Genomic DNA, 57,086 nt, shown 5'->3' with positions numbered 1-57,086 from the left:
CAGGCGGGCCAGTTGTGAGGCTTCGCGGTTATCCAGCCACACCACCCAGATCGCTATGAGCCCGAGGCCGACAGCGGCGGCCAGCGACACGGGCAAGGCTCTGGCCGGGTAGCGCAGTAGCAGGATCAGCCAAGTGATGATCAGTAGAACGCCAAAGAACATGGTGACAGTCTCATATGCGGATAAAACATCCTACTCGCGCGATGGCCTGGATGCCTATCGCAGGATCGGTTTTCCTTTATGAGGAACCTAACAACGCGTTTTTTCCACAGAGCCAACATAGGGAAATACGTTTTATCCAGGACGATATCAACGCAGTCTGATCAAGTGAGATGAATAATGACTATCGCAGCCCTTCTTGCGCCCGCGGTCACCTCAGCCCTCGCCTCGGTGGTGACCTCTCTCATCACTGCTCAGCGAGCACCAACGCCGAACGATGCTGGCGCGTCCACACACAAGAACGTAGAACCGAGTTCACGTCCGCCTGGCCGGATGCAGAATCACAAGCTTACAAACCTGGGGCAGACCCTGTTGCAAGCGCCTTCAACGGAACTACGCGATAGCGGTATGACTGCCAAGCATGCCAAGGGGTTTGGTATTGCCATGGGCGGCATGGCAGCCCAGGAGGCTGGGCAAAAAATGGCTTCCGGTGGTGGCTCTCTTTCTAAAGCCTTGGGCATAGCCATGGTGGTGGGGGGTAAAGTTGCCCAGTCGTACGGTGCGGATAAATTTGATAAAGCCGGAACTCATTAACGGTGCTTCATAAAGCCTGCAAGGTCATCCCGTAAAAAGGACAGGTCTGCGGTGTTGCTGTGCAATGTTCTCCAACGGGATGTTGCCTGAATTGCGCAGAGAATGCCGCCGAACCTGATCCTGCAGGGCAGGTGTTTATTTCCTTCATACAGGAACCGGTTTGGAATATTTTCCCACAGAGTTTGAGCATGGAAACGCACGCTGAACTATGAAGGAATCCGACCGTATTCTTATGAAGTGAGATGCCCTATGACGGTTTCAAATACCCTTGCCCCTACGCAGACTGCTTTCGTAGCACCCGCCTCCGCACCTGCGCCTACCGCGCAAGTATCCATCAACCCAGCGCAATACGAAGGAGGCGCCGCGTCGTCTTTGCCCCGCATGCAAGGTATGGGGCTCACGAACTTGCGGCAAACGCTGATGCAGGGTGTCAGCAACCACGTCAGTGCGCGCATGCCTACCGCGCTTAATATCAAACCTGAGGACAAGGAAAAGACGAAAGGGGCTGTTATCACCCTGGGCGGTTCAATGGCGCAGGGCATCGGAAAGAGGCTGGTCAACAGCGGTGGCGTTACCGGGAAGCTATTGGGCGGGGCCTTGGTCTGGGGAGGCAGGGCGGCTGAGGAGATTGGCAAGGACAGATACAGTAGCGCGGGCTCAAGCAGCAACAGTAGCGGTACTTATAACGCCTACTCCCCGTCGGCCTGGGGGGCCCCGTCGACGTCAAAGTAAGCGGGCGTTGAACTAAAAAAGCCCCCACCCAACCCACTGCGGATAGGGGACGCAATGGGCTGGGTGAGGGCTTCTTGTACGACTGTTTTACTGCGCGATAGTTTTCACCGAAACGCCACGTTCAACCGGTGTCGAGCGACCGTAGATATCTTCAAAGCGTTCGATATCGTCTTCGCCCAAATAACTACCCGATTGCACTTCGATGATCTCCAACGGGATCTTGCCCGGGTTGCGCAAGCGATGCACCGAGGCGATCGGGATGTAGGTGGACTGGTTCTCCGTGAGCAGGAACACGTTCTCGTCACAGGTGACTTCGGCCGTGCCGCTGACCACGATCCAGTGTTCGGCGCGGTGGTGGTGCATCTGCAGGGACAAGCAGGCGCCCGGCTTGACCGAGATGTGCTTGACCTGGAAACGCCCGCCCATGTCCACCGAGTCGTAGGAGCCCCACGGACGATAGACTTCACAGTGGTTCTGGGTTTCGCTGCGGCCCTGGTCGTTGAGGGTCGAGACCATCTGCTTGACGCCCTGGACCTTGTCCTTGTGGGCAATCATCATCGCGTCTTTGGTTTCCACCACCACGATGTTGTCCAGGCCGATCACCGACACCAGTTTGCCGTTGCCGTGGATCATGCAGTTGCGGCTGTCCTGGATGACCACGTCGCCTTTGCTGACGTTACCGTGGATGTCCTTGTCGTTGACGGCCCACAGCGAGGCCCAGCAACCCACGTCGCTCCAACCGGCACTCAGCGGCACCACGCAGGCACGCTGGGTTTTTTCCATCACGGCGTAGTCGATGGAGTTGTCCGGGCAGCAAGCGAAGGTGGCATCGTCCAACGTCACGGTGTCGGCGGTCTGTTCACTGCGCTCCAGGGTCAGCACGCAGGTGTCGTAGATGTCCGGATCGTGCTTTTTCAGCTCTTCGAGGAAGCGGCTGGCGCGGAACAGGAACATGCCGCTGTTCCAGAAATAACCGCCGCTTTTGACGAACTCGACGGCGCGTTTTTCATCCGGCTTTTCCACGAACTGCTGCACGCGGCTCACGCCTTCCGGCAGCAGCGAATCGTTGGTGGACTTGATGTAGCCATAACCGGTTTCCGGACGAGTCGCCGGCACGCCGAACAACACCATCTCGCCGCGTTCAGCGGCCACGGTGGCCAGGGCCAGGGCGCGTTGCAGGGCTTTCTGGTCGTCGATCACGTGGTCGGCCGGCAGCACCAGCATCAGCTCGTCGCGGCCTTCATTGACCAGCATCATTGCTGTCAGGGCCACGGCCGGCGCGGTGTTGCGCCCGAAGGGTTCCATAAGGATGCGTTGGCATTCCAGTTTACGGTTGGCCAATTGCTCGTTGACGATAAAACGGTGGTCCTTGTTGCAGACCACGATCGGGGTGTCCATGCCTTCGAACACCAGACGTTCCAGGGTTTGCTGGAACAGCGTGTGCTCGCCGGTCAGGGCCAGGAATTGTTTCGGGAACTGTTTACGCGAAAGCGGCCAAAGACGTGAGCCGCTACCACCGGAGAGGATTACTGGGATCATGTGTTTCTCCTTGAATCAATTTGGGTCAGAGCTACGAAGGTTTGTCGTTTCACTCTTGTTTTTGTCTCGGTCCTTGTGGGAGCCGGCTTGCCTGCGATGCAGGCGACTCGGTCTGTCAGTGACACCGAGGTGATGCCATCGCGGGCAAGCCCGGCTCCCACAGGAAAATAGTTAGCGGGTCGATACCGGGCGTTTTACCCAGACTGGCGAAATGCTCGAACCCGAACCGGTCACGTACAGCACCGCGGCCTCACCGCGTTCCAGGGCCACCGGCTTCACGTCGCCGACTTTTTTGTCGCCGTCATACAGTGCCAGGCTCACCTTCACCGGGTTGATCTCGCGCTCGCCACGGCCTTTGGCAGCCACCGACTTGACCACGTCGGTCTTGCCGTCAGCGGTTTTCAGGGTCAGGGCCTTGTCGCTGAGGTTCTGCACGCGCACCAGGGATTTCTGCTTGTTCTTGAACGGCGGTTCTTCGATCAGCTGGGGCTGGCCGCTGCTGTTGTTGACCAAGGTGTAGTAGTGATCGGCGGCGAGTTTGACCGGCACGGTCTGGCTGCCGATCTTGGCGCTGTAGTCACCACCCGGCATGAAGCTGAAGTCGCTGCTGGCCAGCGGGGCCACTTCACTGAGGTTGGTGCTGCCAACCGTCGCGCTGACTTCCTGGTTGGAGGCGTTGTAGACGCGCACGAAGCTTGAGCCTTTCGGTGCGACAGGGCCGTACAAGGCAGCGTCACCGGCGAAGGCGGACAGGGATACCACGCTCATACCGGCAGCCAGGGCCAGAGTCTTAGCGAGACGACGCGGAGTAGTAGTGAAAGTCATGTGAGTTACCTCTCTTTCAGTTTTGCGCCCGGTCGGGCGTCTCGGATTTTTGATGGTTAACGGGTGTATTCAGTGCCATGTTCTGTTGGCGCGAACCGGCTTGTTTAAGCTGCGCAACCCACGAGGGGTCGGCATCACCGATTTCGTTGTTCACGGGCAGATAACGTTCAGGAAACTCCCAGATCAGCACCTGAGGCGGGTTGTTCTTGAAGTCATCGCTTTTGAGGTAGCTGAGCATCGGCAGGATCGGGCCATGGCCGTCTTCGGCGTAGCTGATCACGTCGCTGCCCAGGGCTTGCTTGAGGGCGCCGACGAAGTTCCAGTTAGGGTTGGCGCTGTAGCTGGTGCCCACCAGTGCCACTGGGGTTTCGTTGTCGCTGAACAGCGCGTCGTCGCCTTTGGTTTCGGCCAGGTGCGTCACGCGTTTTTCCAGCGGCTCTTTAGGCGGCATCAGGTTTTCGAACAGCGGGTCCAGCGGCAGGAATAGACGCAGGTCGCCTTTGTGCGGTTCGGTCTTCTCCGCTTCGGTGACAAAGCGCTGTGGCTCACCGTTGAGCGGCGTCTTGTCGGCGATGGTCTTGGCCAACTGCTTGGCGGCGATTTCAGCACCGTCCGGGGTCCAGTGAGTGTCGGTACGCAGGAACACTTGCTTGCCGCCGAGCTTGGCCTGTTGCAGCGGGCCGAGCAGGTCCGGGGCGATGATCTTGTCGGCAGCGACACGGGCATGGAAGTCCTGGTACAGGTTGGCGTGGATGCTGGCCGGTTTGACCTCACCCAAGTGTTCCGGGTACAGGCGCACCTTGGCCGGCACGATTGCCATCACCAGCTGAATGCCTTGGGCCTTGAGCTTCTGGCGTACGCCTTCGACCAGCGCGTAGTTGCCTTCAAGGTTCTGGTCTTCGTTGACGGCAGGGTTGAACTCCTCGTCGCTGTAGAGCCAGTGATCGCGGCCCAGCACCACGCCAGGGCGGCCTTCGTTGAACAGCTTGTAGTCCAGTGCCGCCCAGAGGTTGGTGCCCAATCGCTTGATCGGGAACTCCTCGTCGTAGTGGGTTTCGACGGCCTTGGTCCAGCGACCGTTGAGCACGGTCGCGTCGGCGTTGGTGCTGAAGCCGAAGAAACTGCGCAGCGACCAGGCGCCCAGGGCTAACAGCAGCACCAGGAACAGGCCGATATAGAGGACGCGCAATGATCGGGTCATGGTCGGCTCCCTCAAAATTGGAAGTAAAGGAACGGCGAGAAACTCTGCGCCGACAGTTTGAGAATCGACGCCACGAACAGCAGCAGCACTGCAGCGCGCATGGCGTAGCGTGGCCAGTCAGCGGTCCAGTAGGCCGGTTGCACGGCGGCATCCTGGCCAACGGTGAAGCCTGGCTCGTGGATGCTGCCGGGGTTGTCGCCCGGTACGGCCTTGATCAGGCTCGGATCGGTTGGTTTGGTTTTCTCGGCAGGGCGGTTGGTGTAGAAGTCGCGCAGGCCAAAGAACGCCAATGTTGCGTACGCCACCACCAGGGTTGCCACTTGCAGGCCGGTGAGGTTGGCGCGGTTGAGTTCCGAGAGCGACCACTCGCCAAAGCTGAACATTGCACCGTACATGCGGCCGGCGACGTGCAGGTTTTCGGCGCGGAAGATCACCCAGCCCATCACCACCAGCAGGAAGGTAAAGGCCCAACGCACGGGGTTGAAGCTGCGCGGCGAGGTGTTGAGGCCGATGGCTTTTTCAATCGCCAGCCACATGCCATGCCAGGCGCCCCACACGATGTAAGTGATGTTCGCACCGTGCCACAGGCCACCGAGCAGCATGGTCAGGAACAGGTTGCGGTAAGTGGTCAGCGTGCCTTTACGGTTGCCGCCCAGGGTGATGTACAGGTAGTCACGCAGCCAAGTGGAAAGGCTGATGTGCCAGCGACGCCAGAACTCGGTGATCGACTGGCTGATGTACGGCTGCTTGAAGTTTTCCATGAAGCGGAAACCCATCATCAAGCCCAGGCCGATGGCCATGTCGCTATAGCCGGAGAAGTCGAAGTACAGCTGCGCGGTATAGGCCAGCGCGCCCAACCAGGCATCGCCGGTCGTCGGGTTTTGCAGGGCGAAGCAATGGTCGGCCACCACCGCCAGGGTGTCGGCGATGAAGACCTTCTTGATGAAACCCTGCATGAACCGCGTGCAGCCCTCGGAGAACTTGTCGAGGGTGTGGGTACGGTTGTTGAACTGGTCGGCCAGGTCGCGGAAACGCAACACCGGGCCGGCAATCAGGTGCGGGAAAATCGCCACGAACGCCGCAAAGTCGATCAGGTTGCGGGTCGCCGGGGTATCGCCACGGTACACGTCGATGATGTAGCTGATGGACTCGAAGATGTAGAACGAGATGCCGATCGGCAACAGCACGTGGGTCAGTATGAACGGCTCAAGGCCCGCCGACTTCATCATCACGTTGATGCTGTCGACGCCGAAGTTGGCGTACTTGAAGTAGCCGAGGATGCACAGGTCGACCACCACGCCCAACAGCAGCCAGCGTTGAGCCGGCTTGGTGCGCACGCCGGCTGCACCGACTTTAAGGCCGATCCAGTAGTTCCACAGCGTCACAGCGGCGAACAGCGCCAGGAAGTCCACTCGCCACCAGGCGTAGAACACGTAGCTGGCCAACAGCAGCAGCAGGTTGCGATAGCGTTGCCCGCTCAAATAGTACAAGCCGAGAAAGATCGGCAAGAACAGAAACAGGAACACATTGGACGAGAAAACCATCCCGATCTCTCCATGTTTAACCAACAGTCAAGGGCCAGAGCCCCCCCAAACCCCCCACGAAAAGACGGGGAGGGCGGTACTACATTCCTACTGACGAAACCGACTCAAACTGTGGGAGGGGGCTTGCCCCCGATGGCGGTGTAACAGTCGCCATCTGTGTTGAATGACACACTGCTATCGGGGGCAAGCCCCCTCCCACATTTTTTACCGTGTTTCGTCAGGAACCTTTGTTGCCTTTCTCATGCGTCGGGTCGTAGACCTTGGTCAGGTCACCCCCGAGGCGGAAGGTCTTGAACGGCTGCATCCCGTGCTTGCGCTCGATCACATCCGGGGCGCAGGTGTAGAGGGTGCAGAAGGGCTCAAGCCAGGCGTATTTCATGTCTTCCTTGAGGTCTTTCATGTCCTGCTCTTTGCCGTTCTTCTTCTCGAAGATCTCCGGGTCTTTCACCCCGGCCAGCACTTTGTCGCCCAGGCGTTTGAGCGCGCTGTTGTTTTCCTGGCGCAGGTCCACACCGTTGACCAGGGCAAAACTGGCGATCATCGACAGCGGCGGCAGGGCGTAGTTGTGGTACGACAGCGCCCGTTGCTGACGCTTCAGCTCGTTCGGCAGGAAGCCCTGGTCATCGACCTGGTTCACGCCGACCTTGTATTCCTTGACGGCCCAATCAAACAGGTCGCGGCGGTTGGTGGCGACGGACGTTGCCATCACCGACCAGGCGGCCCAGTAGGAGTGGTTGTTGGTTTTTTCCAGCGGCAGGTTGTCCCAATCGCTCACCACCTGATCGGCCAGTTTGTTGAACCAGGCTTCGATCAGCTGCGATTCCTGCTGGTGGTTGGCCAGCGGGTGCGAGTCAGAGAACTTCAGGCGCACATAGGCCGAAGCCATGCTGCCCAGTGCCCATTTGCGCATGGATTTGCCGGTGTGGTTGAAGTCCTTGGACATCAACGCGTCGGCCTTGGCCCAGCTCGTAAGCCAGTTCAAGGTGCATTCCAGCTGCTCCGGACGACCGTCGCGCATGAACTGCATCACGCGCTTGCTGGTGTCTTTTTCCAGCTTGGTGATGTCGGCGGTGCTGTCGCGAAAGGCTTTTTCGGATTGCACGTTCAGCGTGGAACGGGCCTTGTCCGAGCCTTCGTACTTGCTGCGAAATTGCAGCGAGCCGGTGTACGGCGGCGGCATGGCGTCGCAGTCATTCTTGAAGTCGCCGGTCTTGAACGCTTCCACCGGGGCGAAATACCCCTGGGGTGGACGCAGTGGCGCGGCGGCGTTGACTGAGCCGGCGAACATCGCCAGGCCCAGCAGCGTTGGAATCAATAACTTCTGCATAGGTAACCTCATTGCCCGGCAGCAGCGGTTTGTTGACCGCCCGCCGGGAATACGTTGCGTGTGCAAATTTTCGCTTCGACTTTCTGCGCGGCAGCGCCCGCTTCGGGGCCCTGCACTTCCACGGCCAGCAAGTTCTGCGAGGCCCAGTCTTCATCGGTGCGCAGTTCAAAGGCGAAACGCCCGTCTGTATCGGATGTTTCGGGTTTCTCGATCTTGATGTCCTCGTGGCGCCCGTTCATGTACCAGAGGGTGGCTTGCAAGGTTTTCACCGACGGATCGGCGAAGCGGATATCAACCTGATGGTTGGCGTTGCGCAGGTCTTTGTTCGAACTGTTAACCAGCAATTCGTTCTTGCCGGGTTTCAATGTGGTGCTGGCGCTCATCTGCGCGGTCTTGCCTTCGCAGCCGTTGTCCAGCAGCGCCATCATCTGGCGGTAGATGGTTTCCTGGTCGAGGCGATACAGCGGCGAGAATTCCCAGATGAGAATTTTCGGCGGGCTCTTCTGGAATTCGTCGCTGCCCAGGTACTGGATCATCGAGCCTTCCAGGCCACCGCCAGGGAAGGCGACGTTGAGGATGTCGGCACCGATTTCCTCTTCCAGGAAGCCGGCGAAGTTGTAGTTCTTGCCACTGTGGCTGGTGCCGACCAAGGTGATCTGCGGGTTGCCCGAATCGCTGAACAGGTCGCCGTCGCCCGCTTCGCCCTTGGGCTCGGTGGTGAACTGGTCCATGTACTGGATCGCGTAGCTGGTACCGCAGAGTTGCCCGGCCATGTTGTGCAAGGTGCCGGTCTTGCCCATGCGCCCGGAGCGCTTGGTCTCGAATTCGCGCTTGGGAATCTCGGCGTACTCAGGCATTTGCTTAACCTTGGCCGCGACGATTTTCGCGGTGCGCTGGGCGCCGTACGGGGTCCAGTGCTGGTCGCCGCGGAAGTAGAAATCGTGGGCTGGCAATTCGTCCGGAAGCTGCTCGTTGGTCAACGGCGACAGGTCCGGCACCACGTAGCCCATCTTGGCGAAACGGCCAAGCATGGTCTTGTAGTTGCCCAACGCCTTGTCGAAATCGAACTTGGCCTTTTCTTCCGGGTTGAGTTTGTTGCGGTTCACCAGGCCACGGGTCGGCTGGTAGACCACCACCAGTTCCACGCCCTTGGCCTTGAACGCATCGTGCAACTGCTGCATGCGCTTGTAGCCGGACGGGGTGGTGTCGAATTCGGTGCGCAGGTCTTCCTGGGTACGGAACAGCCAGTCGCCCTGGGCCTGTACCAGGGTGGTGAAGTTCTGCTGGTAACGCGTGGTGTAGTTCTTCGCGTCGTGGGCGGCCGGGCACAGGCTGCAGCATGGCTCGGCGGTGAAGGTCGGCGCCTTGATTTCGTCGGCGCGCACGCCCTGGCTGGCCGCGAGCAGGCCGAGGGTCAGACCCGAGAGGCTCAGCAATTTGATCATGTGTGGGTGCATAAGGGTCATCCTCAGTCCTGCAATTCGGTCTGGCGTTCGACAGGGTCGATCAGCACGGCTTTCTGCTGGCGCACCAACAGGTCGAGAATCTCTTCCTGGCGATCGCCCAGCACGCCGTTGAAGCTGATGCCGCTGGATTTGGTCGGCGCCAGCATCGACACGCGGTACAACTCGACACTCAACGGCGAGTCGATGGACAGCGGCCCGCTGCCGTTACCCGCCAGTTCACCGCCGACCACGATCAGCGAGACCTTGGCGTCGAACGGGTCGAGGGCGATGTCGCGGTCGGTGTCGGTCAAGTCCTTGATGTGGCCGTAGAGCCCGGTCAGGCCGTTGGCCATCGAGGTGTTTTCGTACAGCTTGATGTTGACGCTGTTACGCACACGGATACCGTGGCGACGGTTGGCAATCACCTTGTTGCCCCACAGCAGGTTATCGCCGCTCTCATAGAGCGTGATGCCGTCGGTGTGGTTACGGTAGAACTCGTTGTCGGCGACGAAGTTGTTGACGCTGTTACGGTCGAGTACCAGGCCCGACAGCTTGTTGTCGTAGCTGCGGTTATTGAAGATGAAGCTGTCGTTCACTTCCCGGGAAATGATGATGCCGTGCTTCTTCTTGGTGCCGTAGACGGTGTTGTCCGCGATGATCAGGCCGTGGGAACGGTCGTGGGGGTCAATGCCGTAGACGATGTTGTCTTTGTAGGTATTGCCCTTGATCACAAAGCCTGTGGTCTCGTAGCAGTAGAAGCCGTACCACATGTCCGAGAACTCGGAGTCGATGATCCAGCCCGTCGGCTCAGGGCGCTTGAGCACCTTGGCCATGTTCGGCGTGTACTGGGAAATACTCACCCCGTACGACTTACTGTTGGCGTAGCCGAAACTGGCCATCTTGGTGTTGGAGATGTAGGTCTCGGTACCGCCCCAGGCCAGCAGGAACGGGCGGAATTCCTTGGGTGACTTGTACAGCGCCGGGCCGTTGGCCTTTTCGCTCCAGCCGGTGACTTTGGTGTCACGCACAAACAGCTGGCCGTCGTTGATCAGGAACGAACCGGCTTCCTGGGACAGGCGCAGCTCTTGGGTTTTCTTGTCGATTTCCAGGATGCCCTTGCGTCCGACCACGATCGGCAGCTTGGCCAGGAACACACCCGGCGAGGTTTCGCTCAGGTACTGCTTAGGCACTTTGCCGAGCAAGTCCTTGAGGTTCATGTAGCCGTCGTCGATGAAGATCGCCTGGGGAATGCCGTGCTGGCGCACCACCCATTCAGCCATCTTGTTGTCACCGCCGATGAAGTCCTTGAGGGCGTCTTCCTGCATCATGCGGCGGATGCTGATTTTGCCCGGCTTGGCGCGCACGATTTTCTTTTCCATCGCCGCGTCGGTGTAGCCCGACAGGTCGGGCAGGGCCGGCTTGGCCATTTCCAGCGGCGCGGTCGGCGGGCTGGAGATGGTGTAGGTCTTGGCCTGTTGCAGTTCTTTGGCGATGGTCGGCGCTTTAGCCTGCGGCGCGACATCGGCCATGGCAGCACCGCTTGCCAGCAGCATCGCTGCCGCCAGCATGGCCGAGCCTTTGAGGGCTTGAGGGTTCATTGCGCAGGCTCCCATCAGAATTTCCAGATCACGTCGACAAACGCGCGGTGCATGTACGAGTCGACCTGGCTGCCATAGGCATCACCCGGCTTGAACACACCCGCCCGGAAGCGCACCAGGGCCGACGGTTCGTCGATCGACTGGCTGAGCGCGGCCGGCAGCAGGCCTTTCTTGAAGTACTTGGTGACCACCAGGTCCATCTCCTGGCCCAGGTCTTTCTTGCCATCTTCAAGCGGCAGGGAAGTGCTGGACAGGATCGCGCCGGTCACGTCGTCGGTGTTGTTCTGCACGGCGTCGATACCGTTGCTGCCCACCGGCTTGTTGCCGTCGACACGCCAGAACTTGTGGTACACCAGGCTGGCGTCGTAGTCCTCGCGCAGCTGCCAGGAACCGAACAGGCTCATGGACTGCATGTTGTTCATCTCGCCGCGAAACGCTTCGCCGAAACGGTGCAGGCGGGATTGGGTGCCGGTGAAGTTCGAACGGTTGCTTTGCAGGCCGTTCTGCTCGTATTCGGCACTGGCGCGGGCGTAGGCCGCACCCACTTGCCATTGAGGGTCCAGACGCAAGCGGATACCCAGGTCGGTAGCCCAGCCGCTGACGTCATCGCTGCGCTTGGCTTCTGTCGGGCGGGTGCCGTCGGCGTTCAAGGCATTGACCGAATCGCGGTCGCCTCTCATGCCGGTGACGCTGGCCCAGTAATTGACCGTGTTGGTGTTGCGCCAGTTGTAGGCGTCGCTGTTGGCTTCGATGCCGAGCCAGGTCAGGTCGCCGTTCTCGCGTTTGTCCAGCGAGTCGGTGGGCACGCCTGGTTCCGGGAAGTCGAGCTTGCCGTTGTCATGGGTGTGGTGACCACGCAGGCCGATCCACTGGCCGGGCGTCCACTGGTAGGCGGCGTCAGCGTAGAGGTGCTGGCGATCCTTGTCCTTGGGCGACAGTTCCTTGAGGTCGGTGCGGTATTCGCTGAAGCGTTCAGCGACGCCGACATTGGCCTTGAGCAGGGTGGTGTCGAAGGTCCAGTTCAGCGCCTCGATGTTGGTGTCGCGCCATTGGCCGTCGTCATTGCGCAGGCGTTGGCGACCCAGCTTGAGGATCTCGCCGGGGTAGGGCGTGAAGCCGCTGTAGCCGACCCAGAATTCGCGCATGGCCAAGTAGTTTTTCTTGGTCTTGCGGTCGTCGTTGGTGGTCTGCTGGTTTTCGTCATCCGCCGATTGTTGCAGGGTGTCGGTCTCGATGATGTCGCTCGACACCACTGCCTGGCCCATGGCGTAGGCGCTCCACGCGCCGCTTTCGCCGTAGATCCACGGGCGCAGGTCGAGGCCGATGCCGTTGACGTCGCCGCCTTTCTGCGTGCCGAGGTCACGGTCATCTTCGGACTGTGCGGTGGCTTTGACTTCCAGGCCGAAGTTCTTCGCTTCGGTCAGTGCGGCCAGGGTCGGGCACGACCACAGCAAGGCGAAGGTCAGGCCGATGCCGGCTTTGACGAATGGGTTGAGCTTCATAGGGATTCCTCGCCGTCTTCTTCTTCCAGGGCGTGCAGTTGCAGCGTGCTCTGGGCCAGGGTGCCGCGGGTGGCCAGTTCCTGTTGCACCAGGCGTTGGCCTTGAGCGCGTTGTTCCGGCGTCAGCGGGGCTTCGAGCTGCGTGGCCAAGTCATTGGCCTCTGGCGTGTCCTGGGCTTTAGCCAATTGGCTGAAGACATAGGCATTCAATGGGTCGGGCTTGGTGCCCTTGCCTTGGGAAAACAACTGGGCGATGGCGAAGTCGGCGCTGTTCTGGCCGTTGCGCGCAGCGGTCAGCAAGTGATCCAGGGCTTTTTGCGAGTAGACCTGGCCCAAGTAGCCACGGCGGTAGATCTGGCCGAGGTAGTAATCGGCGGCCACTTCGCGGCCCACGGCTTTCTGGAAATGCGCTTCGGCCGCCTTGGCGTCCGCCGGCACCCACTTGCCTTCGTAGTAGAGCTTGCCCAGCAACAGCTCGGCGCGCGGCTGGTCGGCGGCGCGGCCGTTGTCCAGGTACTTCATCATCTGGTCGACGTCGCCCAGTTCAGGGAAGTCGTAGAGCAGTTGCGCCAGGCTGACCCAGGAAGCCGGGTAGCCAGGGGCGATTTTTTCCAGCAGGGCCTGGGCGGTTTTCTCGTCAGGCTTGCCCAGGGAGGCGTCGCCCAACACACGTGCCACGCTATCAACACGCTGAGCGGTGACGGTGCCACGGCTGTAACCGGCTTCCATCTGCTTGAGCAGTTCGGCCTGTTTTTCCGGTTCGGCTTTTTTCTGGTAGACGGTGGCCAGCTCGACGTAGCAGATGTCGGTGGTGTTCAGCGCGGCTTTACAGATGCGCTCGACATCATCCAGATGCTGGTCGTAGGTGTCTTGGGTGCGATACAGCAGCACCTGGGCCAAGCCGGCTTCCGGATAACCCGCTGCTTGCCACTTGCTGATCTGCTGCTGGGCATTCACGTTCGGAAAGCTGTGCGGGTATTGCAGGTACAGCATCGCCAGCGGGATTAGCGTGTTGCCTTCGCCATTGGCGAAGGCTTTTTTCAGCAGGCCTTCGGCTTCATGGTGTTCGGCTTCGGTGCTGCCTGGCTTGGCCACCAGAAGGCGACCGAGACGTGCCTGGGCGCGGGGCGAGGTGTCCGCCGCCGCACGGTAAGTGGCTTCAGCCTGTTTGATTTGCGCCGGATCGCGGGTGCCGACCTGGATATCGGCCAGGCCCACTTGGGCCTCGCTGTAACCCAGGTCTGCCAGTTGCTGGTAATTCTGCTGCGCGGTGACGGTGTCGCCACGCTTGAGCGCTTCATTGGCCAGGCGTTGGTCGGGCAGGCCGGCGCAACCGGCGAGGCTGACTGCGAGTGCCAGCAACGCTACTGAACCCAAGTGGCAACTGCTTTTGTGGCGAGGGAGCTTGCTCCCGCTGGGGTGCGTAGCGCCCCCAAAAGCCGGCTCCAGCTGCGCTGTCGAACGGGAGCAAGCGCCCTCGCCACAGCAAGCTCGCTCCCGCAGGGATTGCGGCGTGTTTGGGATAGTCATCACAGGCATGTCCTCGCTTACAGACCGTGGGCCATGGCTTTATCGATCAGCCAGTTCAGCGATGGGCCACGGTCGCTGATCACTTCGACCGGGCGGCCGGCGTAGGTGCTGTCCAGTGGTGCGTCAGGTTTGATCTGTACGCGGATGTCGGAGGACAGGTCGGCGCTGTTCAGGCTGGTGCTGCTGACGATGGTGCCGGTGCGCAGCTGTTCTTCGTCGGCCACCTGGAAGCTCACGGGTGTACCTGGGCGAACGTCAGCGAACTGACGGTAGGTGAAGCGTGCTTCAACATTGGCCTGGGCGCCGCGCGGCACCAGTTGGAAGATCACGTCGCCTTTGCTGGCGTACTGACCGTCGGCGACCAGTTGCTGGGCAACGATGCAGTCGCACGGCGACGTCAGGGTGCCAGTCATTTGCTTGCCGAACAGTTCTTCAACCTTGGCCGGTTGCAGTTGGTCTTCGTCCAAGTGGCCCTTGAGCACATCGAGCATGCTGGTGCTGAAGGTCGCCAGCGGCGCGCCTTTGGCGGCGATCGCGTCACCTTTGAGCAAGCTTTGCACGGTGCCGTCGCGCGGCATCGTTACGTTCATGCCGGGCACGCTCACCAGGCCAGCCTGTGCGTGGCTGACGAAATACATGCCATACACCGACTTGAAGACAAAGCCGAACGCCGCCAGGCCCACCAGGAAGATCGCCAGGCTGAACGTCACGGCGCGCAGGCGGCCGAAGGCGCTCATGTTGCTGCCGCTGTCCTTGACCTTGCGCGCCTTGGTGAAGTTGTCGCGCTGCAGGGTCGCCAGCACGTCGCCCATGGTCACGATGTCACCGGACAGGTGCGAAGTGATCAGGTGGCGCAGGGTGGAAATATCCTGGGCGTCGAGGTTCTGGAACTGGCAACCGGTGCGGCCGGTCTGGCGATCGTAGGAGCGAATCTGCAGCTCCACGTCCATCGCCAGGCCGAGGTTATCGATGACGAACTGCAGGCGACCCTTGTGCACTTCACCGATGGTCAGCGGTTGGGTGGCGGTGAACGCCAGGCCGCCGGCGGAGAGGTCGATCACCCGTGCTTCGGTCTGGGTGCGGTCAGTGTTGAAGAAGCGCAGCTTGGCCGGGATTTTGACACGGGCGTGCTGGCGCTGGGCTTCGGATTCGTGGACTACGTTGGCATTTACTGGACTGTTCATCAGGGCATTTCCTAGAGTTAATTCAGGCTTGGCAGGGTCAGACCATCATCAGCAACACGGCAACGAAGATGCTGCCGGCGGAGAAGGTCATGGTCCGAGACGACCAGGTGTTGAACCAACGTTGAAAGCTGGCCAAATCGCGGGTCAGTTTGGTGTCCTGGCGGGTCCAGGACTGTTGATCAAGGCGGAAGAACACGTAGATCTTCACCAACGCGCCCATGATCTGGTTGTAATAGAGAATCATCGGGTACGCCGGGCCGATCGTGTGGCCGGAGCACGACAGCAGCAGGGTCAGGATCAGGCGAGTGATGCCGATCCACAGCAGGTAGGCGAGGATGAACGCGCCGCCGTACTTGAAGGTGGCGATGATCGCCACGGTCAGGCCGAGCAGGGAGGTCCACATCGATACGCGCTGGTCGAACAGCACCACGCTGGTGAACAGGCCGAGGCGGCGCACACCCAGGCCCAGGGCACGGGAGTTCTGGCGCAGGTTGTTGCCGTACCAGCGGAACATCAGCTTGCGGCTGGCCTTGATAAAGCTCTTTTCCGGTGGGTGTTCCACGGTGTTGATCGCCGCATCCGGCACGTAGAAGGTGTCGTAGCCCAGGCGCATCAGGCTGAACCAGCTGGATTTGTCATCACCCGTGAGGAATTTGAAGCGGCCCAGGCGCCAGTGTTGCAGCGAGTCGCTTTCCACGTCGGCGATAAAGCCTGGGTCGGTGACGACGCTGGCACGGAACACCGACATACGACCGGTCATGGTCAGTACGCGCTTGGACAGGGCCATGGAGCACATGTTGATGTGGCGTTGGGCGAAGCGCAGTTTGTGCCACTCGCTCATGATGTAGCCGCCGCGTACTTCGCAGAACTCGTTGGTGGTCAGGCCACCGACATTGCCGAACAGCTGGAACCACGGCACGGTCTTGCGCACGACGCCTTCGGCGAGCACGGTGTCGCCGTCGATCACCGCAACCACGGCACGGTCGTCCGGCAGGTGGCGGGAGATGGCGCGGAAACCGAATGCCAGGCCATCGCGCTTGCCGGTGCCGGCGATACGCACGAAGTCGAGCTTCACATGCTCCGGCGGGTTCATGCGTTCCCACAGGCTCTTCACCAGCAGCTCATCGGACATTTCCACCAGCGAGCAGACCACGGTGGTGGGGAAGCCGCATTCGATGGCTTCACGGATCACCGAGCTGTAGACCTGCGCGGTGGTCAGCGCATCGATACGGAAACTGGTGACCATCAGGAACACATGGGACGGGTCGGCAGCCTTGCCCAGCTTGCGCACTTTACGGCGCAGGTGCGGGTAGACCACGTACAGGAACAGCATGCCGCGAAAGAAATGCGTTGCACCCATCGAGTAGCGCCAGATACCGACGGCGCCAATCAGGAAAATAAAATTCTTCGACTCGGAGTCGAACGTACTCGCCGGTAACAACGCGGCGAGACCCATCAGCAGGCTCAGAAAGAACAGCCAGCCGGCGGATTGGAGCAGTACGTGTTTTAACTTGGACATAAGCGTCATCCGAAGGTGAAGAAGGCTCCAGGCTGCAAGCGCTGGGGATTGGTACGCTTGCAGCCCGGAACTTGCCGTTGCTGTTACCAGCAAATGCCTTCGGTGCGGCCGCTGACGCTGGTGGCTGCGGACATGAAGCCCACCAGGTCGACGACTTGCTTGCCGTGCGGTGCGTTATGCGCCAAGGCACGGAACTTCTCATCGCGGTTGCCCAGGATGATCACGTCGGAGTTGTTGATCACGTCATCGAAGTCCGAATTGAGCAGGGACGACACGTGCGGGATCTTGCCTTCGATGTAGTCTTTGTTTGCACCGTGGACACGGGCGTATTCAACGTTGCTGTCGTAGATGCTCAGGTCGTAACCCTTGCCGATCAGCATTTCGGCCAACTCGACCAGCGGGCTTTCGCGCAGGTCATCGGTGCCGGCCTTGAAGCTCAGGCCCAGCAAGGCGATGCGGCGTTTGTCGTGGCTGGACACGATGTCGAAGGCGTTCTGCACCTGGGACTCGTTGCTGCGCATCAGCGAGTTGAGCAGCGGCGCTTCCACGTCCAGGGAACCTGCGCGGTAAGTCAGGGCGCGCACGTCTTTTGGCAGGCACGAGCCGCCGAACGCGAAGCCTGGGCGCATGTAGTACTGGGACAGGTTGAGGGTCTTGTCCTGGCAGACCACTTCCATCACTTCGCGACCGTCGACGCCGACAGCCTTGGCGATGTTGCCGATCTCGTTGGCGAAGGTGACCTTGGTGGCGTGCCACACGTTGCAGGTGTACTTGATCATTTCGGCGACGGCGATGTCCTTGCGGATGATCGGCGCGTCGAGTTCTTCGTACAGCGACTGCAGGACATCGCCGGAGGCTTTGTCGAATTCGCCGATGACGGTCATCGGTGGCAGGTCGTAGTCGGCGATGGCGGTGGATTCACGCAGGAATTCCGGGTTGACCGCGACACCGAAGTCGACGCCGGCTTTTTTGCCCGAGCAGTCTTCAAGGATCGGGATCACCACGTTGGCCACGGTGCCAGGCAGAACGGTGCTGCGCACGACCACGGTGTGGCGAGTGGCTTTGTCACGCAGGACCAGGCCGATTTCGCGGCACACCGCTTCGATGTAATCCAGTTCCAGGTCGCCGTTTTTCTTGCTTGGCGTGCCGACGCAAATCATCGACAAGTCGGTGTCGCGAATGGCTTCGGCGAAATTGGTCGTGCCGCGCAGCCGGCCGGTTTCGATACCCTGGCTCAACAGTTCGCCCAGACCCGGTTCAACGATTGGCGATTTGCCTGCATTGATCAGGTCAATCTTGTCCTTGGAGATGTCTACGCCAACCACTTCGTGGCCACGGGCAGACAGGCAACCGGCACATACTGCGCCAACGTAACCGAGACCAAATATGCTGATGCGCATCGCATTTACCTCTTCGTCATTCAAGACTGTGTTAATCGTGCCTATTAAGGCCGGAGTTCATGTTTGCAAGCGTCACTGATGCCGCGAAAGTTAGGCGAATAGACGCCGACTTACCGCGTACAGGCATGTTAAATAGTGAGTGACTAACTATTGCACTCAAGTTGTGCGCAACTTGGCCTTGTTATTGGGGCTTGCCCTCAAATGCAGCCAGCCTTCCTGGGAGAAGGGCTTGGCGCCAGTGCCGCAGGACCTTGATAGAGGCGTTTAGCCTTTAACTATCAATGCCTTGGGTTTTATCACTGACCCATTAGGGTAAGCACAGCCTTGGCCTATAGTTCGTGGCAATTGATCCTTATCGCCGCTCTCAACTAATCGGTTGGTAATGTGACCACTGAGTCAAAGTTAATGTGACAACTCTGCTACTTCCGTTGGTCCGCCATGTAAGTCATCTCCTACAGGAACAGAGAATTTCGTTACCGGTGGTATGAGCAGTGCTTTAGGATGAAGTTCCAGGCCGCTCATCCTGTTTCCAGAAATTTCTTGAAATATTAGGAAAGATGGCACTGGTAGTATATTGATAGCACTTGCTATTTGGGCCAGTAGTTATAGGGAGTTGGCGCGAAGGGATAGTTTTGTGCCACTAGTGTTTTAAAAAAACGGTGCCACTACGAAAAAAAACGACAAATGTCGAGTGAAAGAATTTTTATGGAAGTGTCTGAATATTTTTTGACGCCAAAATAATGACGATTTCAGGTGTGGAATGCAGGCAAAAATGTGGGAGGGGGCTTGCCCCTCCCACATTTGATTTTTTGCGTCGATGAGGTTGGAGCAGGGCTTTATTCCGGTGCGTGATCGCGCAAAAACACCAGGTTGTCAGGCTTCGACTGCTCGGCATTGAAGCGATAGCCCTGCACATCGAACTGCTTGAGCTTGGCCGGGTCGTTGATGCGTTCTTCGATCACGAAGCGGCTCATCATGCCCCGGGCCTTCTTGGCGTAGAAACTGATGATCTTGTACTGGCCGTTCTTGAGGTCCTTGAACTCGGTGTTGATGATCCGCGCGTTCAGGGCGGTGCGCTTGACCGCCGAGAAGTACTCGTTGGAGGCCAGGTTGAGCAGCACGTCATCACCTTGTGCGGCCAGTGCTTCATTGAGCCACTCGCTGATGCGGGTGCCCCAGAAGGCGTACAGGTCCTTGCCACGGGCGTTGGGCAGTTTGGTGCCCATCTCCAGGCGGTACGGCATCATCAGGTCCAGCGGGCGCAGCAGGCCGTACAGGCCGGAGAGCATGCGCAGGTGGTCCTGGGCGTAGGTGAAATCGGCGTCGCTGAAGGTGTCGGCATTCAGGCCGGTGTAGACGTCACCCTTGAACGCCAGCAACGCCTGCTTGGCATTGGCCTGGGTGAAGGCGGGCGTCCAACTGCCGAAGCGGGCAGCGTTGAGGCCGCCGATCTTGTCGGATACGTGCATCAATTCGCTGATTTGCGCCGGGCTCAGTTCGCGCAATTGTTCGATCAACTCCTGGGAGTGGTCGAGGTATTGCGGCTGGGTGAAGCGCGGGGTTACCGGCGTTGACTCGAAATCGAGGGTCTTGGCGGGGGAAATCACCATCAGCATGAAGTCGTCTCCTGTAAACGTGGAGGGATTCTAGGGGGTTGGGCGTTTTGACTCCACCTATGATGGCGATAGGCGCGATCCGCTATGATGGCCGGTGACTCTGGAGAGGGAGACCCTGTGTGCGAATAGCGCTTTTGTTGTCGGCTTGCCTGTTTTGCCTGAATGCCCAGGCGGCACCGGTGGATGTAGCCAGCCTGGACCGTGGCACCTGGCCCGAGAAGCTCAGCAGCCCGGCGCTGTTCGATGTGGCTTCACGCGCCGAAATCCTGATGTTCGCCCACAGCCTACTGGCCAGCGAGCGCCAGGATGAAGCCGCGCTCAAGCAGCGCCTGGGCCTGAAAATCATCAACATGGCCGCCATCGACGACTTGCGCCGCCAACTCTGGCAGCGCCTGCTGGAGAACTACACGTTCGCCCAGCAGAGTTGCGAAGTCGACGCCTCGTTCTGCTATCTGGTAGAGAACATGGACGATCTGCTCGAGCAGGCCGGCAAGTTTGAGGTAAGCGAAGACTCCTTCTATATAGGCTGGTCCAATCCCAGCCATGTGTTCCATGAGCGCTACCTGGACGAGTTGTTGCGCAAGGCTGCGCTGTTCCCACAGATCAGCAGCGAGGTCGCACTGTTCGGCGACCATGAGCTCAATGGCAACGAATTCAACGACCGCCTGTTCCTGCTGACCTTCGACGGCGGCCCGGCCCCGGTCAGTGGCAATACCGACTGGCTCACCGATTACCTGCGCAAACAGAAGATGAATGCGACCTTCTTCGCCCTTGGCAGCAGCCTGCAAACCCGTGTGGAACGTAGTTCGGTCGCCGATGTAGAGGCGCTCTATCAAGGTCAGTGCGTTGGTACCCAGGGGTGGCAGTACCGTTCGCACAGTCATTGGGTGGACTGGCAGAGTTCCATCACCCGCAGCGCATCGCTGGCCCAAAACCTGATGCCGGAAAACTACGTGCCGCTGTTCCGTCCACCGTATGGCCAGCGTCGCGCGGACAGCCAGGGCTTCTTTCAAGCCCAGGGCTTGCAGGTAGCGTTGTGGGACATCGATTCCCAGGACGAACCGGGCAAGCTCAAGGCCGATGAGTCGGCGCAGCGGGTGCTGACGCTGATGTTGTTGTGGCGCAAAGGGGTCATCGTGTTTCACGACACCCAGGACAAGGCGCGGGTGGCTTTGCCGATCTTGTTGCAGGCAACGGCGCAGAGTGGTTTGGGGTGGCAGGACTGCCGGGAGGCTTTTCGCTGAAATGCCCGGTCCTGTTGGGGATGAGGCATTTGTGGGGTGATTTTGTGCGACATTTCGATGCAGGCGGACTTCCGACTTTAACGGGGACCATGGTGCTCGGCTAGTGCTATTCGTCATCCTGAAAAATAAACTTCAAAAAAACGTCAAAGTGCTTTTTTCTGTCATGGGTTTTGCGGTATTACGAAGTCAGATCGCCGAAACCTGCAGCACAGGTGGCGTCTTCCAAGACTCCTCATGTGGGCACTGCGCTTGACGTCACTCAGGTGCAGTCGGTGGTCGAATCGAGGCGCAGCACCGCCCAGGTATTGCGTCGACTGGCTCCCACAAAGGTGACCGAGTATGGATGATCATGGACGTAACCCTTCTTCCGACCAGCCAATCCTTTATGTGCTTGATACCAACGTATTGATCCACGATCCAAACGCACTGCTTAACTTCGAAGAACACCACGTCGCCATTCCGATGATCGTGCTTGAGGAGCTCGACAAACTCAAAAGCGGGCACCACAGCGTGGCTGCCGAGTGCCGCCAGGCCATCCGCTTGATCGACAAGACATTGGGCGAAGCCTCGCCGGAAGACGTCGAGGTCGGCGTCCCGATCCAGCGCGGTAAAAGCGGGCCCAAAGGCTTGCTGTCGATCCTGATGAGCAAGCGCAGCGAGCCCAACAGCCTGCTGCCGGAAAACCTGAACGACAACAAAATCATCAACCAATTGATCGACCTGCACGCACGCGACAAGGACCTGCGCCTGGTGCTGGTGACCAAAGACATCAATATGCGCCTCAAGGCACGAGCGTGTGGGATCGCTGCCGAGGACTACAGTACCGACCAACTGGTCGACGATGTGTCGATGCTCTCCCGCGGTTATCACACCGTAACCGGCTCGTTCTGGGACCTTGTCAGCAAGGTCGAAACCCGTCAGGACCATGGCCGCACCTGGCACCAGGTGCAGCTGATCGACAACCTGCCGGCCGTGCATATCAATGAATTCATCATCGACGAACAAGGCTTCGTGGGTTGGATCAAAGAGATCCAGGTCGACAAGCTGTTGATCCTCGACCTGCATCAGGAACCCCTGTTGCACCAGGAAGCCTGGGGCCTGAAACCGCGTGATATCTACCAGAGCCTGGCGCTGTATGCGCTGCTCGACCCGGACATCCACCTGGTCAACCTGACCGGCGCCGCAGGCTCCGGGAAAACCATCCTCGCCCTGGCTGCCGCTATCGAGCAGACCATGGTGACCAAGCGCTATCGCCGCATCATCGCCACCCGCAGCGTGCAGGGCCTGGACCAGGAAATCGGTTTCCTGCCCGGCACCGAAGCGGAAAAAATGGAGCCGTGGCTGGGGGCGATCACCGACAACCTCGAAGCCTTGCACATGGATGACGAAAACACCCATGGCAGCGTCGACTACATCCTCAGCAAAGTGCCGTTGCAGTTCAAATCCCTCAACTACATCCGAGGTCGCAGCTTCCAGCAAAGCCTGATTTTGATCGATGAATGCCAGAACCTCACGCCGCACCAGATGAAAACCATCATCACCCGTGCCGGCGCCGGTTCCAAAGTGGTGTGCCTGGGCAACCTGGCACAGATCGACACCCCTTACCTGTCCGCGACCAGCTCCGGGCTGACTTACCTGACGGAACGCTTCAAAGACTTCCCCAACGGCGTGCACATCGCGCTGCAAGGGGTGCCTCGTTCGATTCTGGCCGAATACGCCGAATCTCACTTGTAAATACGGTCAGTGTGGGAGGGCACTTGCCCCTCCCACATTTTGATCGGCGATAGGTTTACAATCGGTGCTCCTGATCAGGAGTATCCCTGTGCTGACTCATCTCGATTCCCAAGGTCGCGCCCACATGGTCGACGTCACCGACAAGTCCGTGACGTTCCGTGAGGCGGTGGCCGAAGCGCGCGTGCGCATGTTGCCCGAGACCCTGAAAATGATTGTCGACGGCGCCCACCCCAAGGGCGACGTGTTTGCCGTGGCCCGCATTGCCGGGATCCAGGCCGCGAAAAAAACCAGTGACTTGATTCCCCTCTGCCACCCGCTGATGTTGACCGGCGTCAAGGTCGAACTGAGCGCCGACGGCGCAGACTCGGTGCATATCGTGGCGCGCTGCAAGCTCTCCGGCCAGACCGGCGTGGAAATGGAGGCGTTGACCGCTGCCAGCGTCGCCGCGCTGACCCTCTACGACATGTGCAAGGCTGTAGACCGTGGCATGACCATCGAAAGTATTCGCCTGCTGGAAAAACTCGGCGGTAAAAGCGGGCACTTCAAGGCGGACCAGGCATGAGCATCAACGTATTGTTTTTTGCGCGTTACGCAGAGGCTGTGGGCCTTGATTCGCTGGAGATGGAGGGCGAGTTCGCCACCGTCGATGCTGTGCGCCTCGCGCTGGCCAGTGACCCGGAGTTTGCAGTGCTCAACGAGACCAGCCTGATGTGCGCGCGCAACGAAGAGTTGTGCGGCCTCGATGAGCCGGTGCAGGCGGGCGACGAAGTGGCGTTCTTCCCCCCCGTGACTGGAGGCTGACCATGGCCATTCGTGTGCAAGCCCAGGCGTTTGATCCGGGCGTCGAGGTGAATGCCATGCACGCGGCCAATGTCGGCGTGGGCGCGGTGGTGAGCTTTGTCGGCTATGTGCGCGACTTCAATGACGGCCGCGACGTGTCGGGGATGTTCCTGGAGCACTACCCCGGCATGACCGAAAAGGCGTTGGCCAAGATCGCCGTGGAGGCCGAGCAGCGTTGGCCGCTGCTCAAGTTGGAAGTGCTGCACCGCATCGGCGCGCTGGAGCCGGGTGAGCCGATTGTGTTCGTTGCCGCCGCCAGTGCCCATCGCCAGGCCGCGTTTGATGCCTGTGCGTTTGTGATGGACTACCTGAAGACCCGGGCGCCGTTCTGGAAGAAGGAAAACACACCTGAGGGCGCGCGCTGGGTAGAGGGGCGCCACAGCGATCACGCAGCGGCGGATCGCTGGAAATAACCAGCCGAACACCTATCTCAACATCAGCTGAAATCAAATGTGGGAGGGGGCTTGCCCCCGATAACTGTGGCACATTCAACACCTCTGTTGACTGATACACTGCTATCGGGGGCAAGCCCCCTCCCACATTTTTTATCGCATTTCAGCTTACGGGCGTTTGCGCTCTACGGCCCGCAATAAATGTGTCGGAGGAGTTTCGCAGCTGATCTTGCGACCCAGCAGCGTCTCGATCGACGGCAACTGATACGAGTCATCCTCCCCGGCAAAGCTGATCGACACACCCGCCGCCCCGGCCCGCCCTGTACGGCCAATGCGGTGCACGTAGTCGTCCGGCACTTCCGGCAGGGTGAAGTTAATCACGTGGCTGATGCCGTCGATGTGAATGCCGCGACCCGCTACGTCGGTGGCCACCAGCACACGAATCTTGCCTTCGCGGAAACCTTCCAGGGTCTTGATGCGCTTGTGTTGCGGCACATCGCCGGACAGTTGCGCGGCGTTCACACCATCACGCACCAGGCGCTCCTCGATACGCCGCACTTCGTCCTTGCGGTTGGCGAACACCATCACGCGCTCCCAACCGTTGTCGTTGACCAGGTTGTAGAGCAGCTTGTACTTGTCGGCACCGGCCACGGCGTAGATATGTTGCTCGACGTTCTCGCTGGCGACGTTGAGCGCTTCGATCTCGACGATGGACGGGTCGGTGGTCCACTGCTTGGCGAGGTTCATCACGTCTTCGGTGAAGGTCGCGGAGAACAGCAGGGTCTGACGCTCGGCCTTCGGTGGGGTCTGGCGAATGATCTGGCGCACTTGCGGGATAAAGCCCATGTCGAGCATGCGATCGGCTTCGTCCAGCACCATCACTTCGACCATATCCAAGTGCACGTCGCCGCGCTGGTTGAAGTCCAGCAGGCGGCCCGGCGTGGCCACCAGAATGTCGCAGTGACGGGCTTCAAGGTGCTTGAGCTGCTTGTCGAAGTCCATGCCGCCGACGAACGTCATGACGTTGAGGCCGGTGTACTTGGTGAGGTCGGCGGCATCCTTGGCGATCTGCACCACCAGCTCGCGGGTCGGGGCGATGATCAGTGCGCGCGGCTCACCCATGTAGCGTTCTTTCGGCGGTGGCGTCTGCAGCAGCTGGGTGATGATCGAGATCAGGAAGGCGGCGGTCTTGCCGGTACCGGTCTGGGCGCGACCGATGGCGTCTTTGCCGGCGAGGGTAAAGCCGAGCACCTGCGCCTGGATCGGCGTGCAGTACGGGAAACCCAGGTCTTGGATGGCGTGCATCAGTTCCGGGGCCAGTTTGAAATCGTGGAAGCGGGTCTTGCCTTCCTGGGGCTCGACGACGAAGTCTTCGAGTTTCCATGGGATCACGGGCGGTTTTGGTGCACGTTCACGGCGCGGCTTGGGCGCGACTGGCGCGGGAGCGGCCTCAACCAGCTCTGCCTGTTCAGGCGGCTTCACGGTCGGCTTCTTCGGCGGGGTGACAGGTGCGGTCCGACCTGGCTGCTGACCGTCATTGCGGCTGCCGGGCGTGGGGGTTGGAGCACTGGAATCAGGCGCGAGCGGCTCAGCCTCGCTTTTGCCGAACATCTTCTTAAGTGCTTTGAGCACGGTGATCTCATTAATTGGTTAAGGAATGTACGCCGGCCAGTGTAATGCAAGAATCGGGCGCGGCGTAGTGCGTCTGTCATACGGCTACATAAACGCCGGGTTTCAGCCCAGGCGCGCGGTCAGCCAGGCGCCGATATCGTGTATCTCCTGGGGTAACACTTCGTGGCCCATTGGGTATTCCTGCCATGTCACGGTGACACCACGGCTCTTCAGGTGCTCATACGCCGTGCGACCCATGGCGTTCTGTACCACTTCATCGTACTGGCCGTGCAGACACAGCGTTGGAATGCGCTGCTGGCTGGCAGATAACTCCAGCTCATTATCGAAGGTGGGCGCGTAGGTGGAGAGGGCAATGACGCCACCCAGGGGGCCTTCCCAATTAAGAAACGCCGTGTGGAATACCACCGCACCGCCTTGGGAAAAGCCTGCGAGAAAAATCCGCGAAGCGTCTATTCCGGTTCTCTTCTGTGCCTCGATCAAATCCGTGACCATTTTGGCCGACACTTCCAGCTCTTCCAGGCTGATCGACCGCGCCGGGCTCATGGCCTTGATGTCGTACCAACTGGGCATCTCGTAGCCGCCATTGATTGTCACCGGGCGGGTCGGTGCCTGGGGCAAAACGAAGCGGGTGGTCAGCAAGCTTTCCTGCAACGCTTCGGCCACCGGCAGGAAGTCGTAGCGATCGGCACCCAGGCCATGCAACCAGATTACGCAGGCGTCTGCGGGCTTGGCGGGCTGAAGAATCAAGGGTTCGGTCATGTCTGCTCCATTAATGTGCGTGCGCTCCGATTGAGTGCGTCGGAACGGTGCGCGATGGGTTGATCTGTTAAGAAGATGTCGCACGGTTGAATCTTTTTCTATTGACCGTGGGCTGAATCGACTCAGCCGGCACTCTGGTACGGGCCTTGCTATGTGTTGAACGATGTCAGCGCTATCTCAGGACGGTAACACTATCAGTGACTGCCGCTTGTGGGATAGCAACTGGATTGATCGCAACAACCTCATGCCGCTTGACCCCAAAAAAGCCAACACGGGTCGATATCGCCTCATAAGGGTGCGCTGAGGTTCGAGCTCCGACACAACAAGAGCAACTGGAGGTTTGAATGAAGGTATTGAAATCCACCCTGGCCATCGTTTCCGCGGCGGCTGTACTGGGTGTCAGTGGTTTCGCCCAAGCTGGCGCCACGCTGGACGCCGTGCAGAAGAAAGGCTTTGTGCAATGTGGCGTGAGTGACGGCCTGCCGGGTTTCTCGGTACCGGATGCCAGCGGCAAGATCCTGGGGATCGACGCTGATGTTTGCCGCGCTGTGGCGGCTGCCGTTTTCGGCGACGCGACCAAGGTCAAATTCAGCCAGTTGAACGCCAAGGAGCGTTTCACCGCGCTTCAATCCGGCGAAGTCGACATTCTGTCCCGTAACACCACCATGACCAGCTCCCGCGATGCCGGCATGGGCCTGAAATTCCCAGGCTTCATCACTTACTACGACGGCATTGGCTTTCTGGTAAACAACAAGCTGGGCGTGAAAAGTGCCAAGGAACTGGACGGTGCAACCATCTGCATCCAGGCCGGTACCACCACTGAGCTGAACGTTTCCGACTACTTCCGTGGCAACAACCTGAAGTACACCCCGATCACCTTCGACACCTCCGATGAAAGCGCCAAGTCGCTGGAATCCGGTCGTTGCGACGTACTGACTTCCGACAAGTCCCAATTGTTCGCCCAGCGCAGCAAGCTGGCCGCGCCGAAAGACTACGTGGTTCTGCCGGAAACCATTTCCAAGGAACCTCTGGGCCCGGTCGTGCGTAACGGCGACGACGAGTGGCTGGCCATCGTGCGCTGGGTTGGCTACGCCATGCTCAACGCTGAAGAGGCCGGTATCACCTCGAAAAACGTTGAGGCTGAAGCCAAATCCACCAAGAACCCGGACGTTGCACGTCTGCTCGGTGCTGACGGTGAATACGGCAAAGACCTGAAAGTGAAGAAAGATTGGGTCGTACAGATCGTCAAGCAAGTCGGTAACTACGGTGAAGTGTTCGAGCGCAACCTGGGCAAGAGCACCCCGCTGGAAATCGACCGTGGCCTGAACGCGCTGTGGAACAACGGCGGCATTCAATACGCACCACCTGTGCGCTGATCGCTGATGGTTCTGTCACCCGGTGGGCCAACCGCCGGGTGATGTTCTGTTCCATTATTTCCGGGGCACTTCATGCAAAATCAAATCGGCGCACCAAAGCAGAAGCTCAGCTTCAGCGATCCCAAAGTGCGTGCGTGGCTCTTCCAGATCATCACGATTGTGGCGGTGGTCTCGCTGGGCTGGTACCTCTTCAATAACACCCAGACCAACCTGCAACACCGAGGCATTACCTCGGGTTTCGACTTCCTTGAGCGCAGTGCCGGCTTCGGTATCGCGCAGCACCTGATCGACTACACCGAATCGGACAGTTATGCCCGGGTGTTTGTGATCGGTTTGCTCAACACCTTGCTGGTGACCTTTATCGGCGTGATCCTGGCGACACTGCTCGGGTTCGTGATCGGCGTGGCGCGGCTGTCGCCGAACTGGATGATCAACAAACTGGCGACGGTGTATGTGGAGGTCTTCCGCAACATTCCGCCGCTGCTGCAAATCCTGTTCTGGTACTTCGCGGTGTTCCTGACCATGCCGGGGCCGCGTAACAGCCACAACTTCGGCGATACCTTCTTTGTCAGCAGCCGTGGCCTGAACATGCCGGCAGCGCTTGCCGCTGACGGTTTCTGGCCGTTTGTGGCCAGCATCGTCGTCGCCATCGTGGCAATCGTGCTGATGGCGCGTTGGGCCAACAAACGCTTCGAAGCAACCGGCGTACCCTTCCACAAATTCTGGGCGGGCCTGGCGCTGTTCATCCTGATCCCGGCGCTGTGCGCCTTGATCTTCGGTGCACCGCTGCACTGGGAAATGCCCAAGCTGCAAGGTTTCAACTTTGTCGGCGGCTGGGTACTCATCCCGGAACTGCTGGCACTGACCCTGGCGCTGACTGTCTACACGGCAGCATTTATTGCCGAGATCGTGCGGTCGGGCATCAAGTCCGTCAGCCACGGCCAGACCGAAGCCGCGCGCTCCCTGGGCCTGCGCCCTGGGCCGACGCTGCGCAAGGTCATCATCCCGCAGGCTCTGCGGGTGATCATTCCGCCGCTGACCAGCCAATACCTGAACCTGGCGAAGAACTCCTCGCTGGCGGCCGGTATCGGTTACCCGGAGATGGTTTCGCTGTTTGCCGGCACGGTACTCAACCAGACCGGCCAGGCCATCGAAGTCATTGCCATCACCATGAGCGTGTACCTGGCGATCAGCATCAGCATTTCCCTGCTGATGAACTGGTACAACAAGCGCATTGCGCTGATCGAGCGGTGAGGAAACGCCCATGAGTACGCATACTTTCAAACCTGATATGCCACCGCCGAACAAAGTGTTCGGGCCGATGGCATGGATGCGCGCCAACCTGTTCTCCAGCTGGCTCAACACGCTGCTGACATTACTGGCGTTCTACCTGATCTACCTGGTGGTGCCGCCGATCCTGAGCTGGGCGATCATCGACGCCAACTGGGTCGGCACCACGCGCGCCGATTGCACGAAGGAGGGCGCCTGCTGGGTGTTTATCCAACAGCGCTTCGGGCAGTTCATGTACGGCTACTACCCCGGCGACCTGCGCTGGCGCGTAGACCTGACCGTGTGGCTGGCCATCGTCGGCGTGGCGCCGTTGTTCGTCTCGCGCTTTCAACGCAAGGCGATCTACGGGCTGAGCTTTTTGGTGCTGTACCCGATCATCGCCTTCTTCCTGCTGCACGGTGGGATCTTCGGCCTGGCCAACGTGGCGACCAGCCAATGGGGCGGCCTGATGCTGACCCTGGTGATCGCCACCGTTGGCATCGCCGGCGCCTTGCCACTGGGCATTATGCTGGCGTTGGGTCGGCGCTCGAATATGCCGGCGATTCGTGTGGTCTGCGTGACCTTCATCGAATTCTGGCGCGGCGTGCCGTTGATCACCGTGTTGTTCATGTCGTCGGTGATGCTGCCGCTGTTCCTGCCGGAAGGCATGGGCATCGACAAGCTGCTGCGCGCACTGATTGGCGTGATCCTGTTCCAGTCGGCCTACGTGGCCGAGGTGGTACGCGGGGGCTTGCAGGCGATTCCCAAAGGGCAGTACGAAGCGGCCGCAGCAATGGGCTTGGGTTACTGGCGCAGCATGGGCCTGGTGATTCTGCCGCAGGCCCTGAAGATGGTCATTCCCGGCATCGTCAACACGTTTATCGCGCTGTTCAAGGACACGAGCCTGGTGATCATCATCGGCCTGTTCGACCTGCTCAACAGCGTCAAGCAAGCCGCCGCCGACCCGAAATGGTTGGGCATGGCCACTGAAGGCTACGTGTTCGCCGCCTTGGTGTTCTGGATTTTCTGTTTTGGTATGTCGCGCTATTCCATTCATTTGGAACACAAGCTCGACACAGGCCACAAGCGTTAGGAGTTGTTGTTATGAGCGAAGCGATCAAACAGCCTGTGAGCCCTGAAGGCATTATCCAGATGCAGGGCGTCAACAAGTGGTACGGCCAGTTCCACGTGTTGAAAGACATCAACCTCAACGTCAAGCAGGGCGAGCGTATCGTGCTGTGTGGCCCGTCGGGTTCGGGCAAATCCACCACCATCCGCTGCCTCAACCGTCTGGAAGAGCACCAGCAGGGCCGCATCGTGGTCGACGGCGTGGAACTGACCAACGACCTCAAGCAGATCGAAGCGATCCGCCGTGAAGTCGGCATGGTGTTCCAGCACTTCAACCTGTTCCCACACCTGACCATCCTGCAGAACTGCACGCTGGCGCCGATGTGGGTGCGCAAGATGCCCAAGCGCAAGGCCGAAGAAATTGCCATGCATTACCTGGAGCGCGTGCGCATCCCGGAGCAGGCCCACAAGTTTCCGGGGCAACTGTCCGGTGGCCAGCAGCAGCGTGTGGCGATTGCCCGCGCCTTGTGCATGAAGCCGAAAATCATGCTGTTCGACGAGCCGACCTCGGCACTCGACCCGGAAATGGTCAAAGAGGTATTGGACACCATGATCGGCCTGGCCGAAGACGGCATGACCATGTTGTGCGTGACCCACGAAATGGGCTTTGCCCGCACCGTGGCCAACCGCGTGATCTTCATGGACAAGGGCGAGATCGTGGAACAGGCGGCACCGAATGACTTCTTCGACAACCCGCAGAATGACCGGACCAAGTTGTTCTTGAGCCAGATTTTGCATTGATCGATGCTTGAAACGATAAACCCGGCCTGGTGCCTAATGCCAGTCAGTTAAGGGTGAGCACTGTACCTGTGGCGAGGGAGCTTGCTCCCGCTGGACTGCGCAGCAGTCCCATTTTTGGGGCCGCTTCGCGACCCAGCGGGAGCAAGCTCCCTCGCCACGGGTTACTTTTCGCTCATGCTGCTTCTTAACTGACTGGCATTAGGCCTGGTGCCGGGTTTATTTTTTGGGGTTAGGACACCTTGAGTGCTTGTGCTTCGTCGTTCACGGTGTAGGTGAAGGCGCCACGCAAATCAGCGCCTTCTGCCAGGATTTTCGCATCCGCAAGCAAATGTGGGTGACGATCCAAAAGCCGCATCAGCAGCACCAACGGTTTAGGGGCAAGCAACTCGCCACGTTCGTAGCGAGAGAATGCGTTGTGGCCGCCACCGGACAGTAATTCCACGGCTTCCTTTTGGGTAAGGTGCAGTTTGCGACGGGTACGTTTCATTTCGGTGCCGATCATTTTTCGGGCGGCGAGTGTCAGTGCATCTTTTGCTGCATCGTAGCGGTCGGTACTGTCGTTGTCTGGGTCCCAGAAACCATCACCGCATACTTTGCACTCCCACCCTGAAAGTTCGTCGACCCGGCGGTCCATACCTTTAATGCTGATGGTTTCGCTGCGGCCCTCGAAATAGGTCAATCCTCTGGGAGCGCCACAAATGTAGCAATCTTTTACCTTCATACGTTTTTCTCCTTGAAGGAGATCACCGGAGGGGCACCGTCTAAGGCGTAAGTGACCTTGATGTAAATCTCCCGATCTTTCACTTGCGTGTGGTACACGTCCTGCCACATTCGATGATTGCCGTAGGCAGTCATCGACTTGTACAACATCCTGTTTTGTAACTCGTAAATCACGATCTGCATTCCCTCGATACTAAAGCCGAGTTTCTCGCCGGACTCCTTTGCTGTCCTCGTGAACGCCCTGCTGCCAAGCCGCCTCACATCCGCCTTTATCACCGCCAAATCGTAATGAGGTGTGTACTTTTCCATAAGACACCTGAGTCCATAATTACCCTCAAAGGGTAATTTTACCAATCGAAAATACTGCTCCTTTACCCACCCAAGAACCCTAGTGCGTTGCCTTTGTAGGCAACTCCGAATAGCCTGTAGGAAAATTCATCCTATGATTGGACGAAAGCGCTGAGCCCATGACAGACATCGCCCCGCTGATCAAACGCTCCCTGGTCGACCAGGCCCTTGAGCAGTTACGCCTGCGCATCACTGAAGGCCGATGGGCCATCGGTGAACGCCTGCCCACCGAGCCGGAGCTGTCCGCTGAGTTGGGTATCAGCCGCAACACCGTGCGTGAGGCCATGCGCGTGTTGGCGTTTTCCGGCTTGATCGAGATCCGCCAGGGCGACGGCAGTTATTTGCGTTCCATGACCGACCCGCTGGGCGCCATGCGCGCGTTATCCCACTGCACCCTGGAGCAAGCGCAGGAGACGCGGCAGATTCTCGAAGTAGAGGCCGTAGGGCTTGCGGCGTTGCGCCGTACCAAGGATGACCTCAACGCGTTGCGCGAGGCGCTCGAGACCAGCGGCGAGCTTTATCACGGTGATCTGGAGGCCTACATCAGTGCTGACCTGGTGTTTCACAAACACTTGGTAGACGCGGCGCACAACCCCGCGTTGAGCGAGCTGTACCAGTATTTCTCCCGCATCGTCGCTGCCCAGTTGCGCCAGACTCTGAACATTTCACCGCGTCGCCAGGCCGTATTCGACCTGCACATTGCCCTGCTCGACGCCGTGGAAAACCAAGACCCGGAACGCGCCAAATCCCTCTGCCGGCAGTTGATCAATGAACCTTGAAGCCAAGCGCACACCTGAACTCGACGAACTCTTGATCGACGCCGAAGCGGACGATGAGGTTGTCCAGCACAGCCAGCCGTTGGTGCGCCGCCCATGGTTGTTGCTGCTCGGCCTGATCCTGGTGGCGCTGAACCTGCGCCCGGCGCTGTCGAGCCTGGCGCCGCTGCTGGCTGATGTCTCACAGAGCCTGGGGTTGTCAGCGGCCAAAGCCGGCTTGCTGACGACCTTGCCGGTGCTGTGCCTGGGCTTGTTCGCGCCGCTGGCGCCCGTCCTGGCCCGGCGCTTTGGCGCTGAGCGCGTGGTGCTGGGAATCTTGTTGACGTTGGCTGCCGGGATCATCCTGCGCAGTTCGGTCGGTGAAGTCGGGCTGTTTGCCGGCAGCCTGCTCGCCGGTGCAAGCATCGGCGTCATCGGCGTGTTGCTGCCGGGTATCGTCAAGCGCGATTTCCCCAAGAAGGCGGGCGCCATGATGGGCGTCTACACCATGGCGTTGTGCCTGGGCGCTGCGTTGGCCGCCGGTGCCACGGTGCCGCTGAGCAAGGCCTTCGGCGACAGCTGGAACATCGGCCTTGGCTTTTGGGCGCTGCCGGCCCTGGTGGCGATGCTGTTCTGGTTGCCGCAAGTCGGGCAAAAGCACGGTGCCCATCACGTCGCTTACCGCGTGAAGGGGTTGCTGCGTGACCCGCTGGCCTGGCAGGTGACCTTGTACATGGGCCTGCAATCATCCTTGTCGTACATCGTGTTTGGCTGGTTGCCGTCGATCCTGATCGGCCGCGGCTTGAGTGCCACTGAAGCCGGGTTGGCGCTATCGGGCTCCATCATCGTGCAATTGTTCAGCTCCCTGGCCGCACCGTGGCTGGCCACCCGAGGCAAGGACCAGCGCCTGGCAATTGTGGTGGTCATGCTGCTGACCCTTGGCGGGCTGTTCGGTTGCCTGTACGCACCCCTCGACGGCTTGTGGGGCTGGGCGATTTTGCTCGGCCTGGGTCAGGGCGGCACCTTCAGCCTGGCGCTGACCTTGATCGTGCTGCGTTCGCGCGACGCTCATGTGGCCGCCAACCTGTCGAGCATGGCCCAGGGCTTTGGCTACACACTGGCGTCCCTTGGGCCGTTTGCAGTCGGGCTGGTCCATGACTGGACCGGCGGCTGGAACGCAGTGGGCTGGATCTTTGCGGTGCTCGGCCTGGGGGCGATTATTGCGGGGCTGGGAGCGGGGCGAGCGCGGTACGTCGCCGTCAGCAGCGAAAGCGTTTGAAGCCTGGCGTGGAAGAGGTGCATCACAGGTACACCACTTCCAGCGTCGCCGAACCATCCAGGGGTGTCTCCTCGCTGAGGTCAAGATTTTGCCGGGCGTTGAGGGTGGCTTCCAGTTTGACCGTGGTGCTTAGATTCTGCATCGATGAAGGCCCGGCCGTGCTGCCCTCCAGGTCGGTAAATCCCAGGTAGCTCCTGGAACCGATATCGATGGGATTGCTGTTGGAGGTGCGCCAGGCCAAGCCGCCGGTGGTGGACTCGGTCCCGTAGATCACCGGCAAACCATCGGCGGCGGTCTGTTTGGGGTCGAAGCTCAATGAATACACCCCCAGCTTGTTGCCGCTTCTATCCAGCCCCAGCCCATAGAAAATCTCGCTGTTTACGTGGGCAGTGCCGTCGCGGTTGTCACGCATGCGCAACGCGTAGCGTGTCGCGTTGTTGCAACCGACGGTCAGGCTCAGGTACCGCAGCGGCAGGCGTGTGCCTTTCGTCAGGTTGAGGTCATTACGTGAGATCTTGCCGAAGTCCACCAGCCCACCGCCGACAAACACCGGCGTGCAGGCCGTGGGCGTGATCAAGCCACTCACGCTCAGGTCGATGATGGAGGCGGCCTGTGCGGTGAGGCTGGTGCAGAGCACGGCCAGGGCGCTCAGGGGGATCAGAATCGCGTTCACTATGATGCTCCTACACAATGAGATGATTTCGGCGGTGTCACCCGCCTTACAGGTACTTCATGGACAGGGTCACGGAACCGTCGATGGGCACTTCATTTTCCAGGGACAGCGTGTTTGTCGGAGCGATGGTCGGCGCGATATTCAGCTCTGCATTGAGCACCTGTACCGGCGTTGGGACCAAGGTGCCGATAGCGGCGAATGACGTGAGGAAGTCGGGCGACAGGAGGGCGCTCGGAGCCCAGGTAAAGGGATCAGTCTGGCCGATCGGCCGCAGGGCGATGCCATCGGCAACCAGCGCTTGGAGGCGCAATACCATGTAACCGAGTTTCTGCTGGTCGTTGACCAGCCCCAGGCCGAATTTAAACGGTTTATCACTATCGTAGTTGGAGCCCAGGCGATTATCCCGAGGCTCCAGGGCCAGCAGGGTCAACGCCTCACAGGTGATCGCCATTTGTAGGCTGTAGGTGGGTAACGGTGTGGTCTGGTCGGCATTCAGGTCCCGCGCGGCGATTTTTCCCAAGTCATGCATGCCGCCATTGGACAGGCTGGGTTCACAGGCGCTGGGGGTGATCAGACCGTAGACACTCAAGTCCGTGGTGGACGCAGCCTGAGCCGGCAGGAGACTGCCCAGCCATGCCAATGCGATCAAAGGGGTTAACACTGTTCTGTTCATCGGTGAGTCTCTAGAGATAGATGATTTCCAAGGTGGCCGAACCGTCGAGCACTACATCGGTGCTCAGGTCCAGGGTGTTGGTCGGGGCGATGACCGCCTCCACGGTCACCCGACTCGACAGGTGTTGAATGGCGACCGGGCCCGCCTGGCTGCCGCCGATCGGGCTGAAACCCAGGTAACTGTTGGCACCTACCGGCAAGGGGCTGGCGTTGCTGAGGCTCCAGGCCACCCCGGCGGTGGTGGAGTCGGTGCGATACAGGCGCGGGAAACTGTCGGCTGAGGCGTCGGTGGGGTCGAAGACCAATGAGTACAGGCCGATGCGGTTGGCGCTCTGGTCCAGGCCCAGGCCGTAGTAAATCTCGCTGTTGACCGTGGCGCTGCCGTCGCGATTGTCTTGCATGCGCAAGGCGAACCGCGTCGGGGCATCGCAACCCAGGTTCAGCATCAGTGACTTGGACGGCAGGCGCGTCGATTGCCCGCTGTTCAAGTCGTTGCGTGAAATCCGGCCAAAGTCCACCACCCCCCCGCCTGACAGGCTCAGTTCACAGGCGGTCGGGGCGAAGGTGGCGCGCAATTGCAATTCGCGGCTGGCGGCCCCGGCCGACGCTTCGAACACCCCGGAGGTTTCCCAGACGAGCGCCTCGCGGACCCGCAGTGCCGGTTCCTCGGCCCAGGCACTGATGTCCAGTTGCACGGAGAAGGTCTTACCCTGCACCGGCGCACCTGCGCGCACCGGCACCACACCCACGGTAGGGCGCCAAGCCAACTCTGCGGCGGTTTCGCCGGGCGGCTGGCCCTGACCGGCGATCACGCCCAGCTCCACCGCTTGCCCGTCCAACACGCCGTTGCGCAGTCGCAAGGCATATTCGCCGTGCTCGGCAAAACGAAAGCGTTCCGCCCCGTTGCTCACGGCGTTGTAGAACAGGCTCATGTCCTTGACGTGATCGCAGGCGAGGGTCAGGCTCAGGTGTTGCTCCCCCACCGGGTATTGCGTTGCCGGGGTGCTTTGCACGCTTCGATTGAACTGGCCGAAATCCACGGACGACTGGCTCAGGCTCAACCGGCATTCATCGCCCAGCGCCCGCGTGCCGAGGGCTACCCCGGCCAGCCATACAAGCCCGGCCAGCGGGCGACACAAACGGGAAATCACAGGCATTGCTCCTCAAGGGGTACGGCACTGGGCCGCAGCGGTTTCGTAGTACGACTGGGTGTCAGGCTTGGCCTGCAATTGGTAGTGCACTTCGCACGGTGGCTGCCCTGGCGCCTTGACCCACAGTGACGGTTGCTCCAGCGCGTTGGTCAGGAAGACCTGGCCACCGTCCTGGACCAGGGTGATGAACTCACCGTTGGCACTGCTGACGGAGGCGCCCCTGGGCAGTGGTTTGCCGTCCACGGTGGTGACGGAGAGCAGGGCGCGGCGTGTCAGGCTGACGCCGAAGTCGACGCGGTCGACGGCACCGCGTCCGGCCGTGATCTGTGCCAGACCGTTGTTGATGTCGGCATTGCGCGGCAGGGTGCGGGTTTCAACTTCCACGGCGGTGCGGCTATAAGCCGATACCTGCGGCACGACGGCCTGGCCTTGCCAGTCGGTCCACACCGGGCCGCTGGGGGTGTTGACCTTGATCCCGGAAATGTCCGCCACCGACAGCACGGCAAACGTGTCGCGCACCGGGTACGGTGACAATGTCACACCGTCGCCATGCATCACTACCGCACCGCGGGCGCTGCCTTGATAGCTGTCGCGCTCGGCGTCATCGCGGCTGTAGTTCAGGTCCAGCTGGGTATAGCGCGGCAGCGCCGAAACCCCGAGGCTCGATTGCACTTGCCGGTCACGGGAGTCGCGCTCGACGCCGGCGCGGTAGCTCAGTTGATCATTGAGCTGCTCGTTGAGCCCGACACCGATGCGGTGTTCGCCACCGGAGTTGCGCAGCCAAGTGCGGGCGCGACGGCTTTCGCCCAGGGGAATACTCAGGTTCAGGTAGAGGCTGTCGTCGCGACCCTGGCTGCCGCTGACTTGCCATTCGGCGCTGGCCGACACCGAGACATTGCCGACCCGCGTGCCCCAGGTGGCCAGCGCACGGCTGCTGTTGCGTCCGTCGAACAAGGTCGAGCGCGAGTAGCCGGTGCTGAAGGCGCCCATCCAGGGGTGGGACCAGGCCACGCCGGCGCTTTGCTGGTCGCGATAACGCTGATTGCGCTCGTCGGCGTAGCGCTCGGCGATGCTTTCTTGTAACTCGCGATAGCCCTCGGTGCGCTGGGATGTGCCGAGGTAGAACGACCAGCGATCGTTCAGCTGTTGCGACAGCAATAGATCGGTTTGTATGCCTCGTCGTTGTGTGTGGCGGCGCGCGTCGGTAGCGGTCAATGAGGCCTGCACGTCGGCGTTGGTCCACAGTTGGGTACCCAGGCTGATGCCGGCGGCCTGATAGCTGTCGGCGAGCAAGCTGCCACCGGCTAGGTTCACGCCCGGCAGCACGCCGCCGCTCCAGCCGGCGCTGACCACCCAGGGCTCGGCGCTTTGGTCGTGGCTGATATCGCGCACCCGGCCCGCCGCTACGGAATACCCGGGCGCGGGCAGGCCCACGCCGAGCATGGCCGCCGGCACAGTGAAACGGCGCTCGCTGCCGTCTATCTCCTTGACGGTGACTTCGACGTCCGAACGGCTGTCCAGGCGCCTGACATCACTGAGGGAAAACGGCCCGGCCGGCACCACCGTGGAGTGGATCAGCGCACCGTTCTGCCGCACCTCCACCTGGGCCTGGCTGTAGGCGATGCCGTCAATGGTCGAGCCCTGGTTTTCTTCTTGCAGGGCCTGCTCGGTGAGTACCTGCACGCCAGTGATCTGCGCGCCCGCCAGCACCGGGTTGTAGAGGTTGATCTGGCCGGCTTGCAGGACCAGTTGCTGCTGGGCAAAGGTGCGCTGGGCGTAGGCCTCCAGGTGGGTGGTGCGCGAGTCGTCGTCCTGCCAGGTTTGTACTTGGCGGCTGCGCACGATCCAGTCACCGGCGTTGAAGCCGACTTCGGTATTGGCCGAGCCGTAGCGACTGGTTTGATCGCCGTAGTGACTGTACAGCCCGGTCAGGTCGTAGTTGATCAAGCCGGCGAAGCCACCGGTTTCATAGCCTGAAAAATCCCGCACCACCGGGCGCAAGGCATCGGTGGGTACGATCAGCGAGAGGCCGAGGTTGGCGGTGTCCTGTTCAACCTGGGTGGTGGGCCAGCGCGTCATGAAATCATGGCAGCGCAGTGTTTCGTCGCTGTCGGGCACTGTGCCGAGCAGGTTGGCTTTATCCAGCAGCGACTGGTCGAAGCACAGCTCGCCGTCCGCGGTGAAGTGGGCGTTTACCCGTCCTTTCGGGCGGCCGTTGACACTTAACGTGACGGGATGACTGCCGCCGCCGAAACGCGGGGCCTGGACCAACAGCATGGCCAGTCCCGGGTCGATACCTCGTTGTTGCAGTGTGGTGGCGTCGAAGGTAGCTGCCGCTGGCTGGGCCACGGCCTCTGCCAGCCACAGGACGCCGGCCAGCGGGATGACGGACCGGGTTGCCGGGTGGATCAGGCCACGGCGCAGGGCGCGCGGCCGAATGACGGGCAAGGCTTCGCCGTCATGGCAAATCATGACTGTGTTCACAGAACTCACTCGGGTGTGGGCGCTGGTGGCCCAGGTTAGTGCTTGAGGAGGCTAAGGCCGGGCAGGTGTCAGGGGCGCGTCATAGGCGCTGACCGCGAAGCCGTACACGGTGGCGGGTTGAAACCGTACGGTGGTGGCGCCCGCGGCGTTTGCCTGGATCGGGATGTTTTCCCCAGGCAGCACATAGGCTCGCGGCAGCAGTGCCCTGTTGTCGCCGGGCAACAGTTGCAGCTCCTGAGCCAGGCGCACGACGTAGGGTGTGTCGTTGTGCACCCACAGTTGCTCACCTTGCAGCGACCATTTCAGGTCGGTCCAGGGTGTGCGGTTGGTGGCCAGGCCTTTGGGGTGCAGGATCACCGGCAAATTCTGGCGCACCGTGACACCTACACGTGCATGCCCGGCCTTGGCGGGTTTACGGTTGGCAGGTATGCCTTCAAACACCACCCGTTTCAGGCGTTGGGTGGTCAACGGTTGTTTGGTTTGCAGGATAAACCGCACCAGTTGACTCTTGCCGGGCTCCACCCTGGTCAGGGGCGGGGTCACGAACAGCAAGGGTTCAATGTCCTGGGGAATGTCCTCGAGGGTGACGTGCAGCAGGGCCAGGTCGGGGTCGGTGTTGGTGACGGCTACCGAGGTTTCACCGGCCTCCTCGTGCACGATCACCACCGAGGTGTCCGGCACCATGCCGTCAGCGGCAGCCGGCAGCGTCTGGAAACAGGCCAGCAGCGTGCAACCTGCGGCGCTTAAGCGACGCAGGGTAGTGAATAAAGGGGTCATGCAGACGTTCTCCAAATAGTCAGTAGCACGGATTACAGGTAACGCAACTCCAGGGTGATCAAGCCGTCCAGGGGCACTTCTTCCTTCAATGTCAGGTTGTTGGCCGGACTGATCGAGGTGTCCACTCGCAGATTGACCACCAGGTTCCTGAGGGGCACGGGTATCAGGCTGCCCGGTACGGCGAAGGCCATGAATCTGTTCGGGTAGGCGTTGGGCTCCACGTGCCAGGTAGCGCCTTGGTCGGATGAGGTCAAGGTTTGCATCGGTTGTGCGTCGGCCACAGGGCCACGCAGCGACAGGGCCACCGAGCCCAGCCGCTCGGTGGGTGCCTGGTGGTTCATGCCCAGCCCGTAGAAAAAATCAGGTGCCAGGGACGAGTCGGCTTGATTGTCGACGCCCACGAGGGCGAACAGCACCGCTGCGTTGCAACTCACGCCCAGCGCCATGGGGAAACTCGGCAACACGGTGAACTCATCGAGGTTGAGTCGGCGTGCCGGAATCTTGCCGTGGTCCACCATGCCATCGTCCGACAGCGACACCAGACAGGCGTTGGGGGTAATCAGGCCTTCAACCTGCAGATCGACGCCCGAGGCGGCAAAGGTCAACGGCACACCCACGAGCAAAAACGCGAGTACCAGCGAGCGGAGAAGCATATTCATGACGATCAGTTACCTGGCGTGATTCGGGCTGGGCGGTCGAGGGGTTACAGGTAGCGCACGGTCAGTGTTGCGGAGCCGTCGATCGGGATTTCCGTGCCGCCGGGCAGGGCGTCACTGCGATTGATGATGGTGTAGACGGTCAGCATCGCGGACAGGTTTTGCACCGGGATGGGGGCGGCAAAGGTGGTCAGGCTGGGAGCGATCATGTAATTGGTAATCCATGCATCGTTGATGTCTTGCCAGAACCAACGGTCGCCATCCAGGGAGTAGACGAAGTCAGCGGGGACGGTATCGGCTACGGCCTTGGCGATGGTCAGGTTGAAGTAACCCAGTTTCTGGCTGCCGTTGACCAGGCCAATGCCGTAGCCGCCGTGGATGCCTGAGTCGGCACGGTTGTCAGTGGTTTGCAGAGCCATCAGGGTCTGGGCGTCGCATGCCACGGCCAGGTCGATGGTTTGTGCCTTCAGGTTGGTCGGGGTGGTCGGGTTGAGGTCCTTGAAAGCGATCTTGCCGTGGTCGATGGTGCCGGCGTTGGACAGCGTGGGGGTGCAGGCCGAGGGCACGATCAGCCCCTTGACGGTCAGGTCGACGGTAGACGCGGCAGCTGCCCATGGGCTGGCGATAACCAGCAGAACAGTAGCGAGGACGCGGGGGGACAGGTTCATTTCAGTGGGGCTCCAGGGATACAGGGGGTTGGGTGAAACACTTGCGGGCTCGGGCTCAGAGGTAGTGCACGGTGATGGTGGCGCTGCCGTCGATGTTCATCTCTTGAGCCACGGGCAGGTTCTGCGCCGGGTTGATGTTGGTGTGGACCGCTAAGTCCATGCTCAGGTTTTGTACCGGGACGGGGATGCGTGGTCCTGCCGCGTCGCCGACCGACAGGAAAAAGTCCCACATATCGCTGTCGTCGGCGCTTTGCCAGGTTGTGCCATTGTCCCAGGACATCAGCATGCGCGGCGTGACGCCATCGGCGAGGACCTTGTCGTAGACCAGCGAATAGCCGCCCAGCTTTTTACCGTCGACCAAGCCGATGCCGTAGTTGTAAAAACCGGTTCCGGACTCCTTGCGATTGTCCGTGGGCATTAACGCCAACAGGGTTTTCGCGTCGCAATCAACCATCAGTTGCACGGTGATTGGGCGCAGGTAAGTGTTGGCGGCAGGCTTAAGGTCACCCACCGAAATTTTGCCGTGATCGACGATGCCGGCGTTGGACAAGCTGGGGGTGCAGGCCGCCGGTACAATCAGCCCCTTGACCGTCAGGTCGGTGGTGGAGGCCGCGAGTGCCGGTGTGGCGAAGCCGATCATCAGGCAAGAGCTGAGCAGGCGCGATAGAGGTTTCATGGTGAGCAGGGTCCAGGGTAGGGAGAACGGATCAGGGATTACAGGTAACGCAATTGAACAGTCACGTGACCGTCCAGGGGCACCTCGTCGACCAGGGTCAGGCTGTCGGAACGCGCGATCATGGTGTTGAGGCGCACGTCGGCATCCAGCTCCTGCACGGCGATCGGGGTGAGGCTGCCGGTGGCCGAGGCCACGGCGGTCATCGCGGTGTGACCCAAATAAGTGCCTTCGACCCAGGTGGCGCCGCCATCGGTAGACACGATGGTGCGCACGGCTTCGGTGTCGGCCACCGCTGTAGAAAGCCTCAGGGAGGCGCTGCCGAGTTTTTCGTCGTTGGCCGTCATCCCCAGGCCATGAAACCGGTCCTGAATGGCTGAGGTGCCTTCACGGTTATCCAAGGTGCTCAGGCTGAAAAGTGTCGGCCCGTCACAGCGCACATTCAGGCGCATCACCTGACGCTGCAGGGACGTGTGAGTGTCTGGGTTGAGGTCGCGGGCGGCCACTTTGCCGTGGTCGATCACGCCGCCGCCGGACAGGCTGGGGCTGCAAGCGCTCGGAATAATCAGGCCGGTTACGGCCAAGTCGGTGCTGCTGGCGGCCTCGGTTTGCGACGTCACGCCAATCAGCAAGGTGACCACTAGGGTCGAAGTACGAACATCCATATTCGGTGATGCCTCGGGTTGAGGAAAAAGGGCTTAGAGGTACTTCACTTCAAGGGTGGCGCTGCCATCGATCGGTACTTCGTTGGTCAGGTCCAGTCCTGAGGCGGGCGCGATAAGCGTCGAGACCTTGAGGTCGGCGGTCAGGTCTTTGATCGGGATCGGCGCCCAGTTGCCGCCGGACTGATTGCCAAAGCTGGCCAGGTTCAGGGTCGACCAGACATCGCCGCCCATGGCGTCCCAGGTTTTACCGTCGTCGACGGACTTGAGCGTGGTGGCGGCGGCGGTGTCGGCCGAAGCGTTCAGCAGCTCCAGGGTGTAATGGCCCAGCGGCTGATTGCCGTTGATCAGGCCCAGGCCAAAGCCGTTCGGATTCGTGCTGCCGACGCTGTTTTCGATGCCCTTCAAGGCAAACAGGGTTTGCGCGTCACAGTTCACAACCATCTGCAGCGTGCTGGCGGGGAGCAGGGTCTGGTCGGTGGCACTCAGGTCCTTGGCCGATATTTTTCCATGGTCCACCACGCCACCGCCGGACAGGCCGGGCGTGCAGGCGCTGGGTGTGATCAGTCCGGTGACGGTGAGGTCCACGCTGCTTGCCGCAAAGGTATGCCAAGGGGACGCGGCCATTAAGGTGGCGACAACTACGGTCAGGGTCTTTCTCATTTTTTGATGATTTCCGGTGCAAGGCCGTGGGCATTTCCCCAGGCGATAACGTTCGCGTTCACTGGGAGGCGGGTGTCCGTCCAAGAGGCCTCAAACACCAAGAGAGCGAGGGCCCTCGAAGGACGCCGGGGAATTTATCGGGTGCCTGCAATAGGGGAAATACAACAAATACGACAATGGTTCGTGGCGACTCCGGCTGTCAGATAAAGACGTATTTATGCGTAAGGAGGGAATATTTCGTAGTTGTTGCATGGTTAAAAAATAATCCAAAAGAATATTATTTGACTAAATATGTAATCCATTTGAGTTGTTTTTTCGGGTTGTCGCGGCGGCACAGTGCACCTGCGTAATGGCTCATTCCTGGCCGGTCCATTCCGTAACGAGGTCATCATGCAGCCAGGTAGCCCACCCGGTGGGAACGCAGGGTCTGCGTCACTGCCGCTCGGCCCAATGACCTCTGGGCCCAAGGGATTGAGCGTGTTGGTGGTGGAAGATCATCCAGCCTATCGGATGCTGTTGGGGGGGATGCTGCATAAGCTGGGGTTCGACAGGGAAGTGGTGAACGACGGGCAGGCCGCTTTGACGGCGATGACCGACAGGCACTTCGACCTGATCCTCACGGACTGCCAGATGCCGGTCATGGATGGCTATGCCCTGGCCCGTGAGGTACGCCGTCGTGAGCGCCTGGCCCACACCGCGCCGGTGCCGATCATTGCCCTGACCTCGACCCTTGAGGCTGCCCAGATTCATCGCTGCCTGGAGGCCGGCATCAATGCCTGGCTGGTCAAGCCGCTGACCTTGATACAACTGCGCGAAATCCTGACGTTATGGGTGCCCCAGGCGGACACCCAGCGACCCGAGCCGGTTGCTCAAGACGTGCCCATCACCTGGCCCGCCCGCGCGACCCTGATAGAAACCTTTGGCTGTGCGGCAGTGGTAGAGCGCATGGTGGGGTGCTTGTTGGAGGAGGCGCAGGCGGATCTGGCAGCCTTGGACGACGCCCTCCTTAAACAGGATGCGACGGCGACGAGCCGGCACTTGCATCGGTTGGTGGGCGGTCTTGCCTTTTTGGGGGCCGGGCAATTGGAGGACCGCGGCGCCCACTTGATCACTGCGGTGGCGTGTGAGGGCGTCGCGGCGAACTCGCGCTCACTTGGGCTTTTATACGCCGACTTGCGGCGTTACCTGCTGCGCCTGGCCGAGCTATGGCCTCAGGTTTAGTGAAGGAAGTTTCCCTCATCTTTGTAGTTCTATTCTGTAGGTGGCGTCTGTTTTTTCTGTGGGCCTAAAGTCGGGTTTCACTGATTGCTGGCTGAGGCCCGGAAACCGCCAATTTCGGCGGTTGTGGCTGAAAGCCATCAGCGCTATTTTGCCCGGACTCAATTGGCGATCCTGGTGGTGCCCATGCTTCGCGTAATTATTGCTGACGATCATCCCATCGTACGTATTGGTCAAAAAGTGGTCATTGAGGCCAACGGAAAGTGCAAAGTCGTGGGGGAGGCCGATGGACCCGATCAATTGCTGGCGCTGGTCCAGCGCACACCCTGCGACGTCTTGGTGACGGATTTTGCCATGCCGGGTAATCAACAGGCGGATGGCTACGGGTTGTTGGGCTTGCTGCATCGACAACACCCCGATTTGCCGGTGATTCTGGTCACCATGTTCGCCAACGTTGCCACGCTGAGGTCCTCGTTCTCCCATGGCGCGCGCGCCATCGTTGCCAAGAGTGCATCGGCCAGGGAACTGCCGCTGGCGATCAAGGCCGTGTGTGAAGGGCACACCTTTGTCAGCGAATGCCTGCGATTGCAACTTGAGGAGGCGGGCGTCGGTGACCAGCAGGGTATGCCGCAGTTGTCCGGCAAGGAGCGCGAGGTGGTACGCATGCTCGCCAGTGGCATGACCGTCAGCCAGATCGCGGCGCGGGTCAACCGCAGTATCTCGACCATCAGCAAGCAGAAAAGCACCGCGATGAGCAGGCTGTGCATTTCCACCGATGTCGATTTGTTCGCGTATGCGCGCAGCAGTGGCATGGTGCCCTGAGGCGGGCTATTTACCCGGCGAATGTCAGTAGCCTTGGCGGCGTTGACGGCTTATCGTGCGCCTACTCTTTTTCCTCACGCGGAGCCTGCCCATGAGTGATGCCCATAACGCCTTGATCAGCGAGTTTTACACGGCCTTTCAGCGCCTGGATGCAGAAGCCATGGCCGCCTGCTACACCGATGATGTGGTGTTCAGCGACCCGGCGTTTGGCGAGCTGCGTGGCCGTGATGCCGGTGATATGTGGCGCATGCTCACCACGCGGGCCAAGGACTTTTCCCTGACGTTCGACCACGTGCGCAGCGACGAGACCACCGGCAGCGCGCACTGGGTGGCGACTTACCTGTTCAGCGCCACCGGCAATGCGGTGGTCAACGATATCGGCGCGCGGTTTGTGTTTCGCGACGGCAAGATCTGCGAGCACCACGACCACTTCGACCTGTGGCGTTGGTCGCGCCAGGCGTTGGGTGTGAAGGGGCTGTTGCTGGGCTGGTCACCTGCGTTGAAAAACGCCGTGCGCGCGCAGGCGCTCAAAGGGCTGAGGGCATTCCAGGCCAGTCGTTGATAAGATTGGCACTCTTCTGGTTTGCCGACATTGACCCGTGACTGATATTCCTGAACCCAAGCCCTGGTTCGTCTACCTGGTGCGTGCCGCCAATGGTTCGCTGTATTGCGGCATCAGCAACGACCCGGTACGCCGTTTTGCCTCGCACCAGAGCGGCAAGGGCGCGCGGTTCTTTTTATCCAGCCCTGCCGTGGCGCTGGTGTACACCGAGCAATGCGCGAGCAAGGGCGAGGCGCTGCGCCAGGAACGCTTGATCAAAAAGCTGAAAAAGAGCGCCAAGGAGTGCCTGGCGGCCAGCGGCTCATTGATTTGACTGATGGGTTCCCATCGCCCCCATGCGCGGTTTCGCAGGCTAAGCTAGTGGCTCATCTATTGAGCGGAGCCTGGCATGTCTGAGTTGATCCTGCACCACTACCCGCAGTCCCCCTTCGCTGAAAAAGCCCGCCTGCTGCTGGGCTTCAAAGGCTTGTCCTGGCGCTCGGTGTTTATTCCACCGGTGATGCCCAAGCCTGATCTGACCGCCTTGACCGGTGGCTATCGCAAGACACCGGTGTTGCAGGTCGGCGCCGATATCTACTGCGACACCGCGTTGATCGCCCGGCGCCTGGAGCAGGAGAAGTCCGGGCCGGCGCTGTTTCCGCAGGGTTTGGAATTGGTGACCCAGGGCTTCGCCGCCTGGGCCGATTCGGTGGTGTTTTCCCATGCCGTGGCGCTGGTGTTCCAGCCGGAATCCCTGGCGGTCAAGTTCGCCAAGGTGCCGCCGCACATGCTGCAGGTGCTGGTGGCCGACCGTACCCAACTGTTCAGTGGCGGCACCGCGACCCGGGTGCAATTGGAGGTGGCCAAGCATCAATGGCCGGCGATTGTCGGCCGAATCGACCAGCAGTTGCAGCACCAATCGGGGGATTTCCTGTTCGGCGAGCCGTCGATTGCCGACTTTGCCCTGGCCCATCCGTTGTGGTTCCTCAAAGGCTCTTCGGTGACCGCGCCGCTGGTGGACGCGTATCCCGCCGTCGCCGCCTGGCTCGACCGGGTACTGAGTTTTGGTCATGGCACCGCCAGTGAGATGAGCGCCGAGCACGCCTTGGACGTGGCGCGCAACGCCACCCCAGCGGCGTTGCCCGATGAAGTGTTCGAGGACTTGAATGGCTTCAAGGCCGGCCAGCTGGTGACCCTTTCGGCCACCGACTACGGCACTGACCCCGTGGCCGGTGAGCTGCTGTTTGTCGGGCGTGAAACCCTGATCCTGCGCCGTAGCGATGAGCGCGCGGGCACCGTGCATGTGCATTTCCCACGCATGGGCTTTCGCATTCAGGCGCACTAACGAAAAATATTTGCAAATAAAGGTGAGGTAAATCCACCGCTCAACCGTGTAGTGCTTGAAACTGCGATCTATTCGCATTAACAGCGTTTTCTACACGGGTTCTCACAGCATGAAGTCGACGGCGGGCGGTTGGATAAAACAGTGGCTGGGAGCCTCGGCATTGGCAGTCTCGGGGCTGGCGTTGTTGCCCCTGAGCGTGGCGCAGGCGCAGGAGCAGCAAAGCGCCCAGTTCAACTTTGCCCTGGCAGCCAAGCCGCTGCCCCAGGCCCTGAGCGATTTTAGCCGGGTCACTGGAATCAGCGTGATCTACACCGATGAAGCGCCCTACGGCCTGAGCGCCCCGGCGGTCAGCGGCCAGATGAGCGCAAACCAGGCCCTGCAACGGTTGCTGAGCAACACCGGCTTTACCTTCCGCCAGATCGACGCCCGTACCCTGGCCCTTGAGCCGGTGCCCACCGACGGCGCGGTGAACCTCGGCGCCACCACGATCAGCGGCGTTGGCCAGCAGGCCCAGGACAGCACCAGCTACCAGCCACCGCCCACCAGTTCGGTGATGCGCTCGGGTGGCTTGCTGCTGGAAACCCCGCAGACTGTCAACGTCGTGCCCGCCCAAGTGCTGCGCGATCAGACCCCGCGCAACCTGGATGACGCCCTGGGCAACATCAGTGGCATCACCCAGGCCAACACCCTGGCCAGCACCCAGGACGCGGTGATGCTGCGTGGCTTTGGCGACAACCGCAACGGTTCGATCATGCGCGATGGCATGCCGATCGTGCAGGGGCGTGCGTTGAACGCTACGGCGGAGCGGGTCGAAGTCCTCAAGGGGCCAGCATCCTTGCTGTACGGCATCCAGGACCCGGGCGGCGTGGTGAATATCGTCAGCAAAAAGCCTGAGCTGGTCCAGTCCACCGCCCTGACCGTGCGCGGCTCCACCTTCGGTGATGGCAAGAACGGTAGCGGCGGCAGCCTAGACACCACCGGCCCGATTGGCGACAGCGGCCTGGCCTATCGGCTGATCGTCGACCATGAAGACGAGGATTACTGGCGCAACTTCGGCACCCACCGCGAGAGCCTGATCGCGCCGTCGCTGGCCTGGTATGGCGACACCACCAAGCTGTTGTTCGCCTACGAGCACCGCGAGTTTCTCACGCCGTTCGACCGTGGCACCGCCATCGACAAGTCCAACCACCCGTTGGACATCCCGGCCACCCGTCGGCTGGATGAACCCTTCAACAACATGGAAGGGCGGTCCGACCTGTACCGCTTTGAAGCCGATCACGACCTCAACGATGACTGGAAGGCCCATTTCGGCTACAGCTGGAACCGCGAAACCTACGACGCCAGCCAAGTGCGCGTGAGTGCGGTGAATGACAACGGCACCCTGACCCGCAGAATGGACGGCACCCAGGGCGCGATCACCACCGACCGGTTCACCACGGCCAGCCTGGAAGGCAAGGTCAAGCTGCTGGGCATGCAGCATGACCTGGTGTTCGGCCTGGATGACGAATACCGCAAGATCTACCGCGCCGACCTGATTCGCCAGGGCTCGCGGGGCACCTTCAACTACAACAACCCGGTGTACGGCAATGAAGTGGCGGGCACTACCGTCAGCGCCGTCGACAGCGCCCAGACCGACCTGCTGCGCAGCGACTCGCTGTTCTTCCAGGATGCCATCCACCTCAACGACCAGTGGATTTTTGTCGCCGGTGCGCGCTATCAGATGTACGACCAATACGCCGGCAAGGGCGTACCGTTCAAGGCCAACACCAACGGCAACGGCCAGGCCTGGGTGCCGCGTGCGGGCCTGGTGTATCGCTACACCGATGAATTGTCGTTCTATGGCAGCTACACCGAGTCGTTCAAACCCAACTCCACCATCGCCGCCTTGAACGATGGCAGCACCTTGACTGGCGACCTCACGCCTGAGGAATCCAAGTCCTGGGAACTGGGGGCCAAGCTCGACATCCCTGGGCGCATCACCGCCAGCGCGGCGCTGTTCACCATCGACAAGCGCAATGTGCTGGTGTCGGTCGGTTCCGGCGCGAATACGATCTACAGCATTGCCGGCCAGGTGCGCTCACGCGGCCTTGAACTGGACGCCACCGGCCAATTGACCGACAAGTGGAGCGTGATCGGCAGTTATGCCTACACCGACGCCGAAGACATCAAGGACAACGACCCGACGCTGGAGGGCAACCGCCTGCAGAACGTGGCCAAGCACACCGGCTCGCTGTCGGTGGCCTACGACTTTGGCAACATCTTTGGTGGCGACCAGTTGCGCGTGGGGACCGGCGCACGGTATGTCGGCGAGCGCGCCGGCGATGCGGCCAACGACTTCAACTTGCCGGGTTATACCGTGGCGGACGCATTTGCTACCTACGACACTAAAATTGATGGGCAGAAGGTCAAGTTCCAACTCAATGTGAAGAACATGTTTGATCGCGTCTACTACACCTCGGCAGCCAGCCGGCTGTTTGTGTCCATGGGCGATGCGCGACAGGTATCGGTGTCGAGCACCCTGGAATTCTGAAGTAGGACATGACGCCTTGTGGCAAGCCCGCTCGCCACAGGGGGAGGGAGCTGGTAGCGTTGCCGCCACTGACAGCTTTGCGGACAACGCTACTGATGTACTTTGGAAAATGCTTACACACCCGCGGCATGCTGGTTGGCTTGAGCCTTTTGCTGGGGGGCTGCGCGAGTGTTTCCCAGACCTCCACCCCAGGCACCCTCGATCACCTGATGGCCGACCCGGCGCTCAACGGCGCCACTGTCTCCCTGATGGTGCGTGACGCCCGCAGCGGCAGCACGCTCTACCAACACAACCCGCGAACACGGGTCATTCCTGCGTCCAACCTCAAATTGCTCACCACTGCGGCGGCGATGGATGTGCTGGGGCCGCAATACCGGTTTTCCACTCAACTGCTGGGTAACGGCACCCAGCAGGGCGAGCGCCTCAGCGGCAACCTCTATTTGCGCGGCTTGGGCGACCCGACCACGCAATTCGCCGACTACCAGGCATTGGCGGCACAACTGGCGGGGCAGGGTGTGCGCCAGGTCCAAGGCGATCTTGTCTTCGACGACACTTGGTTCGACGCCGAACGGCTGGGCGTGGACTGGGCCCAGGACGATGAAAGCACCTACTACGGCGCGCAGGTTTCGGCGCTGACCGTGTCGCCTAATGCGGATTTTGATGCGGGCACGTTGCTCGTCACGGCGAAAGCGCCCGTCGCGGTTGGCCAGCCGGTGAGCGTGGTGGTGAGCCCGTCCACCGATTATGTGCAACTGAACAACCGCGCGGTCAGCGGTCCCGGTAACTCCTACGGCATCACCCGCCAGCACGGCACCAACCTGCTGCAACTCACCGGTGCGCTGGCGCCAGGCAAACAAAGCCGGCAGTGGGTGAGCGTGTGGGAGCCGACGCAACTGGTGGCCAATCTGTTTGAGCAGGCGTTGGCGCAGCAGGGCATCCAGGTACTGGGCCGACGCGTGATCGGTGGTACAAGCCCTGCGACGGCCAGGGTGCTGGCCGAGCATCAATCGGCACCGCTGCAGGAACTGATCACGCCGCTGCTCAAGCTGTCGAACAACGCTATGTCGGAAGCGTTGCTCAAAGCCATGGGGCGCAAGACAGCCAACGCGGGTACGGCGCAGGCCGGTGTCGCGGCAGTCGCGGATTTCATGCGGCGCCAGGGTTTGGACCCGATGACGCTGAGCCAGGTGGACGGTTCGGGTCTGTCGCGGCGTAACTGGGTGTCGTCGCAGAACCTGACCGACCTGCTGCTGGCCGCAGCCAAGCAGCCCTGGTTCGAAGCCTGGTACAACGCCTTGCCGATCGCCGGTGACCCCGACCGCATGACCGGCGGCAGCCTGCGCTACCGCCTGCGCGGCACGGCGGCGCAAAACAACCTGCACGCCAAGACCGGCTCCATGGCCGGGGTTTCCTCGTTGAGCGGCTACATCACCGACGCCGATGGCCGACGCCTGGTGTTTTCAATGATCAGCAATAACTATGTGAGTGACGCCACGCCCATCCGTGCGCTGGAAAACCGCGTGGCACTGGCACTGATCCAATGGCACGACTAGCTCAGGGCTGATACCCCATCCGCCAACTCACGGCCTGGGTCGCCGCCAGCAAGCGCTGCGCCGCCGGGCCGTCTTCATCGGCGTGGAACAACGAGGTGGGGCCGACCACGGTCATCACCGCCGCCACTTGGCCGACAGCGTTGAACACCGGCGCCGACAACGCATCGACGCCGGGCATCAGCAAACCATGCACAAAGTGCAGGCCACGGCGGCGGATCTGTTCGCAGGCGGTCGCGTAAGCCTGGTCGTCCGCCAGGGCATGGGCGATGCCGGCCTGGATCTCGCGTTCACGCAGCTCTACGGTTTCCCGCGACGGCAGGAACGCGCTGAACACCAACCCGGTGGACGAACTGAGCAGCGGCAACACCGAACCCAACTGCGTGACCACCGTCACCGCACGCACCGCCGGTTCGATCTGCACCACGGTCGCGCCCTGGTTACCCCACACCGCCAGGAAGCAGGTTTCATTCAATTCATCGCGCAACTCCGCCAGGGGCATCGCGCCGACCTTGAGCACGTCCATGCTGCCCAGCGCCGCCAGGCCCACACGCAAGGCTTCGCGGCCCAGGCCATAGTGATTGGTGGCGGTGTTCTGTTCGGCGAAACCTGAGGCGATCAGCGCCTGCAGGTAGCGGTGCACCTTGCTGGCCGGCATTTGCACGTGCTCGGCCAGGCGTGAAAGCGAGGTCGCCGGTGACAGTTCGGCCAGGGCCTTGAGGATGTCGGTGCCCACTTCGGCCGAGCGGACTTTCTGTTTACCGGTGTCGCGGGGCTTTTCCATGGAGGGGAGAGAATCCGAGAGATGAATGGGCGTCTTTATAGCTTGACGGTCGTTAGTGATCAAATTACGTTATGCGTAACTGGATTACGATAAAAACAACTTCCGTACAGAGGATGCTCCATGAACCTCGAATACCTGTCGGGCTTCGGCAATGAGTTCGCCAGCGAAGCCCTGGTCGGCGCACTGCCAGTCGGCCAGAACTCCCCACAAAAAGCGCCCTATGGGCTGTACACCGAACTGTTCTCCGGCACGGCGTTCACCATGGCGCGCAGTGAAGCCCGGCGCACCTGGCTGTACCGCATTCAGCCGTCGGCCAATCACCCAGCGTTTATCAAGCTTGAACGGCAGTTGGTCGGTGGGCCGTTGGGGGCGGTGACGCCGAATCGCTTGCGCTGGAACCCGTTGGATATTCCAAGTGAGCCGACTGACTTTGTCGATGGGCTTGTAGGGATGGTCGCTAATTCCGGGTCGGAAAAACCTTCGGGCATCAGCATCTACAACTACCGCGCCAATCGTTCGATGGAGCGGGTGTTCTTCAATGCCGATGGCGAATGGTTGATCGTTCCCGAACAGGGCCGTCTGCGTATCGCGACTGAATTGGGCGTGCTGGAAGTCGAGCCGCTGGAAATCGTCGTGCTGCCGCGCGGCCTCAAATTCCGCGTCGAACTGCTGGATGCGCAAGCGCGCGGCTACGTCGCCGAGAACCACGGTGCCCCACTGCGCCTGCCGGACCTGGGGCCCATCGGCAGCAACGGCCTGGCCAACCCGCGCGACTTCCTGACCCCGGTCGCCTACTACGAAGACCTGAAACAACCGACAACGCTGGTACAGAAATTCCTCGGCGAACTCTGGGCTTGCGAGCTGGATCATTCCCCGCTCAATGTGGTCGCCTGGCACGGCAACAACGTGCCGTACAAATACGACCTGCGCCGCTTCAACACGATAGGCACCGTGAGCTTCGACCACCCGGACCCGTCGATCTTCACGGTATTGACCTCGCCCACCAGCACCCACGGCCTGGCCAACCTCGACTTCGTGATCTTTCCGCCGCGCTGGATGGTGGCCGAGAACACCTTCCGTCCGCCGTGGTTCCATCGCAACCTGATGAACGAGTACATGGGCCTGATCCAAGGTGCCTACGACGCCAAGGCCGAAGGCTTCGTGCCCGGCGGCGCGTCGCTGCACAGCTGCATGAGCGCCCACGGCCCGGACGGCGAAACCTGCACCAAGGCCATCAACGTGGCGCTGGCGCCGCACAAGATCGATAACACCATGGCCTTTATGTTCGAGACCAGCCAAGTGCTGCGTCCGACCCAGTTCGCCTTGGACTGCCCGCAGCTGCAAAACACTTACGACGCGTGCTGGGCCTCGCTGCCCGCCACCTTCAACCCGAACCGGAGATAAACCCATGACGCAGCCAACACTCACCCGCAGCTGGGTGGCCTCCGCGAATGGTCACACCGATTTTCCGCTGCAGAACCTGCCGTTGGGCGTGTTCAGCGTCAACGGCTCCGCACCGCGCGCTGGCGTGGCGATTGGCGACTCGATCCTGGACCTGCACGCCGCGATCGATGCGTTCGACGGTGACGCCCGTCGCGCCGTCGAGGCGACCGCCGGTGGCCAACTGAACGCCTTTTTCGAACTGGGCCGTGGCCCGCGCGTGGCCTTGCGCGAGCGCTTGCTGACGTTGTTGGCCGAAGGCAGCACACTGCAGGCGCGTGAAGCGCACGTGTTGCACCGTGCTGCCGATTGCCAGATGCACGTACCGGCGCGGATCAATGACTACACCGACTTCTACGTCGGTATCGAGCACGCGCAGAACGTCGGCAAACTGTTCCGCCCCGACAACCCTCTGCTGCCCAACTACAAGTACGTGCCGATTGGCTACCACGGTCGCGCGTCGACCATCCGTCCCTCGGGCACCGATGTGCGCCGCCCCAAGGGCCAGACCTTGCCCGCCGGCCAGGCCGAACCGATCTTCGGTCCGTGTGCACGCCTGGACTACGAGTTGGAACTGGGCGTCTGGATCGGCCAGGGCAATGAGATGGGCGATTCGATTGCCATTGGTGACGCGGCTGAACATATCGCCGGTTTCTGCCTGCTCAATGACTGGTCGGCACGGGATATCCAGGCCTGGGAGTACCAGCCGCTGGGGCCGTTCCTGTCGAAAAGCTTTATCACAACCATTTCACCGTGGGTGGTGACGGTCGAGGCACTTGAACCGTTCCGCACAGCGCAACCGGCACGGCCTGAAGGTGACCCGCAGCCGCTGTCGTACCTGCTGGACCAACGCGACCAGGCAGCGGGTGCCCTGGATATCGAATTGGAAGTCCTGCTGACCACGGCCGCCATGCGTGAGCAAAACCTGCCGGCCTATCGCCTGGCCTTGAGCAACAGCCTGCATATGTACTGGACCGCCGCGCAATTGGTCGCGCACCACAGCGTCAACGGTTGCCAGCTGCAGGCCGGTGACCTGTTGGGTACGGGGACTTTGTCGGGGCCGCAAGCCGGTCAGTTCGGCAGCCTGTTGGAAATGACCGAAGGCGGCAAAAAGGCCGTCGAATTGCCCTCCGGCGAGGTGCGCAAGTTCCTCGAAGACGGCGATGAAGTCATCCTGCGCGCTCGCTGCAGTCGTGAAGGATTTGCCTCTATCGGCTTCGGCGAATGCCGCGGCACTGTGGTCGCGGCGCGCTAGAAGGAGAGGGGGATGGAACTCTATACCTACTACCGTTCCACCGCGTCGTACCGGGTTCGCATCGCCTTGGCGCTCAAGGGCCTGGATTTCACTGCCGTGCCGGTCAACCTGCTGGTGCCGGCGGGCGGTGCCAATCGCCAACCCGAGTATTTGGCGATCAACCCGCAAGGACGTGTGCCTGCCTTGCGCACCGATGAGGGTGAGCTGTTGATCCAGTCGCTGGCGATCATCGAATACCTGGAGGAGTGTTATCCACAGGTGCCGTTGCTCTCCAACGACCTTGCGGCCCGTGCCCATGCGCGTGCGGTGGCGTCGATCATCGGCTGCGATATTCACCCGCTGCACAACTCCAGTACCCAGAACCTGCTGCGTCAGTGGGGGCATGACGAGGCAAAGGTGCTGGAATGGATTGGCCATTGGATCAGCCAGGGATTGGGCGCGGTGGAACAGTTGATCGGCGATCAGGGGTATTGCTTCGGCGACCAGCCGGGGCTGGGCGACGCGTTCCTGATTCCGCAGTTGTATGCGGCCGAGCGCTTCAAGGTGCCATTGGCGGCGTACCCGCGCATCGGACGGGTGGCGGCGTTGGCGGCACAGCATCCAGCATTTGTGCAGGCACACCCCGCCAATCAACCTGACACGCCTTAGGACCCAATGTGGGAGGGGGCAAAAAATAACCTGTGGCGAGGGAGCTTGCTCCCGTTGGGCCGCGAAGCGGCCCCAGCTCTTTGTTTCAAAAGACTGGGACTGCTGCGCAGTCCAACGGGAGCAAGCTCCCTCGCCACAGGTACAGTGTTTGCCCTTAACTGACTGGCATTAGGGCTTGCCCCCTCCCACATTTTGACCTGCGCCACCCTTATAAAAATAATAGGTACTTTGCGATGCACAATCAGCTTGCCAGCTTTCGCGCGGCACTCGACGCTCGTCCGGTCTCGCGCTACCAGTGGTTGATTCTTCTGTTGCTGGCACTGTTGCTGGTGACGGATGGCTATGACGCCCAGGTGTTGGGGTATGTAGTTCCAGCGTTGGCTCAAGATTGGGGGCTGGAAAAGGCCGCATTTGGGCCGGTGTTCAGCGCCAACCTGCTTGGGCTGACCTTGGGTTCGCTACTGGTCACGCCATTGGCGGATCGCTTTGGCGTACGACGCATCCTGCTTGGCTGCGTGCTGATCTACGCCAGCCTCACGGTGCTGATGGTGTTCGCCCACTCACTGACCACCTTGATGGCCGCCAGGTTTATCTGCGGTATCGGCATGGGGGGCGCCATGCCCAGTGCCATGGCGTTGATGTCGGACTACTCCCCACCGCGCCTGCGCACGTTAATGGTGACCCTGGCGGCCTGTGGCTTCTCGTTTGGTGGGGCAGCGGGTGGGTTTGTGGCGGCGGGGTTTATCGAAGGCTTCGGGTGGCAGGCAGTGTTTTTGGCAGGTGGCGTAACGCCGCTGCTGTTGTTCCCGTTTCTTGTGCGGTGGTTGCCGGAATCTTTGCCGCGCTTGCTGCGAGATGCGCCGCCGTATGCGCGGCTGCAGGCCGTGACATTACGCATGCTGCCAGGCTGGCAAGCGCCGCCGGCGAGCGAGGCCGAGAGCCAGCAGGAGCAGGGCAGCAAACTGACCGTCGTAGAGTTGTTCCGCAATGGCTATGCGCGTCCGACGCTGCTGATCTGGGCGACCTTTTTTGTCAGCTTGATCCTGCTGTATTTCATGATCAGTTGGTTGCCGTCGCTGCTGTTGGAAAGCGGGCTGGCGTTGAAAGAAGCCAACCTGGTGACGTCGATGTTCCTGTTCGCCGGCACCTTGGGGGCCATCGGCATGGCCTGGTTCGCCGACCGCTTGCAAAGCAAAGTGCGCCTCCTGTCCGGCGTGATGGCGACGGCGGCGGTGTGCACCATTCTGCTCGGTCTCAACCATGACAACCCGCGCTACCTGGTGGCCTGCGTGTTTGCGGCAGGGTTTTGCATCATCGGTGGCCAACTGACCCTCAACGCCTTTGCCAGCAATTTCTACCCGGCGCACGTACGCGCTACCGGAACGGGCTGGGCGTTGGGCGTGGGGCGGTTTGGCTCGATCCTGGGGCCGCTGTTTGGCAGCATACTGCTGGCGATGCATATCCCGGTGGAGCAGATTTTTTTCTTTTGCGCGATACCGGCGGTGATCGCGGCGTTGTTGATTATCCAGGTGCGTTCGCCTGGCGGTGTGAGGCTGAACGCCTCGCTGCCGGGCGACATTTTCAAAGCGCCGGGCAAGCACTGAGCCACCATCAATCAGCGTGGAAGCGCTCGAGAATCGGGCGTCAGTGCACCACTGAATTGGGCGGCAAATGCCCCAGGCGCTCGGTCAGGCGCAGGCGTTGGATCGGGTCTTCGCTGAGCATCAGCGCGTGTTCCAAGTCAAAACGCTCGGCGTTGGGGCAGTCCAGGCGCTGGTACAGGCTGGCCCGTGCCAGGTAATCGGCGGCACTGGCATTGCCCAGCTCCAGCACGCGCTCGGCGTCGACCAAGGCTTCAAGCGGGGCGTCGTTGGCCAGGTGCAATTGCCGCAGGTTGCGTGACAGCCGCTGCAGGATCGAACGTGGATCGGCGGTGTGCAGGT

53 protein-coding genes (2 of these 53 only partly in view) are annotated in these 57,086 nt (G+C 60.8%); 23 read left to right on the top strand and 30 right to left on the bottom strand.

Annotation, left to right across the window (positions count from 1 at the left end; all coding sequences use genetic code 11):
* Positions 1-162, bottom strand: partial view of a hypothetical protein gene (locus AC3ZU9_RS06095; RefSeq protein ID WP_012722322.1) — the beginning only. The gene continues 303 nt to the left of window position 1, outside the view; the window shows 162 of its 465 coding nt (coding positions 1-162); the start codon lies at positions 160-162; its stop codon lies off the left edge, out of view.
* Between the two features lie 177 nt (positions 163-339).
* Here AC3ZU9_RS06095 and AC3ZU9_RS06090 point away from each other — a divergent pair, with 177 nt between their 5' ends.
* Positions 340-753, top strand: coding sequence for a hypothetical protein (locus AC3ZU9_RS06090; RefSeq protein ID WP_122809996.1), 414 nt, complete (start codon positions 340-342; stop codon positions 751-753).
* Positions 754-1,572: 819 nt separating this feature from the next.
* Here the strand turns inward: AC3ZU9_RS06090 and AC3ZU9_RS06085 are convergent.
* From AC3ZU9_RS06085 to yaaA, 13 genes are all read right to left on the bottom strand, one after another.
* Positions 1,573-3,024 (bottom strand): mannose-1-phosphate guanylyltransferase/mannose-6-phosphate isomerase, encoded by a 1,452-nt coding sequence (locus AC3ZU9_RS06085; protein WP_012722325.1) that lies wholly within the window; start codon positions 3,022-3,024, stop codon positions 1,573-1,575.
* A gap of 171 nt (positions 3,025-3,195) precedes the next feature.
* A complete protein-coding gene (locus AC3ZU9_RS06080) occupies positions 3,196-3,849 on the bottom strand; it encodes an alginate O-acetyltransferase AlgF (RefSeq protein WP_012722326.1) in 654 nt (217 codons plus the stop codon).
* A 16-nt stretch (positions 3,850-3,865) separates the two neighbouring features.
* On the bottom strand, positions 3,866-5,050 hold the full coding sequence (locus tag AC3ZU9_RS06075; protein WP_122809995.1) for an alginate O-acetyltransferase: 1,185 nt from the start codon (positions 5,048-5,050) through the stop codon (positions 3,866-3,868).
* An 11-nt stretch (positions 5,051-5,061) separates the two neighbouring features.
* Positions 5,062-6,594 carry an MBOAT family O-acyltransferase gene (locus tag AC3ZU9_RS06070; protein ID WP_320400257.1) on the bottom strand — a complete coding sequence of 511 codons (1,533 nt, stop codon included), beginning with the start codon at positions 6,592-6,594 and terminating at the stop codon, positions 5,062-5,064.
* 217 nt (positions 6,595-6,811) lie between these two features.
* On the bottom strand, positions 6,812-7,921 hold the full coding sequence (locus tag AC3ZU9_RS06065) for a mannuronate-specific alginate lyase (RefSeq protein ID WP_085983627.1): 1,110 nt from the start codon (positions 7,919-7,921) through the stop codon (positions 6,812-6,814).
* Positions 7,922-7,929: 8 nt separating this feature from the next.
* A complete protein-coding gene (locus AC3ZU9_RS06060; RefSeq protein WP_043206137.1) occupies positions 7,930-9,378 on the bottom strand; it encodes an alginate O-acetyltransferase in 1,449 nt (482 codons plus the stop codon).
* An 11-nt stretch (positions 9,379-9,389) separates the two neighbouring features.
* Positions 9,390-10,979 carry a mannuronan 5-epimerase AlgG gene (gene algG / locus AC3ZU9_RS06055; protein WP_012722331.1) on the bottom strand — a complete coding sequence of 530 codons (1,590 nt, stop codon included), beginning with the start codon at positions 10,977-10,979 and terminating at the stop codon, positions 9,390-9,392.
* Complete coding sequence (locus AC3ZU9_RS06050; protein ID WP_012722332.1) at positions 10,979-12,466, bottom strand: alginate export family protein; 1,488 nt, start codon at positions 12,464-12,466, stop codon at positions 10,979-10,981. Before AC3ZU9_RS06050 ends, algG begins: the two co-directional genes overlap by 1 nt.
* Positions 12,463-14,004, bottom strand: a complete 1,542-nt coding sequence (gene algK, locus AC3ZU9_RS06045) for an alginate biosynthesis TPR repeat lipoprotein AlgK (protein ID WP_173390378.1) — start codon at positions 14,002-14,004, stop codon at positions 12,463-12,465. Before algK ends, AC3ZU9_RS06050 begins: the two co-directional genes overlap by 4 nt.
* 8 nt (positions 14,005-14,012) lie before the next feature.
* Positions 14,013-15,179 (bottom strand): alginate biosynthesis protein Alg44, encoded by a 1,167-nt coding sequence (locus AC3ZU9_RS06040; RefSeq protein ID WP_012722334.1) that lies wholly within the window; start codon positions 15,177-15,179, stop codon positions 14,013-14,015.
* 37 nt (positions 15,180-15,216) lie between these two features.
* Positions 15,217-16,698, bottom strand: a complete 1,482-nt coding sequence (gene alg8, locus AC3ZU9_RS06035; protein ID WP_162471071.1) for a mannuronan synthase — start codon at positions 16,696-16,698, stop codon at positions 15,217-15,219.
* A gap of 83 nt (positions 16,699-16,781) precedes the next feature.
* Positions 16,782-18,098 carry a nucleotide sugar dehydrogenase gene (locus tag AC3ZU9_RS06030; protein ID WP_012722336.1) on the bottom strand — a complete coding sequence of 439 codons (1,317 nt, stop codon included), beginning with the start codon at positions 18,096-18,098 and terminating at the stop codon, positions 16,782-16,784.
* An 836-nt stretch (positions 18,099-18,934) separates the two neighbouring features.
* On the bottom strand, positions 18,935-19,714 hold the full coding sequence (yaaA, locus tag AC3ZU9_RS06025) for a peroxide stress protein YaaA (protein ID WP_012722337.1): 780 nt from the start codon (positions 19,712-19,714) through the stop codon (positions 18,935-18,937).
* Positions 19,715-19,833: 119 nt separating this feature from the next.
* Between yaaA and AC3ZU9_RS06020 the strand changes: the two genes are divergently transcribed.
* From AC3ZU9_RS06020 to moaE, 5 genes are all read left to right on the top strand, one after another.
* Complete coding sequence (locus tag AC3ZU9_RS06020; protein WP_490090418.1) at positions 19,834-20,958, top strand: polysaccharide deacetylase family protein; 1,125 nt, start codon at positions 19,834-19,836, stop codon at positions 20,956-20,958.
* A 339-nt stretch (positions 20,959-21,297) separates the two neighbouring features.
* Positions 21,298-22,692, top strand: coding sequence for a PhoH family protein (locus AC3ZU9_RS06015; RefSeq protein ID WP_012722339.1), 1,395 nt, complete (start codon positions 21,298-21,300; stop codon positions 22,690-22,692).
* Between the two features lie 88 nt (positions 22,693-22,780).
* Positions 22,781-23,254: a cyclic pyranopterin monophosphate synthase MoaC gene (moaC, locus tag AC3ZU9_RS06010; RefSeq protein WP_046034357.1), complete on the top strand. Its 474-nt coding sequence runs from the start codon at positions 22,781-22,783 to the stop codon at positions 23,252-23,254.
* Positions 23,251-23,493: a molybdopterin converting factor subunit 1 gene (gene moaD, locus AC3ZU9_RS06005; RefSeq protein WP_012722341.1), complete on the top strand. Its 243-nt coding sequence runs from the start codon at positions 23,251-23,253 to the stop codon at positions 23,491-23,493. Before moaC ends, moaD begins: the two co-directional genes overlap by 4 nt.
* A 2-nt stretch (positions 23,494-23,495) precedes the next feature.
* Positions 23,496-23,945 (top strand): molybdopterin synthase catalytic subunit MoaE, encoded by a 450-nt coding sequence (gene moaE, locus AC3ZU9_RS06000; protein ID WP_012722342.1) that lies wholly within the window; start codon positions 23,496-23,498, stop codon positions 23,943-23,945.
* 147 nt (positions 23,946-24,092) lie between these two features.
* On the opposite strand, the gene rhlB is transcribed toward moaE, so the two are convergent.
* Complete coding sequence (gene rhlB / locus AC3ZU9_RS05995; protein ID WP_043204814.1) at positions 24,093-25,562, bottom strand: ATP-dependent RNA helicase RhlB; 1,470 nt, start codon at positions 25,560-25,562, stop codon at positions 24,093-24,095.
* Positions 25,563-25,658: 96 nt separating this feature from the next.
* Positions 25,659-26,315, bottom strand: a complete 657-nt coding sequence (locus AC3ZU9_RS05990; RefSeq protein ID WP_012722344.1) for an alpha/beta hydrolase — start codon at positions 26,313-26,315, stop codon at positions 25,659-25,661.
* Positions 26,316-26,659: 344 nt separating this feature from the next.
* Between AC3ZU9_RS05990 and AC3ZU9_RS05985 the strand changes: the two genes are divergently transcribed.
* From AC3ZU9_RS05985 to AC3ZU9_RS05970, 4 genes are all read left to right on the top strand, one after another.
* Positions 26,660-27,691, top strand: coding sequence for an amino acid ABC transporter substrate-binding protein (locus AC3ZU9_RS05985; protein WP_010212954.1), 1,032 nt, complete (start codon positions 26,660-26,662; stop codon positions 27,689-27,691).
* Between the two features lie 72 nt (positions 27,692-27,763).
* The gene (locus AC3ZU9_RS05980) at positions 27,764-28,945 is read left to right on the top strand and encodes an amino acid ABC transporter permease (RefSeq protein WP_046034359.1); all 1,182 of its coding nucleotides are present in this window, start codon (positions 27,764-27,766) and stop codon (positions 28,943-28,945) included.
* Positions 28,946-28,955: 10 nt separating this feature from the next.
* Positions 28,956-30,053 carry an amino acid ABC transporter permease gene (locus AC3ZU9_RS05975; RefSeq protein ID WP_012722346.1) on the top strand — a complete coding sequence of 366 codons (1,098 nt, stop codon included), beginning with the start codon at positions 28,956-28,958 and terminating at the stop codon, positions 30,051-30,053.
* A gap of 11 nt (positions 30,054-30,064) precedes the next feature.
* Positions 30,065-30,829 carry an amino acid ABC transporter ATP-binding protein gene (locus AC3ZU9_RS05970; protein ID WP_003171943.1) on the top strand — a complete coding sequence of 255 codons (765 nt, stop codon included), beginning with the start codon at positions 30,065-30,067 and terminating at the stop codon, positions 30,827-30,829.
* A 229-nt stretch (positions 30,830-31,058) separates the two neighbouring features.
* On the opposite strand, the gene AC3ZU9_RS05965 is transcribed toward AC3ZU9_RS05970, so the two are convergent.
* Together AC3ZU9_RS05965 and AC3ZU9_RS05960 are read right to left on the bottom strand one after the other, a co-directional pair.
* Positions 31,059-31,550, bottom strand: a complete 492-nt coding sequence (locus AC3ZU9_RS05965) for a type II toxin-antitoxin system MqsA family antitoxin (RefSeq protein ID WP_012722347.1) — start codon at positions 31,548-31,550, stop codon at positions 31,059-31,061.
* Positions 31,547-31,858 (bottom strand): type II toxin-antitoxin system MqsR family toxin, encoded by a 312-nt coding sequence (locus tag AC3ZU9_RS05960; RefSeq protein ID WP_490090417.1) that lies wholly within the window; start codon positions 31,856-31,858, stop codon positions 31,547-31,549. The genes AC3ZU9_RS05965 and AC3ZU9_RS05960 overlap by 4 nt, the downstream gene beginning before the upstream one ends.
* A gap of 158 nt (positions 31,859-32,016) precedes the next feature.
* Here AC3ZU9_RS05960 and AC3ZU9_RS05955 point away from each other — a divergent pair, with 158 nt between their 5' ends.
* Positions 32,017-32,676, top strand: a complete 660-nt coding sequence (locus AC3ZU9_RS05955; RefSeq protein WP_122809992.1) for a FadR/GntR family transcriptional regulator — start codon at positions 32,017-32,019, stop codon at positions 32,674-32,676.
* Entirely contained in the window at positions 32,666-33,931 is a 1,266-nt protein-coding gene (locus tag AC3ZU9_RS05950; protein ID WP_102061612.1) for a CynX/NimT family MFS transporter, read from the top strand. The genes AC3ZU9_RS05955 and AC3ZU9_RS05950 overlap by 11 nt, the downstream gene beginning before the upstream one ends.
* A gap of 22 nt (positions 33,932-33,953) precedes the next feature.
* On the opposite strand, the gene AC3ZU9_RS05945 is transcribed toward AC3ZU9_RS05950, so the two are convergent.
* Genes AC3ZU9_RS05945 through AC3ZU9_RS05900 form a run of 10 tightly spaced genes read right to left on the bottom strand, consistent with a single transcriptional unit; the run spans position 33,954 to position 43,010 of the window.
* Positions 33,954-34,604: a DUF1120 domain-containing protein gene (locus tag AC3ZU9_RS05945; RefSeq protein WP_405121740.1), complete on the bottom strand. Its 651-nt coding sequence runs from the start codon at positions 34,602-34,604 to the stop codon at positions 33,954-33,956.
* Positions 34,605-34,650: 46 nt separating this feature from the next.
* A complete protein-coding gene (locus AC3ZU9_RS05940) occupies positions 34,651-35,265 on the bottom strand; it encodes a DUF1120 domain-containing protein (protein ID WP_318185025.1) in 615 nt (204 codons plus the stop codon).
* A gap of 22 nt (positions 35,266-35,287) precedes the next feature.
* Entirely contained in the window at positions 35,288-36,433 is a 1,146-nt protein-coding gene (locus AC3ZU9_RS05935) for a DUF1120 domain-containing protein (protein ID WP_490090416.1), read from the bottom strand.
* 6 nt (positions 36,434-36,439) lie between these two features.
* Positions 36,440-38,911 carry a fimbria/pilus outer membrane usher protein gene (locus tag AC3ZU9_RS05930; protein ID WP_490090415.1) on the bottom strand — a complete coding sequence of 824 codons (2,472 nt, stop codon included), beginning with the start codon at positions 38,909-38,911 and terminating at the stop codon, positions 36,440-36,442.
* A 51-nt stretch (positions 38,912-38,962) separates the two neighbouring features.
* Positions 38,963-39,688 (bottom strand): fimbria/pilus chaperone family protein, encoded by a 726-nt coding sequence (locus AC3ZU9_RS05925; protein ID WP_043204818.1) that lies wholly within the window; start codon positions 39,686-39,688, stop codon positions 38,963-38,965.
* A gap of 32 nt (positions 39,689-39,720) precedes the next feature.
* Positions 39,721-40,347, bottom strand: a complete 627-nt coding sequence (locus tag AC3ZU9_RS05920; RefSeq protein ID WP_012722355.1) for a DUF1120 domain-containing protein — start codon at positions 40,345-40,347, stop codon at positions 39,721-39,723.
* Between the two features lie 44 nt (positions 40,348-40,391).
* Positions 40,392-41,012, bottom strand: coding sequence for a DUF1120 domain-containing protein (locus AC3ZU9_RS05915; RefSeq protein ID WP_122809988.1), 621 nt, complete (start codon positions 41,010-41,012; stop codon positions 40,392-40,394).
* Positions 41,013-41,067: 55 nt separating this feature from the next.
* The gene (locus tag AC3ZU9_RS05910) at positions 41,068-41,688 is read right to left on the bottom strand and encodes a DUF1120 domain-containing protein (RefSeq protein WP_102061617.1); all 621 of its coding nucleotides are present in this window, start codon (positions 41,686-41,688) and stop codon (positions 41,068-41,070) included.
* A gap of 38 nt (positions 41,689-41,726) precedes the next feature.
* Positions 41,727-42,350 carry a DUF1120 domain-containing protein gene (locus tag AC3ZU9_RS05905; protein ID WP_064054823.1) on the bottom strand — a complete coding sequence of 208 codons (624 nt, stop codon included), beginning with the start codon at positions 42,348-42,350 and terminating at the stop codon, positions 41,727-41,729.
* A 33-nt stretch (positions 42,351-42,383) separates the two neighbouring features.
* Complete coding sequence (locus tag AC3ZU9_RS05900; RefSeq protein ID WP_490090414.1) at positions 42,384-43,010, bottom strand: DUF1120 domain-containing protein; 627 nt, start codon at positions 43,008-43,010, stop codon at positions 42,384-42,386.
* Positions 43,011-43,400: 390 nt separating this feature from the next.
* On the opposite strand from AC3ZU9_RS05900, the gene AC3ZU9_RS05895 reads away from it, so the two are divergent.
* From AC3ZU9_RS05895 to dacB, 7 genes are all read left to right on the top strand, one after another.
* On the top strand, positions 43,401-44,231 hold the full coding sequence (locus AC3ZU9_RS05895) for a response regulator (protein ID WP_102061620.1): 831 nt from the start codon (positions 43,401-43,403) through the stop codon (positions 44,229-44,231).
* Between the two features lie 183 nt (positions 44,232-44,414).
* On the top strand, positions 44,415-45,050 hold the full coding sequence (locus AC3ZU9_RS05890; RefSeq protein ID WP_012722361.1) for a response regulator: 636 nt from the start codon (positions 44,415-44,417) through the stop codon (positions 45,048-45,050).
* Positions 45,051-45,141: 91 nt separating this feature from the next.
* Positions 45,142-45,612, top strand: coding sequence for a nuclear transport factor 2 family protein (locus tag AC3ZU9_RS05885; protein ID WP_490090413.1), 471 nt, complete (start codon positions 45,142-45,144; stop codon positions 45,610-45,612).
* A gap of 37 nt (positions 45,613-45,649) precedes the next feature.
* Positions 45,650-45,925, top strand: coding sequence for a GIY-YIG nuclease family protein (locus tag AC3ZU9_RS05880; RefSeq protein ID WP_012722363.1), 276 nt, complete (start codon positions 45,650-45,652; stop codon positions 45,923-45,925).
* 75 nt (positions 45,926-46,000) lie between these two features.
* Positions 46,001-46,936: a glutathione S-transferase family protein gene (locus AC3ZU9_RS05875; RefSeq protein WP_012722364.1), complete on the top strand. Its 936-nt coding sequence runs from the start codon at positions 46,001-46,003 to the stop codon at positions 46,934-46,936.
* A 109-nt stretch (positions 46,937-47,045) separates the two neighbouring features.
* Complete coding sequence (locus AC3ZU9_RS05870; protein ID WP_012722365.1) at positions 47,046-49,466, top strand: TonB-dependent siderophore receptor; 2,421 nt, start codon at positions 47,046-47,048, stop codon at positions 49,464-49,466.
* A gap of 95 nt (positions 49,467-49,561) precedes the next feature.
* The gene (gene dacB / locus AC3ZU9_RS05865; RefSeq protein ID WP_490090412.1) at positions 49,562-51,019 is read left to right on the top strand and encodes a D-alanyl-D-alanine carboxypeptidase/D-alanyl-D-alanine endopeptidase; all 1,458 of its coding nucleotides are present in this window, start codon (positions 49,562-49,564) and stop codon (positions 51,017-51,019) included.
* 1 nt (position 51,020) lies between these two features.
* Here dacB and AC3ZU9_RS05860 read toward each other — a convergent pair whose 3' ends face one another.
* Positions 51,021-51,800 (bottom strand): IclR family transcriptional regulator, encoded by a 780-nt coding sequence (locus AC3ZU9_RS05860; RefSeq protein ID WP_046034370.1) that lies wholly within the window; start codon positions 51,798-51,800, stop codon positions 51,021-51,023.
* 120 nt (positions 51,801-51,920) lie between these two features.
* Between AC3ZU9_RS05860 and hmgA the strand changes: the two genes are divergently transcribed.
* From hmgA to AC3ZU9_RS05840, 4 genes are all read left to right on the top strand, one after another.
* Positions 51,921-53,204, top strand: coding sequence for a homogentisate 1,2-dioxygenase (hmgA, locus tag AC3ZU9_RS05855; protein WP_490090411.1), 1,284 nt, complete (start codon positions 51,921-51,923; stop codon positions 53,202-53,204).
* A gap of 4 nt (positions 53,205-53,208) precedes the next feature.
* A complete protein-coding gene (fahA, locus tag AC3ZU9_RS05850) occupies positions 53,209-54,495 on the top strand; it encodes a fumarylacetoacetase (RefSeq protein WP_012722369.1) in 1,287 nt (428 codons plus the stop codon).
* Between the two features lie 12 nt (positions 54,496-54,507).
* Positions 54,508-55,143 carry a maleylacetoacetate isomerase gene (maiA, locus tag AC3ZU9_RS05845; protein WP_122809984.1) on the top strand — a complete coding sequence of 212 codons (636 nt, stop codon included), beginning with the start codon at positions 54,508-54,510 and terminating at the stop codon, positions 55,141-55,143.
* A 233-nt stretch (positions 55,144-55,376) separates the two neighbouring features.
* Complete coding sequence (locus tag AC3ZU9_RS05840; protein WP_490090410.1) at positions 55,377-56,747, top strand: MFS transporter; 1,371 nt, start codon at positions 55,377-55,379, stop codon at positions 56,745-56,747.
* A gap of 40 nt (positions 56,748-56,787) precedes the next feature.
* Here the strand turns inward: AC3ZU9_RS05840 and AC3ZU9_RS05835 are convergent, their stop codons facing one another.
* Positions 56,788-57,086: the end of a SirB1 family protein gene (locus AC3ZU9_RS05835; RefSeq protein WP_012722372.1), read on the bottom strand. Its footprint extends 505 nt past the window's final position; 299 of the gene's 804 nt are visible here — the last part of the coding sequence; its start codon lies beyond the right edge, outside the window — the gene reads right to left on this strand; the stop codon is at positions 56,788-56,790.

The sequence above is a fragment of the Pseudomonas sp. A39 genome (assembly GCF_058145955.1).
This window is presented reverse-complemented; position numbering and strand designations above follow the sequence as displayed.

Bases quoted from the DNA above. Each gene is read 5' to 3' on its own strand.
- AC3ZU9_RS05965 (WP_012722347.1), bottom strand. From the start codon at position 31,550: ATGAAGGTAAAAGATTGCTACATTTGTGGCGCTCCCAGAGGATTGACC.
- AC3ZU9_RS05870 (WP_012722365.1), top strand. From the start codon at position 47,046: ATGAAGTCGACGGCGGGCGGTTGGATAAAACAGTGGCTGGGAGCCTCG.
- hmgA (WP_490090411.1), top strand. From the start codon at position 51,921: ATGAACCTCGAATACCTGTCGGGCTTCGGCAATGAGTTCGCCAGCGAA.
- AC3ZU9_RS05920 (WP_012722355.1), bottom strand. From the start codon at position 40,347: ATGAATATGCTTCTCCGCTCGCTGGTACTCGCGTTTTTGCTCGTGGGT.
- AC3ZU9_RS05905 (WP_064054823.1), bottom strand. From the start codon at position 42,350: ATGGATGTTCGTACTTCGACCCTAGTGGTCACCTTGCTGATTGGCGTG.
- AC3ZU9_RS05900 (WP_490090414.1), bottom strand. From the start codon at position 43,010: ATGAGAAAGACCCTGACCGTAGTTGTCGCCACCTTAATGGCCGCGTCC.
- AC3ZU9_RS05860 (WP_046034370.1), bottom strand. From the start codon at position 51,800: ATGGAAAAGCCCCGCGACACCGGTAAACAGAAAGTCCGCTCGGCCGAA.
- AC3ZU9_RS05985 (WP_010212954.1), top strand. From the start codon at position 26,660: ATGAAGGTATTGAAATCCACCCTGGCCATCGTTTCCGCGGCGGCTGTA.
- AC3ZU9_RS06030 (WP_012722336.1), bottom strand. From the start codon at position 18,098: ATGCGCATCAGCATATTTGGTCTCGGTTACGTTGGCGCAGTATGTGCC.
- yaaA (WP_012722337.1), bottom strand. From the start codon at position 19,714: ATGCTGATGGTGATTTCCCCCGCCAAGACCCTCGATTTCGAGTCAACG.
- AC3ZU9_RS05975 (WP_012722346.1), top strand. From the start codon at position 28,956: ATGAGTACGCATACTTTCAAACCTGATATGCCACCGCCGAACAAAGTG.
- AC3ZU9_RS06090 (WP_122809996.1), top strand. From the start codon at position 340: ATGACTATCGCAGCCCTTCTTGCGCCCGCGGTCACCTCAGCCCTCGCC.
- algK (WP_173390378.1), bottom strand. From the start codon at position 14,004: ATGCCTGTGATGACTATCCCAAACACGCCGCAATCCCTGCGGGAGCGA.
- fahA (WP_012722369.1), top strand. From the start codon at position 53,209: ATGACGCAGCCAACACTCACCCGCAGCTGGGTGGCCTCCGCGAATGGT.
- AC3ZU9_RS05955 (WP_122809992.1), top strand. From the start codon at position 32,017: ATGACAGACATCGCCCCGCTGATCAAACGCTCCCTGGTCGACCAGGCC.
- AC3ZU9_RS05885 (WP_490090413.1), top strand. From the start codon at position 45,142: ATGAGTGATGCCCATAACGCCTTGATCAGCGAGTTTTACACGGCCTTT.
- moaE (WP_012722342.1), top strand. From the start codon at position 23,496: ATGGCCATTCGTGTGCAAGCCCAGGCGTTTGATCCGGGCGTCGAGGTG.
- AC3ZU9_RS05960 (WP_490090417.1), bottom strand. From the start codon at position 31,858: ATGGAAAAGTACACACCTCATTACGATTTGGCGGTGATAAAGGCGGAT.
- AC3ZU9_RS06075 (WP_122809995.1), bottom strand. From the start codon at position 5,050: ATGACCCGATCATTGCGCGTCCTCTATATCGGCCTGTTCCTGGTGCTG.
- AC3ZU9_RS05950 (WP_102061612.1), top strand. From the start codon at position 32,666: ATGAACCTTGAAGCCAAGCGCACACCTGAACTCGACGAACTCTTGATC.
- AC3ZU9_RS06085 (WP_012722325.1), bottom strand. From the start codon at position 3,024: ATGATCCCAGTAATCCTCTCCGGTGGTAGCGGCTCACGTCTTTGGCCG.
- AC3ZU9_RS06015 (WP_012722339.1), top strand. From the start codon at position 21,298: ATGGATGATCATGGACGTAACCCTTCTTCCGACCAGCCAATCCTTTAT.
- AC3ZU9_RS05890 (WP_012722361.1), top strand. From the start codon at position 44,415: ATGCTTCGCGTAATTATTGCTGACGATCATCCCATCGTACGTATTGGT.
- AC3ZU9_RS05935 (WP_490090416.1), bottom strand. From the start codon at position 36,433: ATGCCTGTGATTTCCCGTTTGTGTCGCCCGCTGGCCGGGCTTGTATGG.
- maiA (WP_122809984.1), top strand. From the start codon at position 54,508: ATGGAACTCTATACCTACTACCGTTCCACCGCGTCGTACCGGGTTCGC.
- AC3ZU9_RS06050 (WP_012722332.1), bottom strand. From the start codon at position 12,466: ATGAAGCTCAACCCATTCGTCAAAGCCGGCATCGGCCTGACCTTCGCC.
- algG (WP_012722331.1), bottom strand. From the start codon at position 10,979: ATGGGAGCCTGCGCAATGAACCCTCAAGCCCTCAAAGGCTCGGCCATG.
- AC3ZU9_RS05915 (WP_122809988.1), bottom strand. From the start codon at position 41,012: ATGAACCTGTCCCCCCGCGTCCTCGCTACTGTTCTGCTGGTTATCGCC.
- AC3ZU9_RS05980 (WP_046034359.1), top strand. From the start codon at position 27,764: ATGCAAAATCAAATCGGCGCACCAAAGCAGAAGCTCAGCTTCAGCGAT.
- AC3ZU9_RS06060 (WP_043206137.1), bottom strand. From the start codon at position 9,378: ATGCACCCACACATGATCAAATTGCTGAGCCTCTCGGGTCTGACCCTC.
- AC3ZU9_RS06040 (WP_012722334.1), bottom strand. From the start codon at position 15,179: ATGAACAGTCCAGTAAATGCCAACGTAGTCCACGAATCCGAAGCCCAG.
- AC3ZU9_RS06070 (WP_320400257.1), bottom strand. From the start codon at position 6,594: ATGGTTTTCTCGTCCAATGTGTTCCTGTTTCTGTTCTTGCCGATCTTT.
- AC3ZU9_RS05925 (WP_043204818.1), bottom strand. From the start codon at position 39,688: ATGACCCCTTTATTCACTACCCTGCGTCGCTTAAGCGCCGCAGGTTGC.
- AC3ZU9_RS05875 (WP_012722364.1), top strand. From the start codon at position 46,001: ATGTCTGAGTTGATCCTGCACCACTACCCGCAGTCCCCCTTCGCTGAA.
- AC3ZU9_RS06065 (WP_085983627.1), bottom strand. From the start codon at position 7,921: ATGCAGAAGTTATTGATTCCAACGCTGCTGGGCCTGGCGATGTTCGCC.
- dacB (WP_490090412.1), top strand. From the start codon at position 49,562: ATGTACTTTGGAAAATGCTTACACACCCGCGGCATGCTGGTTGGCTTG.
- AC3ZU9_RS05895 (WP_102061620.1), top strand. From the start codon at position 43,401: ATGCAGCCAGGTAGCCCACCCGGTGGGAACGCAGGGTCTGCGTCACTG.
- AC3ZU9_RS06080 (WP_012722326.1), bottom strand. From the start codon at position 3,849: ATGACTTTCACTACTACTCCGCGTCGTCTCGCTAAGACTCTGGCCCTG.
- AC3ZU9_RS05840 (WP_490090410.1), top strand. From the start codon at position 55,377: ATGCACAATCAGCTTGCCAGCTTTCGCGCGGCACTCGACGCTCGTCCG.
- AC3ZU9_RS05990 (WP_012722344.1), bottom strand. From the start codon at position 26,315: ATGACCGAACCCTTGATTCTTCAGCCCGCCAAGCCCGCAGACGCCTGC.
- AC3ZU9_RS05970 (WP_003171943.1), top strand. From the start codon at position 30,065: ATGAGCGAAGCGATCAAACAGCCTGTGAGCCCTGAAGGCATTATCCAG.
- AC3ZU9_RS05910 (WP_102061617.1), bottom strand. From the start codon at position 41,688: ATGAAACCTCTATCGCGCCTGCTCAGCTCTTGCCTGATGATCGGCTTC.
- alg8 (WP_162471071.1), bottom strand. From the start codon at position 16,698: ATGTCCAAGTTAAAACACGTACTGCTCCAATCCGCCGGCTGGCTGTTC.
- moaD (WP_012722341.1), top strand. From the start codon at position 23,251: ATGAGCATCAACGTATTGTTTTTTGCGCGTTACGCAGAGGCTGTGGGC.